Consider the following 57,671-nt stretch of genomic DNA (forward strand, 5'->3'; position numbering starts at 1 on the left):
CCCGCCTCAAGCTTGGACAGCTCCAGCACCTCATGAATGAGACGTGTGAGCCGAAGCACTTCATCCAGCAGCGACGCGATACGGGCTTGATCCACGGGCCGGTCCAATTCCTGGGCCAATTCCAGCTCCCCCTGTATGATCATCAGCGGGGTTTTCAATTCATGCGCCACGTCCGACATAAGCTGCTTCCGCGAGCGCTCCAAGCTTTCAATGCTCTCGTGCATATCCCGGAGCGCTCTCGATATGGCGCCGAATTCGTCCTTTCTGCGGACGGGAAACACAGCGGCTTCGGAGTCTCCCCTTTTGATCGCATCGATTCCTTTAATCATTTTGCGGATCGGCGAAGTCAGCCTCCATGACAAGAGGAAGATGATAATCATGGCGACCAATCCGGTCAGCAATAGCGATACCCGGGCGATACTCGGTATAATGCCGTACCACATCGTCTTGAATTCGTACGTTTTGAGCTGTCTGTCGCTCATGACATACAGATGGCCTATCGGCTTCCCGTCCGCTTTAAGAAACAGGGGAAAAGCCTCATCCCGCATTTCCCTCAGTTCAAGCCGCCCTTTCTTGTAAAAGAGCTGTTCGTTATGCACCAAGGCGATTTCCGGAAAAAACCGCTCATTTCCGAAGGTTCCCGCCGCTGCAGCGGCACCGGCATCCCTATCCGTGCTTACCCCCATCCCCCTGTCCAAGCCTTCCCATGAATCGCCGTGCGCTGCATAGTATTCCTCGAATTGTTGGCTCAGTCCGGTAAAAACTTCCTTCTCATCCCAATAAGCAAGATCCCGCACAATATAAAATTGAACGTGAGTTACGAAGAACAAACACATCACGATAAATACGATGAGGATACTCATCGAAAGCATCAGCTTCGTTCTAATTTTCATGATCTGCCCCGAACCGGTACCCGAACCCGTATACCGTTTGAATATAGGCCGCGGCGTCGGTATCGTCCTCGATTTTTTTGCGCAGCTTACTGATATGGGAATCCACCGTCCGCTCGTCGATCACGAACTCCTCTTCGAACGCGTGCTGAAGCAGCTGCATCCGGCTGTATACACGGCCAGGCTTCGACGCCAGCAAATGAAGCAGCTTGAATTCGGTCGGCGTTAACCGCAGCTCCCTATCTCCTTTGAACACTTGCAGGCTTTCCTCATGGATGGTCAGATTCCCTCGCCGGAGCACACTGTCCTGCCCGCGGCTGTCCGTACGGTTCATCCGCCGCAGGAGCGACCGGATGCGTGCCGAAAGCTCCCTTAAACTGAAGGGCTTCGTCAAATAATCGTCTGCGCCCATTTCCAAGCCGATAATTTTGTCCGTTTCCTCGGTTTTGGCCGTAACCATAATAATGCCCGGCGCACCGATACTGCGAAGGTGACGGCATACATCCAAGCCGTTCGTTCCCGGCAGCATCCAGTCGAGAACGACGAGCTCCGGTTTCTTTTCGGCAAACAGCCGGATGGCGGCAGCTCCGTCCCTGGCAACCGCCGTCTCATATCCTTCCGACTGAAGGTACGTTTCCATCAACGAAGCGATCTTGTCTTCATCTTCTACGATCAATATTTTGACGGCCATGCCGTATCGCCCTGCCTTCCTGTCCTTTTCGTGTGTCCTCATTATACACCACTTGATGGAATATTCGGGAAACGCCACAGCCTCTCGATACTTTCTCCACAAGATCGCAACATTCGGCTGATAGGATCATGTACATACCAAGATAAAATTCATTTTGGAGGGAAAATCATGGCCTACAAACTAACTCAACCGCAAAAACAATCGCTGGTGACGATTCACGTATTGGCGGCGCTGTTCTGGCTGGGAGGAGCCGTAGTCATGCTGATGCTCGGCTTGTCCATGCTTCGTGCGGATAACGGGGAGCAGCTGTATTACACATTGGACAATATGAATCTGGTCGATCACATCATGATCCGTTATACGGCGCTCGTCGCTTTGCTTACTGGGCTGGCGTTGTCCGTTTGGTCGCAGTGGGGGTTGTTCAAATACTACTGGATCGTGATTAAGCTGGCATTGACGGTGGCATTCATAGCTTTTGGTATCGTCTATATGGGGGATTGGCTTTCGCAGATCTTTCACGAAGCGGATCGGACGAGGTTCGAAGCGTTGAGCAATCCGGTCTTTTTACAGACGAGCTACAATCTGATCGGAGGCTCCATTGCCAACATCGCTGCACTCGTCTTCATGACGGCGATCTCCTACTTGAAGCCATTCGGCAAGCTGCGCAAAAAGAAGGACCGGGCTTCAGGCAGCCTTACGACCCGATGAACAAAGAAAGCGGCCGCTAGGGCCGCTTTGCTTTTCGAGAAACGTATTTTTATGACGAACGCGGGTGGGTTGCCGCTGACTGTTGCTGCTCCACGCTTTTCGTATGATGAATCCTTCTCGTCTGCAGGCCGAGCATAAGAAAGTGTATGAAGAACACTCCGACAATAATATAAAAAACGACCGGTATGCCCATATTGCTGGCTACGACTCCGCCGAATAAGGAGCCTGACACGTTGCCGAGCGAATTGGCGCTTGCGTTGTAAGAGAAGACGCTGCCTTGAATGGACGTAGGCGTCAAGCTGCGCAAGAGCGAGCTGATGGACGGAATCAATCCGCCGACACACAAGCCGGACAAGAACCGCGCTCCCATCAAGACCCACGGATCCGTAATTAGCGCCTGCGGGATATACAATATCGAAATCAATAAGAGCGAAATGAGCAGCACCTTCATATGCCCGTGCTTGTCGCCCAGCTTGCCGAGAATCGGAGCCGAGATAACGGTTCCGAGGGCGCTCGATGCAAAGATGAGTCCGGCCATCAGCTCTATATGGTTCTCGACATGCATGCTTTTGACATAGAGCGTGATGATGGGGCTAATGCTTTGAAAGCTGGCTGCAATCAAAAATGTGGACACAAACAGCGTCAACAGAGCAGGCTTCTCCTGCACAATCTCCTTCAGACGAAGCTTCTCCGGCTTCGGAACGTCCGCTTCCTTCCGCTTCAAATGCTCGAACCGGAACTTCGGATATTTGCGCGTTTCCTTCACGCCGACGATGACCAGCACTGTGGCAATCATAATAAATAAGCCTGTAAAAAAGAACGAATTCCGCATTCCCAGCCATTCGGCCATTATGCCTCCAAGCAGCGGACCAAGCAGCTGCCCTGCGACCTGCCCCGTCTGGAGCGTCCCGAGCGCTTTGCCCACCTGGTCCTTGGGCGCTTCGATCGCCATCAAGGCGACCGCACAGACGGCGAATCCGCCCATCGTCCCGAACAAAGCCCTTAGCAGCAGCAGCTGGAGCGGCGTATGCACCAGCCCCATCGCCGCGATGATGATCGAGAGACCGATGCCGGAGCGGATCATCGTTAGCTTTTGCCCGTACATATCCGAGAATCTGCCCCAGAAGGGCGACACCAGCGCAATCATCAAATGATTGATACCGAAAATCATCGACGCCCAGAGTGCAGCCTGCTTCACGTCGTGAATGCCGAGCTCCTGGACGTATAAGGGCAAGAAGGGAATGATCATGCCGATTCCGGCCGAGCTGAAAAACGAACCGAACCATAAAATGAACAAATTGCGCTTCCATGCTTCCATCTGGAGTAACCTTCTTTACTAGTAGTATGTGCGATGATCGCATAGAAAACAGCAGCCGTCGCAACGACTATAGTTAAGATTACTCCGTAGTAATGGAAGAAACCATGGATTTCCATGCTGCGAAACATGTACTATCTTGCTCTCATGGGCAGTCCCGACTGCTTCCTCAGCAGCCCGTGTACTATCGTTCCATCGTCCTCCCGGGCTTCGGAACAGACCTCGCGATTTGCGGGTCCGGTCTGGAGTTGACGATGCACTGCTTCATAACCGGCGCAAGTCTTTCTCCATGATCGACGAGAGAATTGGCCCGCACGTTAGTGAGCTCCCGCTCCGGTACCCTAGCCCAATCGAGCCGGTAGCCGGCGTTCAGAGCAAGCGTGCGGATGAACTCGCGCTGCGACCGTCCGTTCCCTTCGCGGAAAGGATGCACCTGATTGATCGCCGCCATGTAACGTGACGCTCTCTGCGCAAACGCCTCGCTGTTCGGCAGCTCCTTCAGGAAGCCCTCCTCCCTTAAGCTGCCGGTCACTTTGCCGAGCGCATCTCCGATATCCCGATGGTGCCAATAGCCCATACGCATCCCCAAGTTATCGTAGTACTTCGTCATGTCCACGACGCGATATTCCCCGGCCCAGTCGTATACATCCTGGAATATATGCTTATGGATGGCCTGAAGATGCTTGGCATCCATATCGCCGGGGATCGGCTTCTGCTCCAGCTGAACGAGACGGAACATCACATGATCCACTTCCGCTTTGTGCAGGCTCGCTTGATCCCGGATTCCAAACTTGTTGCGCATCACATCGATATCCGGATACAAGTACGGATCTCTGAATTCCTCCGCCATCAGTCCGTTTTCCCCGGCTTCGGTTTGATCAGCTCCAGTACCTGCTGCTCCGTCAGCTCACCCTTCGCATATTTCAGCATGATGGCCTCCGTCTCCTCACTCACCTTCATGCCGTCTATTTCAAGGCTTGCCTTCGCATTGTTTACCGCCCTTACCGCATCCGTTTCCTTATCCTGCTGCTTCTTCCGGTTTTGCTCCAGCCTTTTTTTCTCCATTTCTTCAAAATGATTACCCATCATTCATCCTCCTCATGGATTCTCTTATTTAGGGAGCTTCGCTTCGAGCGCTTCGATTTCGACTCTCAGCTTCTCAATCTGCGCGTCGCGCTGCTGGTAGCTCAAAGCCGTATTCACGTAAAGCTCGCCTACAATCGCTTTCTTCACATAAATCATCGCTTTCACATCGCCGCTTTTCTCTGCATGCGTCCAGCCGTTAGCCGTATCGCCCAGATCGGCGTAGGCTATGGCAACCTGCGCTTCATCCGCGGGCTTGAGAGTAAATAAGTCCTTTTGCTCAATGATCTTCTTGGGGTCTTTGGCAGCGACGGCTTTCTCGAATCGGACCTTCGCCACCAGCTTGTCGTCGCCGCTTTTTAATGCATACGTTCCGGCCTCATCCAGATTGTTTTCTTTCATGTACGCTTCCGCTACAATCCTGCTCCGCCGTTTATCCAGCTCTAACCCTTTATGCAGCTCCACTATGGCTTTCGTATTTCCGTCGATAACAGCCTTTTCGAATTTGACGACCGGAGCGTCCACTTTGATCTGCTTGATCGCCAGGTTGTTTTTCTTGTCTACGAAATCCTGCACGACCAAATCGATGATTTCCTTTTCCGGGAACACGTCGAGCGCCATCAGTCCCGCTCCCCGCTTCAGCAAAGCAATAGCATAGGCGTATTTGTCCTCATCCGTCAGCTGCTTCGGGTCGATCTTCTGAAAGAGGAGGATGGCATCCTTGTATTTGGCTCCCGCACCGAGCCGAAGCGCCTTCAGGACGTCCTCCTGTACGATGGGGGCCGGCTCGGGAGACGCTCCGGCCAATACGGCGGCATGGGCCGCGTCTTTTCCGCTGTTGTATCCCGACGTGTAAACAACCAGCATGAGTCCCGCCAAAACGACCAGGAGAAGCGAAGCGCCCATCCAAATCCATTTCCGGTATTCGCGAAGCCCGGTATGAATTTGCTCCTTCTTCATCGCCGCGATCTCTTTCTCCACGAGGTCCATCCGGTCTCTCTGCTGAGCCGCTGCAAGGCGCAAATCATCGAACGATTTGCAGCGCAGTATCGTCATCAGAAATTCTTGCGCTCCCGGCGCCGGCTTCTCTCTCGCTGCCCCGATGCCTTTGCTTTTCATAGCGGCATACGGCACCGAGCTGAACAGCATCAGAATAAGCCGCTTCACCTGCTCCAGAAGATCGTCGTCGTGAAATCCCGATGAGGGCAGTATCGTATCGATCCCGGCAAACAACGCTTTCGTCCTGTTCAAGGAGTCGATATAGATGTTGACAGGCTCCAGCAGAATCGTAATTCCCTTCGTCCGATACAGCTCCTCCGTATACTCGCCGAGACGTATCAACGAATCCACGATGTGCAGCTTCGAATCCAGTTTATTCGTCCTCGTCTTTTCGAACGGATTGAAGCCGTCCTCTATGCTGTAATAGAAAATAAAATCCTGGCGGGAATCATCCTCGAACTCCACCGTTTTAAGCGGGAACAGAAAATCACCCGGCAGCTCTTTCAAATCGGCCAGCTGCTCAGGCGATTCTGCGAGCGTCACCTTTTTGGGCAGCCGGTATTTCACTACATCCTTCGTAATGATCAAGGTTCCGCCGTTAAAATCGAAATGTTTGGCCATTCCTTCACTTCCCTGTGTTTTCTGCTTCGTAGTCGCTTGCGATTCTTGCATACGGAGGAATGTAAGGCCGTCGGATATTGCCCGAAAACTCCGGATAGCGGAACCGGCTTTCCCTTTCGTGAAGAACGCCCTGGAAAAATTCGAACTGGAACGCTTTGCGCATCCGGATCGGGTTCATTCCGGATACGAGCAGCAGCCCTTCCTCCCGCGGCATGCGCATAATTTCATCCGGCGTCATCAAAGAGCGCTTGGCATAGCTTTGGGAAGTAGAGTCGGAGCCTCCTCCCGCTTTATGGCTTTTCGAGACGGAACGGGAATCCGTACGGATTGTGGTGTCCCCGAGCAGCTCGGAAAAGGTTTTGGCGGTCAAATGATCGCCCGCACCAAGCAGGAAGCGGATCGAATGATTGCCGATAATCGCTTCCGCCTTTTCCTTGGAATACTTATCGATCAGCTGTCCTACCGACTGGACAATCGTACTGCACGAAATTCCGTAGGACCGGCACGTTGCCAGCAGCTCCTCGTAATTGGGGATTTTGCCGATGTTCGGGAATTCGTCCAGCATGATGTTGACGGCTCGAGGAAGCCGGTTATAGTGCCGGTCGGCCAGGCGGTAGAGCTGCTGGAACAGCTGGGTGAAGAAGTTCGACGTCAGCATCTCCCAGGTTGAATCGGCTACGGGAAGGATGACGTAGACGATCATCTTCTTCTCCCCGACATGCTCCAGGCGAAAATCGGATGCTGCGGTAAACGACTGCACCGTCTTCGAGTTCCACTTCGACATCGTGACGGCAAGGGAGATGAAGATGCTCGAGCGTACCTTGTCCTCCGCCATCCGGACAATCTGATACGCCATGCTGGCGGGATGATCCGTCTCGAGTCCGCCGAAAAACAAATCCATATCCTCCGGCGTCCGGCCATAAGTGGTCAATATGTAGCGGACCATGTCCATATTGGCGTCCGCCGGATCGCATTCGTATTTGACGTACAGCAGCAGCGTCGTCAGCAGAGCGATCTCGGCTTTTCCCCAGAAGTCCATCTTCTTGTCGCCGTTCTGGGAGTTAAGGAACAATGCGGTGGCAATTTGCTCCGCATCAACCTCGCGCTCAATGTAGTCAATCGGGTTGTATCTGTCACTGACGTCCATTTCCTTGAAATTGATCAGGCGGACCTCGTAGCCCTGCTCTCTTTTAATAGAGGCCGTGCTTTCATAAATCTCGCCCTTCGGATCCGTCACGACAATGGAACGATTCCGTTCGTGAATGATATTGGTCAAGATATACGACTGCGTCTTGCCCGACCCCGGTCCCCCGACTCCAAACACGTTCCGGTTCGGAATCGCCGTATCCTCAGGCAAAATCACCGGCTTGCCCTGCAGCGTCCCGAACAGCAGTCCGGCCGGATTGCCAAGATTCGGATGCTCCAACGAATTCGCAGCCTGGTTTGGCGAACCGGATGAGCGTTTGTTCCACGTCCTTTTCACGAAGGTCCGGTCATTAAACACCTCTGCCGTACTCGCCCACTTGGCCGTACCGTACGCCCCGTATTGGGAAGCCTCCTGAAACGACCGGGTCTGGCCGAACTTGACAAAAACCGCAATGGCGGCAAGGAGCCATATACCTAGCGGAATGAGCTGGCTTTCCCAAAAAGAGGGGTGCAGCCCGGCTTCCTTCAACAGCTTAAGCGGCTGCCACATGGATCGGGTAATCCGCTCGAAATCCCGTTCCTCCGCCGGTCTGGATATCCAGGTCAGGGTAGTTATAACGAACCATTCGACGACGGCTGCCGCCACCAGGCCGAGCAGTAAGGAGCCGATCAGCCTTTTTTGAATCTGTTGCTGCATGCAACACCTCCAGTCCGCACAGGCATCTGGTTTACAAAAATACCCATGGATTTCTTTATCGTATCACCCAACATTCGTTCGTAATATCGAACGTAAGCGGTGTTTTTTTGGATACATGGTCCCACCTTCCGGAATTGGTTCCACAAAAAGGTACATTGGACACAAAAATATGGAAATATCGTACGATTGCGCGCTTCTTGGACCGTAAGCTAGAGTGGAAAAGTTAAGAGGCAACCGATAGCCACTGCACAATGTGCGTAAGGAGGATACACCGGGTATGAAATTCAGATCCATGACGCTTGCAGACGATCCTTTTAAAAAAATTACGGATTTTCTGGATAAACAAGTCGTAACCGGATTTCTCAATTTAGCGATTCCCATCGCCGTTTTGTCCATTATCGGACTAGTGCTGGCCGCCTATATGTCCCATGACGACCATTCCAAGGCCAAATTCAAATCGGGGCTGTTCTATGTGTGCGGCGTTACTATTGTCCTGCTGCTGTCGCGCGTCATTATCGGGTGGCTGAAGTTTAACATCCGCTAACCAAAGGTGATGATCTGTAATGGAACGACGTTACAAAATTCCTAACCAAGTCGACAGCACGTTTCATGTGTGGAAATTCATTACGCTGATCGACGTCGTTATTCTTGCTCCGTCCGTCGCTTTCTGCATAGCAGTCATTTGGCTCGCGGACGGCATGCTGGAAATGAAGCTTATCGTAGGGCTGCTGCCCGTCGTATTGACCTCTGTCGCGGTTTTTATACGCCCCATCAAGGAACGGCCGAATATTCGGGCATTCCGGTTTTTCCGGTGGAAGGTGGCTTACAACCGCCGCCAGCGCACATACTTGTTCATGAAAAAAGCGATCCGTAAGGAGGAGGGAAGCGAGGTGAGCAAAAAGAAACCGTCGATCCCCCGCGAACGCAGCGCTCAGGACCTCATTCCTATCCGCCGGGTGTTCAGCGAAACGATCGAAACGGCCGACCACCGGCTTGTCAAAATCATCGCGATATCCGCCGTGAACTTAAGCCTGATGTCGCTGAACGAGCAAATTCAGGTGATGGAAGGATATGAGCAATTTCTTACTAATTTGGATGACCCGGTCCAAATTCTGCGCGTTTCCGAGCCGATCAACATGAGCAGGTACGTAGAGGAGCTGCGCCTGAAACGAAACGCCACCGGCAATCTGCACAAAAAAATACTGCTCAGCTCCTATATCGATTACGCTCAGAGCATACAGCAAAACCGCGAGATGATCCGGCGCAACCGGTTCCTCGTATTCGACGAGAAGTATGAGCCAAGCAAGGAAGGCTCGCTGGAGCAGGCGATGATCCGCTTGCGCGTTCGCCGGGATCACTATATCGAGCGGCTGGAGGATATGCTGTTCCGCCATCGGCTGGATGCGGCGGAGCTTACGAACGAGGAGCTCAAGAAGGCACTGCAAATTTTCTATGATTATGAGAACGCGCAGCTCCATACGGTTACCGATGAAACGGAAATGGAATATTTGATCGGACGCCGCAACCTGGTGTCCGCCGTCAAACGGATTGAGGAACGGGAGCGGCTCGCGAACGATTTTTAGCTATGCTTTTGCAACAAGTTTTTGCTAACGCAAAAACTCAGCCTATCCTTACGCAGCAAGTTTTTGCTAACGCAAAAACTCTTAGGAGGTGATTTCCATATTCAGAAGAAAAAAGAAGCAAACGGAAGATCGCCCTCATCTGGAGCAGCTGATGGACGACAACTCCGCTTTTCTCGATATGCTCGCACCGGACAGCATCCAGGAGGAGCTCGATCATCTCCGCCTCGGGCGCAACTATGTCAGGGTGCTGGCGGTCGCCCATTATGCGAACGATGTGCTCATCAACTGGCTGTCGGGGCTGCACGAAACGAGCGGCAACATCTCGCTGTCGCATCATATCGCTCCCCGCTCCTCGGAAGGGATGATCACCTCCCTGAACCGGGCTATCATCGAGCTGAAGGCACGGATGAACGAGCCGAAAATCCAGCCGAAGGACGCGATCCGTCTGCAGAAGGAGCTGGAGGATGCGGAAGTGCTGCTGGACAATCTGACCTCGGGACGGAATCAGAAAATTTTCGACCAGCATATGTACATCCTGCTGCAAGCGCGGTCGCTGAAGGAGCTGGAGCGGTTAACGAGTACGGTCAAGGCGAAGTGCGGACGGAATCTGAAGGCGATCATACCGAACACCCGGATGCTCGACGCATTTACATCCGCGCTCCCTATCCGGTCTAACGACCTGCCGGAAATGACGTACCGCAATTTTGACGGCGAAGCGCTCTCGAGCCTGTTTCCTTTTGACGAAGCGGAGATTTTTGCGGATCGCGGGGTAGTGAAAGGCAAAAACCTGAAGACGCATTCGGTCGTCGTCGTAGACCACGATCAGCTGATCAACCGCAACGAGGTGGTCATCGCAACTTCCGGGGGAGGGAAGTCAACCTACATTTGGGGAGATATGATGCGCCGTTGGATTCAAGGCACGATCATCCGGACCATCGACCCGAAAGCGGAATTCGGACGCAAATTCGAGCGGCTCGGGGGCATATGGGTCAAGATCTCCCCAACCTCCGGCGATATCATCAATCCGTTTGAAATCATGAATTCCTCCATCATGCTTGATGAAGACGGGAATCCGGTCGCCGTCTCGCTGCTGCATCAAAAAATCGCACGGTTAAAGACCATGTTCACTCTAATGTATAAATCGCTGGTCAATCAGCAAGTCGAGCTGGCCCTGCTGGAGAAAGCCATAGTGGAAACGTACCGCCGCAAAGGGATCGAGTGGGGTACCGATTTCTCCCGGCTGAAAAGCACCGATTTCCCGATCATGAGCGATTTGTACCGGACGATCGGTCATCTGATCGAAACGGACCGGACCTATGAGACGCTGAGCGGATTTTACCAGGTGCTGTACCCTTATGTGGAAGGCTCCTATTCCAAAGCGTTCAACGGGTACACGAATGTGGACTTATCCAATGACCTAATTAATTTCGATATTTACGATTTACGGTCGGAGTCCGACCTGCGGCAAGTGGCGATGTACAACATCCTGACATTTTTGACCGACGACGCTACGATGGACAGAACGAAAGTGAAACAGATTTACGTGGACGAGGCTCATATTCTCGCCGATCCGAAAAACCCGACCGCCATGGAGTTTCTCAGCTCGATGTACAAGTTGATCCGCTCGTTCCAGGGCGGCGTCACCTCCGCTACCCAGCAGGTCGGAGACTTCCTGTCAGCCGTTGACGGTTCCCGAAATCACGGGGAAGCCGTTATTTTGAATTCCGTCACCAAGCTGTATTTGCCGATGACCGCTCAGGAGATTCAGGACATTATGAACAAAACATCGGAAAAGTTTTCGGAGGCCGAGCAGCGGCTTCTCGTCGTAGAGGATGCGGAGAAGCATAAGAATGCCGGAAAAGGCATTTATGTCGTCGGCTCCAAAAAGGTGCACATTCAAGTCGAGCTGACCCAGGAGGAGCTGCGGCTGTGGGACAGCCGCTGGTACCGGCAAAAATACGGGGAAGATCCGGAGGAGCAGCCGCTGTACGGCTTGAAGCGTGAGGAAGTGTTCGGCTGATGGATCCGGGTACGTTGTATCTCATTTTATCCAAGCTATGGCATTTCCGTAAGCCGATTGCCTATATGGTGCTCGGCATTTGTGTCTTTGTCATGATGGTAATCATTCTCATCTTCGGCGGGGGCTCGTCGGACGGCGGAGGAGGAGACGGCGCGTATCCTCCCGGCATGGCCAATGTGAGCCGGGAGGTGCTCCGGTACGAACCGGTCGTCACCCAATATGCACAGCAGTTCGGAGTGGCTGACTACGTGCAGGTCATTCTGGCCATCATGCAGCAGGAAAGCGGCGGCGCCGGTCTGGATCCGATGCAGGCTTCCGAGAGTCCGGCCAACCGCAAATACTGCAAGAGGCCGAATTGCATTACGGATCCCGAGTACTCCATACGCGCCGGAGTGGAGAACTTCGCACTCGTGCTCAAGCAAGCTGGAGGCGATCTCCCGCTCGCCCTGCAATCATACAACTACGGTTCCGGGTTCATCGACTATGTGAAGCGCAACGGAGGCAGCTATACAAAGGAGCTGGCTCTGAAGTTTTCCCAGGAGCAGACCCGTCTCTTGTCGTGGAGCTGTCCCGACCCGGACGATTTTCGCGGCAAGGTGAATGCCTGCTACGGCGATTACACGTACGTCGAGAAAGTGATGCGCAATCTTGGCGGTATGGACTCTTACGCCGTCACAGCGGCCGGAGGGCAAATTTTCGATTTTAACTCGGTCTATCAGAGCATGCGGGGCTATCTGGGACTCCCGTATAACTTCGGGGGCAATTCGCCGAAGGAGGGCTTCGACTGCTCCTCCTTAATGCAATGGAATTTCAAGCATGCCGCCGGCATTAATCTCCCCCGTGTCGCCCAGGATCAATACCGTGCCACCGTACGGGTGAAGGCAAGCGATTTGAAGCCCGGGGATCTTGTGTTCTTTACCGGCACCTACGATGCCGGTGTCCCGGTCACCCACGTCGGCATGTATATAGGCGGCGGCAAAATGATCAATTCCAACAGCTCGGGAGTGAGCATCGATTCCTTCACATCCGGCTACTGGAGAAGCCATCTTTACGGCTATGGCCGGATTGTCCGCCGATGACAATGCTCGACCCTTTCATCAGAGAAATCGTGGTGCGCAAGAAATTCCGTAAAGCAAGCCGATAAGGAGGCGATTCCAGCCGTGGAGTTCGATGAGAAAATAAAATGGATCGCCATCGGCGTGCTGTTCTTTTTGCTCACAAGCGTCTCGTTATGGGGTTTGTCTGCCAAAAGAGCATGGTCTGACGAGCAGGCCCGCAATGCGTCTCTTACATCGCAGCTTTCCGAGCTCAAGAAGGAGCGCGATCAGGCCAAGGCTGCCCTGGCCGGTGACGGTATTCCGACAATTGCCGGATTTGCTCAAGCCTTTTTCGTTTTTGACCAAATTACCGATCGTTACACTAAAGCGAAGCCGCTGCTGACGGAGAATGGCTACAAAAGCCTGTTCCCATCCGGCCCTGCGGACGAAATCCCGAAAAGCACGCTGACGATCTCGGGGACGGTGAGTGATGTGGAGCCTTATTTTCACCGGGTGGATGAAACGCACGGAACCGGGATGCTGGTGCTCAAGCATCATTTGACAATCAACAACGTCGTCTCCACTACGATAACCTACGTCAGACTGGCGTTAGTCCGGTCCGCCGACAAGCAAGCCTACTTGATCGATCGTGTGGAAATCGTTCATCAGCAAAAACTGTAACGTCCTGCCGAAAAGGAGGAGTTCTCATGAGCCTGCTGCAGCTTTTTGTACAAAAGTTCCAATCGATGCGGGCAGCCTTACGCCAAAAAAAACTGCCGGACCAAGAAACCGTTCGCTTCTATTACGGAAAGCTATCGAGACCGGTGATTCTGCTGCTCGTCGTTCTCCTGCTGTTTGCCAATGCGCCTACTAGCCACGTCGTTGCCGATCCAACTCCCGCTCCAGGTCCGACTACAACAGCTCCTGCGCCAAGCACGACAACGGAAGCTCCCGAGCCGACAGCCACGCCGAGTCCTTCACCTCAAGCTCCTCCTGCCGAGCCTTCCGGAAAAAGCAATGCTAAGAAAATCGATAAAAAGGAGTGCGGCTGGACCGAGATCGACTGCAAATTCCAGAACATCCTGATCGATCTGGCAAATCAGGCATTCGACGTGATGAAGGACATGCTTGAAATTTTTATTCTGAAGCCGGGAGATCTGCTGCAGAACGCTACGATCAATACGTTTTTCAATCTGATCAAAGGCGTCAGCTGGTCGCTTGCAACCGTGTTTCTGATCTACCAGTGCCTGCGGATTTATGTGCTGTCCTTGGCGGACGGGGACCGGAGCGAGCTGAGAAAGCTGCTGCCAAAAATCTTCCTCATCCCGGTTTTCATGATGAGTCTTCCTTGGGGTGTAGAAGCCATCCTGACGCTATCCGGTGAATTCAGCCGGGGGTTTCTCGCTGTCCCCAGCGTAGATCAGGACGGAGCCGCCGTCGTCGGATTCGCCGCCATCTATTTGCTGTTCATGGGCGCTACGAGCAGCTTGTTTATCGTCATTCTGGCGCTGGTGTTTCTGGCGCTTCTCGCCGTGTTCGCCTTTCAGCAGTGCTTGCGGTTTGCCGAGCTGGCCTTTCTGGTCGTATCGGGGCCTATAGCGATCATGTCGATTTTGAACCAGGAGTTCAATCTGTTTCCAAGCTGGTGGCGTCATCTGCTGTCCGTCGCTTTCACACAAAGCGTTCAGTATCTGCTTATTATGATGGCGATCAAGCTGGCGACCGGCACCAATCCGTTCAAGGGCGAGTACATGGGCATTTTCGGTTCGATAGGGTGTATGGTGCTCGTTATCAAATCTCCCGCCTTTATCCGCGAATTTATGTACTCCACCGGCGCAGGGAGCAAGGCGGCCGGAATGGCTGCCAATACGGTCAGCAGCGCCGGCCGAAGCCTTATCAAATTGATCAAATAGGAGGCCGTTCATGAAACGAACGCTCATCATCCTCATGTCCGTCTTGTTATTCCTCGGCGCGTGTTCCTCCAAGCCAAAGGAGCCTCCCTTTGTCGGAGACTGGGAAGTGGCTGCATCGGATAAAGGCCGCTGCCATGACTTTTTCTCCTTCTACAAGGACGGCACCGTCTCGTACTCCCGAACCGGTGGTCAAACTACGACAGGAACATACAAGCAGGTGAATGGAGCTACGTACCGCATTGACTACGGCAGCGCAGGCTCGGATACGATCGAGCTGAAAGCCGAAGGAAATACGCTTACAACGAAATTCGGCAATGCAGACTCCAAAGCCTGCACTTATATGAAAAAGCAGCAGTAGCTCAAAATCAGGCTGCGAAATTCTGATTCGTATGCTTCTGAGCTTGCCTGCGCAGGAACTGAAAAAGCCGACACAATGAGCCCGGCACCTGTTAGTTCGGTGCCGGGCTCTTACCGCCGGACGGATGCGGTTGCCTATTTCAACAGCCGTCCTTGTTCTTCATACAACGCAGCTGCCAGCCCGCACCCCTAGTACTGCGTGTTGCCGGATTGGCTCGTATTGCCCGACGCGAAGCCCTTGAATAAGGTCGGCACGCCGGAATATCTCGTGTTCGTAATTTTGCCTGTGCTGGTGCTGCTATCCGTGCGAAGGATCGAATCCTTCACATTCGAAATGTCCGAGCTGTCTACGGTCATCACGACCTTGAACGTCGTTCCGCCGTTTTGCCGAACGAGCTTTCCGATATCGTTGGCTTTGAAGTTTTTAATATTGATCGTTCCGGCTGCGTTCATCTGGAACACTTTATCGTAAGCCTTATACGCACCGCCGCCCGTAATGTTCACCGTGCCGGACGATTTAAGCGTCAGCGCATCCTCGCCGACATCCTGCCAGGTGACATTCGTGATGTTGCAGCTTCCATAGCAGTGTACTCCGTCAGCGGCGGGCGCTCCAAGAATGACATTCTTCAATGTCGCTCCGGCTTCCAGACGGAATACCGGCTTTTGATTTTCCGCCTGACTGCCGTCTCCTAATGTGCTCGCGTTAGCTACATAGGTTTGGCCTCCGCCGTCGAACGTAGTACCTGCCGGGACGATGATGGTCTCATTGACTGTAGTAGCCGCTTGTGCGGGAATGGCTGCGAATAAAGATACCGTGAGTCCCAGGGATAAAAGTAGACCGAGAGCTTTTCTCATATCATGGATCATCCTTTCGCTTATAGGCTGTAGATACTCGATCGGATGTGCACCTCCGCCTGTATCTGATGATTACAGTACCAAAGGAGATTCATTACCGAAATGATCATTTGTCAATATTAGGGTTATATGTGAGATATTGATTATTCCTCTCCCCCGATCATACCTCCCTGTTCATGCAGCAACGACAAAGAACACCCTTTCGGGTGTCCCGTGAATGCCGCCTCTGCGCGCTAGCTTCTATACTGTGCGGGCGCTGCCCGTCGTTTGTTCCGCTGCTAAACGTGAAGTTGAAGCACCTTTTCTACAGCCGTTCCTTAAGCGTACGTTCCACCGTCTGATAAATATGCGGATGCTTGCGGGTCAGATCGAGGAACACATCGCGCCTTACGGAAAGCAAGACCGATGGCCCCATAGCCCGTACCGTCGCCGTCCGGGGAATTCCTCTCAAGAGAGCGATCTCACCGAAATGATCCCCGTCCTGTAGTACCGCTACCCGCTGTTCCTTCGCGTCTGCCGTAGTTTTCAATATTTCAAACCTGCCGCGCACGATGATGTACAGCTTGTCGCCCTGCTCACCCTCACGCACAGCATCCTCCCCGTCCTTGAATGTTTCGGTTGTGAACAACGAGGTCATATCGCGCAAATGTGACGGATCGATGCCGCTGAAAAACGGCAGCTTCCCGAGCCGCTGCTCGTCCACTGTGGCGTGCAGGCCATCGGGTGACAGGACGAAGCCGTGCTGCTTCTCCCACATCTCGTAGTACAGGCCCTCTTGCTGCAGAAGCTCTGAATGCGTACCCGATTCGACGATCCGGCCGTCCCGGAATACAAAGATGACATCGGCATGGACAATCGACGATAGCCGGTGCGTGACGGAAATGATCGTCTTCCGCCGCCTCAGCTCTTGAATCGTCCGGTTAATATCCGCCTCGGAGGCAGGATCCAGGGCGGAGGTCACTTCGTCCAGCAGGAGCAGCTCCGGATCTCTCAGCAGCGCTCTCGCAATGGCGATCCGCTGGCGTTGCCCGCCGGACAGGCTCGCTCCTTCGTTCAAGATGACCGTGTCATAGCCATCCGGCCAACTCAGGATCGTATCATGAATTTGAGCCTGCCGGGCCGCATCCGTCATGGCTTGCTCTTTCGTAACGGCATCCCCAGTCCGATCCAGCAGCAGATTGTCCCGGATCGTCGCATGGAACAAGAACGTGTCCTGGAACACGATTCCCGTCCGCCGGCGAAGCGAAGCCTCGCTTACGGCGCGCAGATCGCAGCCGTCCATCTTGACCGCGCCCTCTCTCGGATCATAGAAGCGCGAGAGCAGCTGCAATGCAGTGCTTTTGCCCGAACCGCTCGGTCCGACGAATGCGGCGTAGCTCCCGGCAGGGATGCGCAAGCTGACATTCTTCAATTGCTCGGCTGCTTCCGTGTAACCGAACGTGACGTTCTCCATAGTTATATCCCGGCTCATGGACGAAAGCTCCAACGAATCTGCAGCCTCCGGAACGTCAGGACGGTAATCGAGAATTTCCCCAATCCGCCGGAAGCTGACGCCAGACTCGATGAGATTCGGAACGATGAACGACAAGTTCGATGCGGATTGCCCGACGCTTAGGAATAAAGTAAAAAAGGCCATAAAGCTTCCTACGGTCAGCTCATCGCGGAAGATCAAAAAGCCTCCGAATCCGATCATAATCCCGTTCAATAGTAGTAACCCCGTCAGCGGAAGCCTTTCGAGAAGCGAATTAATCCAGTGCATATTGAGCCCTAGGCGGAATAACTGCTCCACCTGTTTGCGGGCACGCTCAAGAAATGCCTCCTGCTGGTGCAGCGCTTTGATCGTTCTATGCCCTTTGACCGTCTCGTCGATCTGATTGGAGAACCGCTCCTGCGCCTCCCTGTAATGAATGTTCGCCTCCTCCGCTCTTCCTTGCAGCAATCGGGGACCGACATACATCACTACGGAGCCGACTACCATCGCCAAGGTCAGCTTCCATTCCAATATACAGAGCATGACAAGCCCCAGGACCACGCTCAGCGCCTCCTTCAGAATAAGAGGAAGCGAACCGCTGATCACTCTTTCTATGGAAGCCATATCCGAGGAAAACCGGGTAATGATATCACCGATCCGGAATTGCTGGTAAAAAGGCATCGATTGCTTCTGAGTATGAAGGAACAGCTCCGTCCGCAGCCTCTGAACCACCTTGCCGCTCAGCTTGCTGAGCGTATAGTCTCCATACGTTCCGGCGGCGATACTCAGCGTCCCTCCAGCAAGCAGAACGATCAGGATTGTGACAAAAGCCTGTATATTTTTCGGCGCGAACGCCTCGTCCACCAAATATTTCAAGCTGAGAGGAGCCGCTATGGAATAGATGATTTCGAGAATGATGGTTAGAAGAAACACGCCGAAAAGCCATTTATAGGGTGCAACATATCGTATCAATGTTCGAACAGAGTGCAACGTATCGCCCGCCTTTCCATTCTTTAGCTTACAGCAGTTTCCACAGACTGTAAACGTCGGAATGGGCCGGGATCACTGCACTTGCTGCTCCCGGCCAGCAGGACTCAACCGCTGCTTCACAAATGCCGCTGTATAAGACCCTTCCGCATACTGAACCTCCTCCGGCGTCCCTTGTGCAATGATCCGCCCTCCGGCCTTGCCTCCCTCCGGACCGAAATCGAGGATCCAATCCGCCGCGCAGATCACATCCAGGTTATGCTCGATGACGATGACCGAATGGCCCGCATCGACCAGCTTGTTCAGGAAACGGATCAATCGCTCCACATCCGCCGGATGCAAGCCTGTCGTCGGCTCATCCAGCAAAAACAGCGCATGGCCGGCCCCGCTCCTGCCGAGCTCCCTGGACAGCTTCATTCTCTGGGCTTCGCCGCCGGACAGCGTGCTGGTCGGCTGGCCCAGCTTGACGTAGCCGAGCCCTACCTCGGCCAGCAGCTCAAGCTTTTTCTTGATGTCACGATGGGCTTCGAAAATAGCGATGCCCTCTTCAGCCGTGCGGTCCAGAACGTCCGATATACTGTAACCGTCATATTTCACCTCAAGAATGTCCTTACGGAACCGTTTGCCTCCGCACACGGGACAAGGCACATCCACATCGGGCAAAAAATGCATGTCCATATGCAAAACGCCCAGCCCTTTGCATTTCTCGCATCTTCCGCCGGCCGTATTGAAGGAGAAGTGCTTCGGCGTAAGCCCTCGCTTCCTTGCTTCCGGCAGCCCGGCGTACAAGCTGCGGATGGCCGTGAACAAATCAGTGTAGGTAGCGATGTTAGATCGCGAAATTTTGCCGACCGGCTCCTGATGCACTGTGATCAGCTTGTCGATTTGCTCCGTTCCCTGGATACGATCGGCCTTATATCCGTCCTGAATCGCCTTTTCTATTACCTCGAACAGGAAGGTCGATTTGCCCGAGCCCGATACGCCGGTTATCGCGATAAGCCGGTTAAGCGGAACGGACACGGATACCTGCTTCAGGTTATGCTCGGAGGCATCCCGAACCACAAGCTGCCGGCCGCTTCCCGTCCGTCTCTCCGGACGATCAGCCAGCGGGCGCGCTCCTAAATAGGGAGCCGTGACGGAGTCAGCCCTATGCCGCAGCTCTTGCGGCGTTCCTTCCGCTACGATATATCCGCCGTCCCTGCCTGCTCCCGGCCCCATATCGATAAGATGATCCGCCATCTCCATCACGTCCGTATCATGCTCGATCAGCAGCACCGTGTTACCCAAATTCCGCAGCCGCTGCAGCGCTTGAATGAGCTTGAGCGAGTCCTGCGGATGAAGGCCGGTCGTTGGCTCATCCAAAATGTAGAGCACGCCGGTCAATCCCGAACCGAGCAGTGCCGCGATTCGAAGCCGCTGCGCTTCGCCGCCCGACAGCGTCACAGCCGGACGGGACAGCGTCAAGTACGAGAGGCCGATATCGAGCAAGCGCCGGATACGCTCCGTCAGATCGCTCAGGATGGGCTGCAGGATTGCCTTCGCCTCGGGGCCGAGACCGTATTGCAGCCGCTGCAGCCAATGCCACAGCTCATCCAGATCGTACTCTGCAATGTCGACGATCGATGCGTTACGGAGCGTTACCTGCCGGCTTTCTTTGCGCAGCCGTGTACCGCCGCAATCCGTACACCGTTTCGTCGCGAAATATTTGCTCCACTTTTTTTGAGCTTCCTCATCGCTCAGGCTCTCGTTATATTTCTTGGTAAAGGTGGTCACGACGCCTTCGAACTTCCCTTTACCTACGGATTTCGGCGGCTTCCGTCCTGGAAACAACGCTTGGAAGGCGTCGCTTGACACGCCGTCGAACAGCAGTGTGCGTTGGGCTTCGTTGTACGACTTAATCGGCAGCTCCGCATCGAATTCGAAGCCGTAATGGTTCGCGGCGGCCTGCAGCGATTCCGTGTAATACGGCAGCAGAAAGCTGTCCCCGTCCCACATTTTGACTCCGCCTTGGCTAACGCTAAGCTCCATGTCGAATATGGCCTCCATCCGCAGCTGGCTGGTGAACCCGAGCCCGGAGCAGGTCGGACAAGCTCCCTGCCATTTGTTGAAGGAGAAATGCGCCATCGTCAGCTGCTCGAGCCTGTGTCCGCACGCCGGGCACTCTACGGTCTGCCCCTCCGAACGCTCCCCCTCCTCCAGCTGCTCGCTTTCCTTATCTAAGGCAGCCGCCGGACTTTCTTGTTCAAAAGCCGGCTTCACTCTATGCCCGCAGGAAGGACAGGACCGTTCCCCCAATCTCGCAAACAAGACTCTCAAGTAAGTGTAAATCTCGGTTACGGTCCCTACGGTTGAGCGGGGATTCCGGTTGTTGTTGTGCTGACCGATGCTGATGGAGGGAGACAAGCCTGTAATCGAATCTACATCAGGCTTGCTCAAGTAATCCGTTACCATCCCCATCGATTCCATGTATTGCCTTTGACACTCCTGCTGCAGTGTACGCATCGCAAGTGAGGATTTGCCCGAACCGGACATTCCGGTCAACACGACCAGCTTGTATTTCGGTATGCGTAGAGAGATGTTCTTCAGGTTATGCTCCCGCGCACCCTTGATTTCGATATAATCGTTCATGGCCCCTCCTTTTATTCGGATGCCGGTCTGACGTAATGGCACTGTGCAATTTGTCCATATCTCCGCACTTCCTTGAGGACGAACGGGATTTCAGGCAAATTTCCTTTGAACAGCGGAATCCCTTGTCCAAGCACAATCGGAACCGTGGAAATGATGTACTCGTCGATCAAGTCCGCCTTCATGAAATGCTCGGCCAAGCCCGCTCCGCCGACAAGCCAAATATCGCTTCCTTCCTGCTGCTGCAGCTTCCGGACAAAAGCCGGGATATCCTCACGAACGAATTCAACATTCGGATCCTCCTTCATTGCGGAGCTTGTAAAGACGTAGCATGTTTGCTCGGGATACGGAAACTCATCGGATAATGTCCCCAGCTGCTCATATGTCGAACGGCCCATTATGACCGTGTCGATGCTTTGGATAAAGTCACCATAACCGTTGTCGCCTTCTCCTTCTATAGCGGTCAACCACTCGATATCTCCGTTTTCCCGGGCAATGAACCCGTCCATCGATATGGCAATATAAAGAATCACTTTTCGCTGCTTGACTATGGTTTCCATTCCTTCATCTCCTCCTGATCGATAACTTCTACGATTAGAATATCATTCGATATATGACAACTACTGTCATATTATTATGGTAAAATGAAAACATATTCGAGAATGCCGAAGAGTTAAAAAGGAGGAAACCGATTTGAAAGCGGATCGGCTGCTGTCTATTTTGCTGCTGCTGCAAAACCATGGAAGAATGTCTTCGCGGGAGCTTGCCGACAAATTGGAGGTATCGGAGCGAACCATCTTCCGCGATATGGAAGCGTTAAGCATGTCCGGGATTCCCGTATATGCAGAGCGCGGGGCCAAAGGGGGCTGGGTGTTGTCCGAAGGGTACCGGACCCAGCTAACGGGAATGAAAACCGAGGAGATCCTATCGCTGCTGCTGTCGAATCCGTCGCATCTGCTGGATGACTTAGGATTGCGGACCGACTTTGAAGCCGCTTATCAAAAGCTGCTCGCGGCCTCCCCCTCGACCATCCGCAGCAATGCCGAAATGGTACGCCAGCGTATTCATATCGATGGAGCCGGCTGGCATCAGCTGGACGAGTCGTACCCGCTCTTGTCAGCCGTTCAGGAGGCGGTTTGGGGCGAACGGAAGCTGGTCGTGCAATACCGGCGTGACGACGGGACCGTCGAACGGCTGGTGCATCCGCTCGGTGTCGTAGCCAAACGAAGCGTCTGGTACCTCGTCGCTCAAGTCGATGGCGATTTGCGCACATACCGCATCTCGCGGCTTCAGAGTGCGCAAATGCTCGAGGAAACGTTCGAACGCCCCGCGGGCTTCGATCTGGAGTCTTACTGGGAGCAGTCGAAGAGTGAATTTAAGACCAGCTTGCCCCTGTTTCCCGCCCTGCTGAAGATCCGTGAGCCGCTGCGCTCCCGATTCACCCAGGAGAGATACGCACGGATCCTGTGCAGTGCGCCCCGGAGCGACGGCTGGCTGGAAGCTGCCGTTCAGTTTCAAACATTGGATTCCGCCGTGGAGATTGTTCTCTTCTACGGGTCGAACATCGAGGTGCTTGCTCCTTCCGAGCTGCTGTTGAAGGTGACGCATGAGGTTAAAGCCATGGCCGCCTTGTACGGCATTCGGGAGAAGAAGTTCTTTTTCACATACGATCGTTAGAGAATAGTATCCTCAAAAAGATGTGCCGCTCGCCGATTATCCGGCTTGAGCAGCACGTCTTTTTGTGATTTGCACCGAAACGGTCAACGGTCCATCATTGACATTTTCATGAATTTTCATTATAGTTGTTTTATAAATAGTTGCTATAACAACAAATAAATTTCAGGTATAAGTGACATGCCTGAAAGCACAAATTAATGGATAGAGAGTAGGTTCAAGAGAAGCATGAACAATATCGAGCAATCCAACCGGCTATGGACGAAATCGTTCATCTGCTTAACGTTAGGTTCTTTTCTGTTATTTTTGAATTTGCAAATGCTGCTGTCTTCCTTCCCCGCTTATGTAAAGGGACATTTTCAAACCAACGACCTCATCGTAAGTCTTGTAACGAGCGTATTCGCGTTAGCTGCGATTGCGACTCGTTTTTTAACGGCAGGACTGATCCGCAAAGTACACCGCAACGTGCTCTTATTCATCGGGCTGGCATTGGCGGCTTTCATTACGGCTAGTTATATCGGAGCCGGCTCCATCGGGTCGCTGCTTGCCATGAGGGTTGGGTACGGGATCGGCTTCGGCATGGCAAGCACGATTATTCCGACACTGGTCTCGCAAATTATTCCGGTCCATAGAATGGGGGAGGGCATCGGTTATTTCGGGCTGTCCACCAGCCTTGCCATGTCTATTGGGCCTATGATTGGCCTTAATGTCATGAACCAATATGGATTCAACACCCTTGCTGTTGTCGGCGCGGCTACGGCTCTTTTTATATTTCCCATCCTTCTGTTTTCCCGATCCATCCCGCCGGAGGCTCACAAACGAACCGCCGCGAGTGACGTTAGCGGCGCCGGCCCATCCCATAAGGCCAAGCAGCCTTTTAACAAGCAACTGCTGTTTCCCGCGCTGCTAAACGTCCTCTTGTCCGTCACCTACAGCGGTCTGCTGAGCTTTATCGCGCTATTCGGCCAATCGGTGCATTTGGAGCAGGTCGGCCTCTTTTTCCTGTTTAATGCGATCACCATTATTATCATCCGGCCTATCTCAGGGAGATTGTTCGACAGCAGGGGGCATGCCGCCGTTCTTCTGCCCGCAGCCGCTTGCGTTGTAGCCAGCATGGTGGTGCTATCTTTCACGACGAACCTTCCGATGCTCATTGCGTCCGCACTCCTATACGGACTCGGATTCGGCGCCATTCAGCCGACGATTCAAGCGTGGATGCTGCGTTCGACGGCCCAAGAGCAGCATAGTATGGCCAACAGTATGTTTTATAACTCGACGGACCTCGGCGTAGCGATAGGCGCTCTGCTGCTCGGGGCGATCTCCTCAGTCACTGGCTATGCCGTTATGTACCGCTACTCGGCGGGATGCATGATGCTGTTTCTAGTAGTGTACAGCCTGGTTCAGTGGATGACCGCACGACGCGCTAAACAGATGGCCGGTGGGCAGTCAACAGATGCTGCGTGAATATAAGAAAAAAGCGGCTATCCTGGACTGAAGTCCCTGACTACCGCTAACTTCACCCCTTCCATTGTTGCTGAAGGGGTGTTTTTGATTTCGATTTATTGCTCCTTAATCACCAATAAATAATGGAGAGTAATACATTTGGAATCATCTCTGGTCGCGTTCTAACTACATAGTAACATTGGATTCGTAGTAATGATAATCACCCAACACATGTGCACCCGCCGACTCGTATATTAGTACTGCATAAAACAAACGCTATCGCGGAAAAGAGGGCTGCTAATTTATGGTTTACAGTCGGCATTATATTCGCAGCAAGCTGAAAAGCTCCAGAATCGTGCTGCGTGATCCGAGGCTAGCCAGGTACGTTCCGATCACACGGAAGTTAAGGAAAAGTCTGCTGAATGACATGCTAAATCAGTATGAAATGGTTTATGTAAAGCCTACCAGAGGACAACAAGGCGTCGGGGTTATCCGCGTGGAGAAGCGAGGCGGGGGGTATTCTTTCCGCAGCGGGGTAAAAACATACTCATTCCATACGTTTCAAGCTATGTACCGCGCCTTGAAGAAGCGTAGAGGGCAGCGGAGCTACGTCGTTCAAAAAGGAATCCGTATGCTCAAGTACCGCAGGCGCCCGTTCGATTTTCGCGTTATGATCCAAAAAAAGCGCCGCGGACCATGGATTGTAACGGGAACGCTCGCCAGGCTGGCGCATCCTCGAAAAGCCGTGACGAACGGAAGTCAAGGCGGCACCATTTACCCGGCATATGGGCTCATGCGCCGAATTGCAGGAAAGCGTGGAGCCAAGAGGCTTTTATACAAAATGAAGCGTATGGCGAAACGAACCGCCGTTCAATTCGGCCGCGTGTATCCTTCGAGAGGACTCGGAATCGATATCGCCGTCGATCACAAGTTGAAGCCTTGGATTCTTGAGGTGAATACCCGCCCGGATCCTTGTCCGTTCACCAAGCTTCCGAGCAAAAAAATGATTAGACGGATTCTCTCGGTTGCGAGAGGTTACGGCAAAAGATACAGCCTGCATTGCACGAAAGCGAAGCGAGGACGCTTATAATCAAAAACAAACGCCTCTATCTCCACTTATTCAGTGGTTTTGGAGGCGTTGTTTTTGTACAATGCGGCTGGATTGAAATGTTACGCATTCAGCACGGGAATATCCTCGAGCCTCTCAAAGATTAGCTTTCCTTTTTCCTTTGCGGCTTTTACCATCTCATCGGCTCCTGTCGACGGCCCTCCTATCCTCAATACAGCATCACAATGGTTAAGGAGCCGGACCGATGACGGGTGAAACATCCGGTTGAATGTCTCATCGCCCATTTCAGCAGACCCTGCGGTCGTGATCAACGGAAGCGCATACCATTCTCCGAGAACCGGCATATGGCCGGCTTCGTAGATGTGTAAGGCGATCTCGTTCATGAAACGAAGGTTCTGCTCGATCTTCTCCGGGTCATCGCCGGTTCCCGACCGATAGGGTCCAGCGACAAGAATATGCAGCGGTTTGGGTTCCGGACCTCGGGCAAGCAGCCCGTGCAGCTCAGCGTATTGAAGCAGCAGGATCGTCTTCCCATCCCGGATTTCGCCGGTCCGTATCATCTCTAATGCTTGGTTGAACGGCAATTCCAGCACTTCGATGTGTTCCTGCTCCTCATCCAGACCGCCTCCGCCTCCCGTTGCCATGGCTGCGTCATACTCCGCTACATAAAAATGCACAAGCTCCGTCACAGACCCCGGTGACATGTAAGCTTCTCCGACTTTTTGCACCATCGTGAGCTTGTAGCCTGTCTCTTCCTCCGTCTCGCGCAGGATGGATGCTTCCGGCGTCTCTTGATCCAACAATCCGGCGCAGGTTTCAATCAGCATGCCCGTCGGATTCTGATTCTTATAGGTTGGCATCCGAAATTGGCGGGTCAGCACCACGGTTTGATGCTTCCGATTGTAGAGGAGGATGGTGGCACCGTTGCCGCGATCGTACACTTCACGCGATTGCTTCTCCCATACCCCGTGATCGTTTTGGTACTCAAAGGTGACCTTCTTCAGCACATACCAGTTATCCGACAAAGTTTCCTCTGTAACATTTCTAATCCTAAGTTGAGCCGTCTCCATCCTATTTACTTCCTCCCTATGTACATTCCGTTTTCTTTCGTAACCAGCAGCGCTCCCTCACGTTCCAAAATAGCTTCGACATAACCCCGGAAGCGGTCAAAAGCATCTCCTTGCAGTCGTAACCTCGCATTCATGGGAGTAGAAGTCATATAGTCAATCAGAGGTTTGACCTCGGTGATCCTGAGGCTGTCCTCGTATAAATACGGGGCAATCTCGCGGAAGAAGGGCGAGAGCAGCTCGGGCGCGTTCCCGAGATGAAATCTTTCAATGACACGGTCCAGCACCTGCATTTCCGGGTCAAAGGACGCCCCCAGATGCTCCACCTCCTGCAAATGCTCCAGGCTCATCGTCGTGGTGTAGAGGTGGCCGCCTTCTTTTAAGACACGGTGCATTTCCCCGATAGCCTGCGGGATGTTCTCTACGTGGTAGAGCATGTTGTTGGCGATCACCTTGTCGAATTGTCCGTCATGGAAGGGGATTTCTTGCGCGTCCACGACCAGGAACTTAAACTGGGGCAGGCCTTTGAGACGGCTTCGTGCTTCATCCAGCATCCCGTCAGATAGATCCGTTAACGTGATACGCCAGCTTTTCGGAATACGACCGGCATTTCGTAACCACAAAGCTCCATCCCCGCAGCCCAGCTCCAGCACAGAAACATCAGGTTCCTGCCCAAGCCGTTCCAATACCCATCTGTGCCATCCGTACGGATTGGTACAGAACCGGTCATAGAGGTGTATTCGGGATTGCAGCCGAGACGCATTCCGATACTGTTCCCCCCACCTCTGCTCCGTCTGCACCGCCTGAATAATATCGGCCAGACGGTTCCATCCTCCATCGTTCAGCCCGTCGGCATCCTCCAACGCCCTTCGGATCGCCCGCACGACGTTTCCCGTATGGGTCATCTTCTGCCGCAGCACATCCAGCTGAGCAAGAAGCGATTCCCGAATCTTCCAGCCTGCCCCCGCTTCCGCAGCCATAAGATGGCCGATCTCCTCCAGCGACAACCCCACGTACTTCAACGTCTGAATTTGCTGCAGCCGCCTTAGGTCATCCACGCCGTACCTTCGCACCGATCCCGTCTGCTCCTTGTCCGGTATCAGCAGTCCTATCTGGTCGTAATATCTCAAGGTTCGAATGGTTAATCCCGTCCGCTTGGCCAATTGTCCCGTCGTGAAGTATCTGGTGTCTTTCAAGTCCTCTCTCCTCCTTCCGTTTGAGCCTTAATCAACGTTAAACCCAGTATAACTGGTTACGTTACGTCACCTGCAAGAGATTTTTGTGCAAACAAAAAAGCCCTTTCTCCTAAATGGAGCGGGCTCTAGCCGTATGCCAATTTTTAATATTGTCCTTTAATTACAAAAAACGAACCCCGGATGGTTCCGGCTAATTTAGACTTCTGCCTGGCGAACTTAAACTTCCCTTCTAACTCCGCGGGTACCTCCATCCCCTCGGAAAGCTTAAAGCCAACGGCCCGCTTCTTAGGGTCATCAACCGTATACATGACATTAAGCCCAAGGCCATCCTCATAAAAGACGTAGGTAAACTGGATATTTTCCACTTGAAAACGCGACGTTTCCAAAGGCTTGGCCGCAAACTCAATACTACGTTCTTCTTTCAAAATGCGGTTCACATAATCAAGGCTCTCCTGGCTTTCGCTAGCGGGTACAACCGTAAATTCATGCTTGTATTTGTTCATAAAGTAACGGGCCTCATTCGCACGTAAACCAGCGAGCGCTTCCGCTACAGGTGAAGACTCCAAACCAACCGTAGACACGTGATTAAAATCAACGGTATAAGACATTCTATCCCTCCTACTCTCTCTATCATCCCTGACACAGAAATGAAACTGAATTCTCATAAACTGGTATTAACCAACGCCTCTTTAAATATACAACAAATATACGACGTAGTTACGTCAAAATCCTTCAACTTAAATTATTATCCGGATTCCCATCAGGATTCGTTCTGTCATATCCGTCATCTCCGCCGCGGTGATACGGACCGACCTCCGTTCCGTCAGCTCTCGTATAGCCTCCTACCTCATGCGGGTTCACGTGATGCATCCCTACCTCACTGGAATCGTCGCCTCCGAACTCGATATCCAAGCCGCCCAAATCCAGCGCCAATCCCGCCGGAATCGCCATAACGGCCGCTGCCGTAAGCAATCCTTCTACACCGCGGCCCATGCGGGATGAATCGCCGCTGACAACATCTCTCACGCTGCGGGCTGTATATTCGATCGTATTAGCAGCTCCTCTAATAACGCGTGATCCTGCATCTTTCAGGTTGTGCGCGCCTTGCTTCATCTTCTCATTATCGTCGGCGACGATGCCGTGAACGACGTCAACCGCGCCTTGGACCGCCTTGGCCGTCGTTATACCGGAACGCTCTACAGATCCGCCTACCGCCATACCGATCCTGCCGATCATTTCGCTTCCAGTCAACGCTTCTACGATTTCGAACGGCACACGAATCAAGCTTCCCAATATTTCACTCAAAAAGGTGCCAAACCGTTCAATAATCCCCGGTTCATACTGCGCTATGTCCGCATCATTGAGCGTCCCTCCCGCTCTTCCTTGCAAAAAGGCGGATCGATCGCGAACATCAAGCTGAGTCAATCGCTCCAGTTGCCGGACTCGGGCGGCCATCTCACCGGCAATACGATCCGCTTCCGCCTTGGCCTGCTGCCGTTTCTGTTCGAGCCGGTCCATCGCCTCATCGATCCAGGCCGTCTCCTTGCCGCCCGATGACTTTTTCGCTTCGATATAACGCGCTGCCGCTTGTTCGGCTTCACGCTCGATTCGCTCCAACGTTAGCCGCTTGGCCAGCTGAACGGTATCCAGCGTAAGCGACGCCCTCTGCTCAATCTCTTCCTTGAGCCGCAGCTCCGCCTCGCGAACGCGGGCGATTAACTGCTCCATGCGCTGCTCGCGGGCCATTGCCTCCGCTTCCCGCTGTTCAAATATGCGGTCCGCCTGCCGTTCCATATGCTCATAAGCGCCGCGGCGAGCCTCAACGACTCGTTGAACGACATCATCAGCCCTTTGGAGAGCCTCTTCTTTTTTTTCGATATGCCGTTCAAACGCCTTGTTAGCTGCTTGCTCAGCGCGTCGTTTTTTCTCCAAATAACGGCTTACTGCATCGTCTGCGGCTCGTTCTACCGATTCCGCCCGGCGGTCTTGTCTCCGCTGATCATCGTCCATTGCGCCCACCTCTGTCCCCTCTTCATCCCACATTCTCTCCCTAGTATATAGCAAAAAGCCACCTTGAACAGCGCTCCCCTGAAAAACATGAAATTTTGAATTTCTACATCTCTCTTTTAGTTCTTGTTTTTCGAATTACAATGAACGTAGTGTCATACATCTATTTTACCGGCGTAATTCTTGGAGGAGGATCTGGAATGAATTTGAAATGGGGTAAACAACTGCTGCTGTTTGGCTACGAGGAAGCGATGTCCTGCGTGTTTCCCGTGTGCATCTTTCTTTCGCTGGCGCTGTTGAAAATCGCACCTCTTCCCGGCATTCCGGTTTACGACTGGATGCTCGTCATCTGTATTATCGTGCAAATCGTGATGCTGCGGGCAGGACTGGAAACCATCGATGAGCTAAAGGTCATTTGCATGTTTCATATCATTGGTCTCGCGCTTGAACTGTTCAAAGTACATATGGGCTCCTGGGATTATCCGCAGGCGGGATGGACCAAAATCGGAGGGGTACCGCTGTACAGCGGATTCATGTATGCAAGTGTAGCCAGCTACTTATGCCAGGCGTGGCGCAGGCTCCACATCCGGCTGGATCGATGGCCATCTTCCGTCTGGACGACGACGCTCGGTGCGGCGATTTACTTGAATTTTATGACTCACCACTTTATTCCCGATTTGCGCTGGGTATTGACTGCACTGCTGTTTATATTGTTTTTCCGTACGATGCTGTATTTCCGAGTAGGCGATAGCGTGTATAAGATGCCGCTCACTCTTGGCTTCGCGCTTGTCGGCTTTTTTATCTGGATCGCCGAAAATATCGGCACATGGCTCGGGGCATGGCGATACCCTCATCAACAAGCAGGCTGGAGTATGGTGTCATGGAGCAAATTCAGCTCTTGGTTTCTGCTCGTGATCGTCAGTTTTATTATTGTCGCCCAATTAAAGCATGTAAAGGAAGGTCTTCGAAAGTGATCAGGAGTATGGCAAAATAATAAAAGCCGCAGCCGGTTCAAAGCCGGTTGCGGCTGTTTAGTATAATCGTTTTGTTCGAGTAGACTAGCGAAACATGCTTTGAATTTATACATTCAACCTATCCCAGTTACGGATAACATACCAAAGTTGAATTGAAACAAGAACAAGATAGCTTACATTCACAAGGAAACACATGATAAGACTATTTATTCTTCCGCGATATTCCTCTCGGCTAATTTGTCCATTCTTAGATGAGAACTTCACTTGGCCCGTTTTATTGATTAGTAAAATAAATTCAATAATTCCCGCTGGACTCCATAGTAAGGTGAAGACCAATAAGATTGCGCTAAAAGTGGATAAAACCATTTTTAAACCCGGATCCTCTGCAGAGCTAAATGCGATATTAATCAATATCGTGAAAATAACTAAACAAAATCCTATGAGACTCAAGTATGGTCTACTTTTAAATGGTGTCATAATATTGCCCCTCTTTTTAGAAACTTGCCAGACAACGATTCTAGTGACGGTTTCCGAAAGTCGCAATTGCTACAAGGCTCGTTCCCTAGCCCCTCCCTGACCAGGTAGCCCGGGAAACGAGCTTTTTTTGTTAGAACATAGTACACTAAGGATGATAAACACGCCAGAAAAAAGACTCCGACCAAGGAGACACCCTGCCAAATGAAGAAATGGTACACCATCGGCATGTATCTCGTGCTCATATTCGTTGTTTATATATACAAGGATGAAATTTTACATTGGATGCAGTATGGGGATGCGCCTGTTTTGCTTATTTTCGCAGCTGCGCTCGGTTTTATTATCGTACCGGTCATCCCTTACAAAATAGTAATCGGCTTGCTCGGGTTTATGTACGGTCCTTTGCTGGGCGCTTTGATCAGTTGGACCGCTGCTTCCGTCGCGTCTGTCATTGTTTTTTGGCTGGCACGCTACTTGTTTCAAAAGCAGGGCCAAGCTTACTTGTCCAAGTACGAGAAGCTGGAAAAGCTCCAAGCCGCGATTGAAAAAAGTCCGTTCCTGACTATTTTATTGGCTCGACTGATCCCAGTTATCCCTCAGGCTGTCGTCAATGTCCTTCCTGCCATTACTTCCATTTCGGTCGTTACATTCGCCGTCGCGTCCGCATTGGGCAAAATTCCTGCTATGCTCCTGTTTGCGTTCATCGGGAGCAATCTGTTTGCCGGCACCAGCAAGCTCGTTTTGTCCTTCGGCGTATATGTGCTTTTTTTGGGAGCCGTCTACGTCGTCTACCGCGTCTGGCTCAAGAAGCGATGGCTTTAAGCAGCCATGCTTCGAGCGGTAAAAGTATCCTGCCTGTTTGTGTTTTCACAATGTCAAAAAGGAGCTACTGCCGCGGCAGCTGCTCCTGTTGTTCAACCTTCGACTTAAGCCCGCGCGAGCAGCGGAAACAGACCGCCGCGGATCGGCTCACCTACGGTGAGACCGAGACCGTTCGTAATCGTATGCGACTTGCCGCTGTACGTCGTGCCGTCGGTCATGTAGATGATGGCGAGTACCCGGCGCGGCTTGTCGGTGACGTTCGCATGCGCGTAGTGGAACGTCAGGCCGTCGTGGAACGTGCAGCTTCCCGCCTTCATGCGGACGATGACCGGCTTTGAATGCTCATGCTCGGTCCCTTTCGTATATTCGAAGATGTCCTGAGGATCGACGAGACTGATCGGATTCAGCTTGCCGATGCTGCGCGAGTCCGGCACGAACATCATGCAGCCGTTATGCTCATCCACGTCATCGAGCGTAATCCAGACCGATAACGCGCCGGTTTCGTTCATCGGCCAATACGTCAAATCCTGGTGCCATGGGGTTGGCTTCGAATCTCCGGGCATTTTTAGCAGAGCGTGATCATGAAACAGCCTGATCCCGCTTGCACCGACCAATTGCCTGGCCATTTCCGCAAACCGCGGATGTGCCGTATATTTGGCCATGCCGGCATGATCTCGCCAAATATTAACCCGCTGATTCAGCACACGGTAGTAGGCTCCCCCTTGTTGATCCGTCTGCGTGGACATACCTTGGGCGGAATTCATCGCTTCGTCCATGTAATCGCGCAATTCCTCCAGCTCGTCAGCCGTGAGCACGTTGTCGATTTGAACGAAGCCGTTTTTGCGGTAAAACTCGATTTTGTCCTGCGGAAGCAAGCCCTTCGGTTCAAGTGTGTTGTACATCGGAATCACTCCTTTCGATTGATACCAATGTACAATACAGAAGTGCAGCGCATCTTGGCTAATTTGCCAAAAAAACAGGACGATCCGCCATCCCAAGCGGCCAGCTCTCTCGAAGAGGCAGCACTGGGCGCGAGGACAAATTGACTTCGCCAGCCGATTAGCCGCCGTCTTCTCCCTCTACTTTAGCCGCCCTGCGAAATTGCCCAGGCGTAACGCCTACCAGCTGCTTGAACACTTTGTTGAAAAAGCTTAGATCGTCGAAGCCGATCTGTCCGGCGATCTGTAGGGTGCCTGCGTCTGAGGCAAGCAGCAGCTTTTTCGCCATGGCGATGCGCGCTTCGTTGCGGTATTCGATGAACGTTTTGCCGATATGCTGCTTGAATTTGGCGGTGAACGACGACTGGCTCATGCCGCATAATCTGCTGACCTGTTCGAGCGATAGCGGGCGGGCATGATGCGTTTCGATGAATTCAGCCATCCGCTTCATCACTTCCCGCTCGGGAGCGAGCGCCGTCATCGGACGGTGCAGCGACCTATCGTAGCAGCGGCTCAGGAAAACGAACAACTCGATCAACCGCGTTTTGACGAGAAGCCGATAGCCCGGTTTTTTTAATGTGTACTCGGAAAGGATACGATCCAGCAAATGCTTCATTTCCAGCTGATCGTGCGGCTCCACATTCAGGCGCGACTGAAAACGGACCGACTGCCGCAGAAACGGCTCCACATAAAAGAAATCAACGAACGAATCCACCGTAGATAACATCTGCAGCTCATTCGATATAATCGACGGCCCGAACAGCACATTGTATACCGTCAGATTTGGATCCTTCCCGCCTTTGTAGGAATGCTCGGCGTCCGGCTCAATGACGAACACGTCACCCTCGCAGATCCGGTACGAATCACCGCGGTAGTCGTGCCTGCCCGACCCTTCCGCTACATAGACGAGCTCGACGAATTCATGGGAGTGCGGCTCCACCATCTCCTCTGCTCGGAATGCATACTGAGCGATATGGAACGGAAAGTCGGCGCTTTCGAAATACCGGGAATTGCTGATCCTTGTCAATGCGGAGCCCCCCCAATGCCACGTATTCATTTCATCGATAATTTTTTTTTCGCGGAAGCGAGAGCGAGTTAAAAAAACAAACAGCCATATGTCCGGCAATACGTTATTCGGATCAAGGCTGCTTTATTTATATCGAGCGTTGCGGAAATCCCGCTGCTGAGATGGCCCTCCCAGGCTATTTACAAAAAACCGACCCAGTCATGACCTTCCGGAAACTGCCGGTTTAAAGATGATTTCAGCCATGCTTTTTCTTGATGCAGAAGCGACGGCAGCATTGTTTGGAAATCAATATAATCTTTCTCCCTTACTTTCGAACTTCCTGCTTTATGGAGAAGCTGAATTTCGGGTCTCAAATAAGGAATGCCATCTACCGTTTTCAATATCATTTCAGCCATTGGCTTTCTAATTGATTTATCCCTCTTATAGATCCAATAATCATCTTCGGTATCTATGATCATAAGTTGATAAGCCCAAGGCGACTCATCGTTCTTAGTAACCCACACATCATGGGTCGAGTTCAAATACTCTCCATCTTCCCAAAGACTAAGCTTGCCATCCTCAGCTCTGTACAGCATCCAATCGCGATTTAAATATTGATAAGCTATCAATTGCTCTTCACGAGTAATAATAATATCAATATCACTATGCTCCCTGGTTTGTTTGCGCAGATGCATGTCTAAAGCCCAGCCCCCGGCAATACACCATCGGATTGGAATGTCAGAAAATAGTTTATGTATTTCCGAAACCGTTAGCGGCATCCAATTACTTATATCCGTCCTCAAACCTTTCCCTCCCATTTCCGGTTCATAACCGAATCCATTGAATACAATTAGACTTTTTACCGGCCGGTATGAAATAACATATAAGAATTATCCTCGAAAGTATAGACTGATAATGGAGAGTAAATTATAATATCATTATTAAGAAGCCACGATGATGCAGCTTCTATTTAGTTAAACCCAATAAAAGAAACAGACACCACTCGATGTCTGTTTCTTTTTTTTGCGTATTCCAATAATTCGCCTCACTCGTGATCCAATGACTCTGTTTATAGGCTGTTTTGCAGCTTAAGCCTGCCCAACCTGAGCCTGTTCAAAGGTTTGGACGACCTTATACATACCCGGTTCAAAGGTAGCTATCTTCAGTGCCTCTTGAAAATACGGCAGCGGCTTCGGATCATCTCGCATCGCCTGATAATCCTCCATGCTTCTCCATTGCGCATACATGGTCACTTTCGTTCCATCTATACTCTTATGAAGACTGCAGGATATAAATCCCGGCGCATATTTAACCGAAACGTCCGTTGCACTGGTCAACAGTTCAACCAGACGCTGCTGATTTTCCGGAGCCACGGTGAAGACGTTAATGAAAGTAAGAACATCACTATTCATAGCAATTTGAGTCATAACATGATCTCCTTATCGTAGGTTACTATAACATCCTAAGTAATGCTTCACCCTAATTTATCATGAACTTCGTATCAAGATTCTATCCTATCCTTCAAACGTACCTCTCTCTTATTGATCGTTAAATTCGTCATACCTACGTGTTACATTCGGGTCCATCTCTTTCGCCTCAAAGTCGGTCGAGACGCTGAGCTTCTCCCATCGCTTCGTTTCCGCCAGTTTGCCTGCATCCACAGCATTGGCAATTGCAACGGCATCACTGCCGAGCAGCAAGCGCAGCGGCGGGTTCTCCTTTCCCGAAGAGGTATGACACCAGCTCTCTATCCGTCAAGAGTTTGAAATAACACGTTTTCCAGCAGGCTGGCGTGTTGGAAGTAGGCATAGAAGCGTCGCAACAAGGGCAGATATAATAAATACGACGGATCCCAATATGGAGTTCGATACCGCATGGGCGAATTGCATTGTTGAAGATGGATCCGAACGCATAGTTACATTAAACACAGTTATAAGAACAGCCAAACCTAACGAGGAACCGCTTTGATGCGCGACATTAATTAGACCCGAAGCTGCTCCTGTATCTCGAGGATCTACATCTGAGAGCCCTAACGCTGTGAGCGGTTGGAACACCATTCCACCGCCAATACCCATGATGGCCAGCAGAATGAACATATGCGGGAAGAACGGAGCTTGCACGGAGGCAAGGCGGCTCAACCAGAGTGTACCAATGATTGCGAGTAACATCCCGGTCACCAGGACTTTCATATTTCCATAACGGTGCACCAATCTATGCATCAGGAACATCATCCCAAACTGGGCGCCTGTAAATGGCAGGAAAGCTAAACCTGCTTCAAATGAGCTGAAGCCGAGGACATTTTGCAGATATTGAGGGACAAAGAAAAAGAGTGAAAAATTTCCGCACACCATGAGGAACCTTCCAAGATAAGCTCCGGACCTCTGGCGGCTTGCAAACAATCGGAGTGGGATGATCGGCTCGGCCGCTCGAGCTTCAATCAGTACGAATGCTGTTAACGAAACCATCCCAAGTGCAAGCGGAATCCATGTTTCCGGTTTCCCCCATCCATAATCCGCGGCTTGAACAAAGCCGAATACTAACGCAGTCATGCCGACTACGGAGGTCAACGCACCCCAAAGATCAAAACGTCCGTTCCTCGTTCCTGATTGCTGTATAAACCTTTGAACTAAATACAGCAATACAATCCCGATAGGCACATTAATAAACATACCGAGGCGCCAAGAAATAAAATCGGTGAAGAATCCGCCAAGAATGAGACCGATGCTGCCGCCTGCAGCTGAAACCGCGCTGTACATAGCGATCGCTCTAGAACGTTCCTTGGCCTCCACAAAGCTCGCTGACAGCAATGCAAGCGCAGCAGGTGTCGCCAATGCAGCTGCAAAGCCTTGGAATGCACGGGAAACAAGCAAAAACTCGGCTGTTGGCGCCAAACCGGCTAGCAGAGAGGTAAACGAAAATAGTCCAATACCGGCAGCAAGCATTTTTCTGCGCCCCAAGAGATCCCCTGCCCGTGCACCAAGCAGCAAGAAACCTCCAAAAGCCAAAATATAGCTGTTTTGGACCCAAGTCAAGCTGGTTGTCGACATTTGAAGTGAACGGCCAATTTCAGGTATAGCCGTTACCATAATGGAGGCGTCAAGCACAACGATAAGTTGACAAGCGATGATAATGGTTAATATGATCCATTTTGACTGATGCATACACATGTTCCTTTCCTTATTTAAAGATAATATCCCTGAAAAATATTATGGATGGAATCAGCAGAAGGAAGTAGAGCGTTCCTGCTTAAAAATTGCCTAATACTGCAATCCGTTAGTTATTACATGTGTTCTGTATTGCAATCTATTTCATTGCTTATATAATTTTAGAGAAGGATGGGAGGTGGCGAATCCATGCCAGAGCAACACCTTGATAACCGAATTAACAATGGACTGAGTGTTTCTATTCATAAGAAAGCGCTGGATCAGCTAATTGCCATGACGGATCGAATTCCTCTGGCAGATGGGCGGACGCCAACCATAATTCCGTTTCTATCCATTATTAAACACAGTCGCGATATACCGCGAAGTATCGGTGTCTTGACTCCATCCTTTTGTCTGATTCTGCAAGGGACAAAGAAGCTTTACCTTGGCCAAGATATCTTTCAATACTCAGAGGGGGATTATTTGGCATCGCTGATCGATATGCCCGCTTCCGCCCAAGTGACCGGAGCTACGAAAGAATTGCCATATTTGGGGTTGCGCATTGATTTTACGACGCAAGAAATCGCTTCTGTGGCCATGGAGGCGGAAATTAACACAGAACCTAGAGAGAACGATCTGAGTGCAGGAGCCTTCATCGGTAAATCGGATGCCGGGCTGCTGGATCTATTTTTCCGGTTACTGAAGCTAGTCGATAAGCCGAAAGAAGCTCGATTTCTGTCCGAGTTGATCAAGAAGGAAATGATTTTTAACTTACTTTCAGGTGGTTATGGACACTTGTTTTTCCAAAGGGTTCTTTTTGATCAAAGATCGGATGGAGTCGGTATGGCGATCCAGTGGATTAAAGAAAATTACACACGTTCTTTTACTGTGGAGGAACTCGCCAAATCCTGCAACATGAGTACTTCCGGGCTGCATCATAAATTCAAAGCGATCACAACAATGGGGCCTTTGCAGTACCAGAAGCAGCTTCGCCTTCAAGAAGCCAGGCGTTTGATGATGAGTGGTCCTATAGGGGCAACGACGGCCGCGCTGACAGTAGGCTATGAAAGCCCGTCACAATTCAACCGGGAATATCGAAGGCTTTTTGGTCTGCCTCCTCTGCAGGATATTAAAGCCATGCGAAAATCTTCTTATACTTGGGGATTCGAAGAAAGTTAACGAAGGCGGTCAGAGGGTCATTTTCATATTAAGCAAAAATAACGGAGCCGCGCTTATTAGCGGGCTCCGTTTTAGGCATATTTGTAGGACATCTTTCCATAGGAACCATAATACAGTCCGGAACGGCTGAAGATCCGGATGTCATTGCTGATGTTTGGTATAACATGTATGAACAAAAGGACCGCTTTGAAGAAATCTTCCCTCCAGGCCTTGATCCATCGATAATTTCCATTTAATAAAAACAAAGGGACAACTATTGAAATGATGGTTGTCTTCTTCGCTATAATTCCATCTAGTTCAGAGCGAAGTCAACAGCACTTACCGCATGGAGTCTTGTAGTATCATATACGGGTATGACGCAATCGTCTTGCGAGATGAGTAGAGTTATTTCCGTACATCCCAGAATAACGGCTTCCGCTCCTTGCTGTATAAGATCATTAATGATCTTTAAGTACATTTGCTTAGACTCCTCATTTATAATGCCCAGACAAAGTTCTTGATAGATGATGTCATGCACAACCGAGCGATCTACTTCATTTGGCACAATAACCTCAAGTCCAAACTTTTCACTGAGTCTGCCCTTGTAAAAATCTTGTTCCATCGTAAAGGCAGTTCCCAGTAAGGCAACCTTCTGGATGCCGTCTTTAACAATTTCATTTGCCGTAGAGTCAGCAATATGAATTAATGGAATGGACACCGCTTCTTCTACTTCATGTGCCATTTTGTGCATGGTATTAGTGCAGATGACGATTAAGTCTGCTCCGCTCTTTTCAAGCTTTTGTGCCGACTCAATCATAATATTTGTAGCCTCAGCCCAGTTTCCCTGATGCTGTAGAGTCTTAATTTCATGAAAATCTACCGAATACATCAGACTTTTAGCAGAATGATGTCCACCTAGTCGTTTTTTTACATGCTGATTAATTATTTGATAATAGAGAAGAGATGACTCCCAGCTCATTCCACCAATAAGACCTATAGTTTTCATTATTAAGCACCTCATGAATTGGTAACTTCATTTTCTCACATGTAGATTATGGATTCAATAAATAGAGAATATTGTATCCAACGATATTACCGCATCTGCGGTACGACCAGCGTTTACCTCAAGCATTACTCTAGCTTCTACTCCTCTTGCTTATTTCGAGAAGACCCTTAACCAAAAAGGATATGCTTATTGCCCAGACTATCCCTAGCGACGCAAATGCCAAAGAATTATATGCAGAGCTAGTGAACGCTCTCGTTTCCAGTATTCTAGTTAAAAAGAACGCGCACATCGTGAAAAGCAACAAATGGCTAAGAATCCACCCGTATCCATGCTTTTTGTATTTAACACAGAAGCTAATTAACATTCCAAATACAGGGAGCATTACAACAAGTAAACCCACCCGCAACAATTGGGGAACTTCCTCTTCTAAGAGCATAATTGATCAATCTCCTTCCACTAGAGTTCAACAGCTTACTTATACCCATTCTCTCCCTTGAATCCCTCCGGAACCAACACTTATAGTTATTGTAATGATGCATCAGGTGGATGTTCCAGATAAAAACGGATGGACAAATACAGAGGAAGCGGTGAGAACATGATTGAAATTACCACCGAATTAGTACGTCGATTAATCAATAGCCAATTTCCACAGTGGAAGGATTTATCGGTAAGGCCAGTAGAAAAAAGCGGACATGATAATCGCACTTTTCGGCTAGGTAACGAGCTGACTGTTCGCCTGCCAAGTCATGAACGCTACGCTTCAGCTGTTGAAAAAGAGTTGACCTGGCTGCCTGTATTCAAGCCCTTCCTATCCTTGCCGATTCCAGCTCCTATTGCCAAAGGTGAGCCTACGGATGAATATCCCCTTCCATGGTCGGTCAACAGATGGATTGACGGCGATACCGTCAAGCGTTCCAATATTCGTAATCAAAACGAATTTGCCGAAGATCTCGCCGGATTTTTGCAAGAGCTGGAAGCAATCGATGCAAGCCGGGGCGTTCCCGCGGGTACGCAAAATTTTCATCGCGGAGGAAACCTTGCCGTTTACGACAATGATACAAGATCCGTTATCGAGACGCTTCAATACGATCAGCAGCTTTTAACGGAAATATGGGAGCTCTCCCTTGCGACAACATACCAATCAGCCCCGCTATGGCTGCACGGCGACGTTGCGGTAGGCAATCTTCTCGTGAAAGAAGGAAAACTGTGCGGCGTCATCGATTTTGGAACTATGGGTGTGGGAGACCCTTCGAGCGACCTTGTGATGGCTTGGAACTTTTTTGACGACGTCAGCCGCAGCATATTCCTCACCCGCATGAATTTTGATGAGGCCACCGTCCATCGTGCACGCGGATGGGCAATTTGGAAAGCACTCATCACCTTCGCTTGGAATGAGCAAGGCTCGGAGGCCTCGAATTGGGGCAAGGAAGTGATTGACGTAATTATCCGAGACTATAAAAAGCATTAACTAGAATAGCGGACGCCCGCTATCTTACCGTCAGCTCAACGTATTATATCTTCATAAGCATTTCTGGCGTCCGTCTGCCCTTTTTCCGAATGGGTTATTCCAACTATATTCCACTCTGTTAAATTATCCCATAACCTTAGCATTTCCTTCAAGCGAGCAAGTAAAATCATGGTTTTACTGATGCGTGCAATTAGCCCTTCTAGAGTAACAAAAAAGCAGCCAATCTTAAGGATCGGCTGCCGTTCTGTCTTTAGCAGGTTTGCTGCACATTCACGTTTATTCCCCTGCTTGCTAGTGGATATCGTGTTTCTTAAAGTTTCCGCCCTTCACTTCGGCAACGTCATATACCATAACAAAAGCACTCGAGTCAATTTCATAAATGATCTCTTTCATTTTGCTTTCTTCCAGCCGGTTAATGACGCAAGTAATTTCTTTGAACTGCTCGTGTGAATATGCGCCTTGCACGAGATTATATGTAGCACTGCGGCCTAAGCGGTCGCGTATCGTCTCCACCAGTTCTTCAGGATGCTTGCTAATAATTTTGAACGTTTTGGCGCCGCTTAAACCTTCTTCTACGATATGTATCACTTTGGAGGCAATATAATAAGCGATAGCTGACATAATAGCCCCTTGAAGACCGAATACGGTCGAAACGACAATAAATACGAACGTATTTAAAAATAAGATCAGATCGCTAGTACCGAAGGGCAATTTTCGGGAAAGCAATACGGCTAACATATCGATACCATCCAGCGCCCCGCCATTTCGAAGTGCCAAACCCATACCAAAACCGATAATAATACCGCCGACAACAGTCACCAGCAGCGTATCGCCTTTGATGATGGGCGAAATGTGATGTAACACTGAAGTACCAGCTGCTAGCGAAACTATACCTATCACGGAATAAATTGCAAAGCTTTTTCCAATCTGCTTATATCCTAAAAATATAAACGGAATATTAAGAATCGCAATTAACAATCCGAGAGGCACTCCGGTAAGCTCGAATCCAACGATGCTTAACCCCGTTACCCCGCCGTCGGATACGCTGTTCGGAATTAAAACCGCCTCAAGTCCATAGGCTGTGATGAATCCCCCAATGATTACGGCTAGTGCCCGTAAACTTTTCTTTAACATGGGGGATTGTTTGTGCTCTGTCTTCATTCTTTGACCTCGTTTCGTTATTTAGTCCAGCCTGATTATTTTACCCAATAAACAAACCTGGATTAATTTTACCTGAAATCGAAAAAAATATCACTTCCTGTCGAATGCCTGTTTAACATAAAAACGGCACCCGACCGTTTATGAACAGCACCCCGTCAAGTAGACAGTACAAATAATAAAACAGTTAAGCGGCCTTGTTCCTGAATTCCATCGGACTAAGGCCGTTTAATTTTGCTTGTAATCGTTCATTATTGTAGAAACAGATATAAGCCTCAATATCTCTCTTGAGGTCATCAAAAGTTTCGTACCTGTGTAAGTAATACTTCTCGCACTTTAAAGTTCCCCAGAACGATTCCATTGGGCCGTTATCGATGCATCGCCCAACCCGAGACATGCTCTGAGACATCTTGTTCTCATCCAAAATCTTCTTGAAGTCCAGCGATGTGTATTGAAAACCACGATCGCTGTGCAGCATAGGCCTGCTTCCAGGGGCCGCTTGTAAGGCTCGCTCCAAAGTCTGAAATACCAATGGGTTGTTATTGGAATGTCCCATAACATAGGAGACGACAGATTTATCATGAAGATCGAGAATGGCACTTAAATAAGCCTTCTGACCATGGCCATATTTAAATTCGGTAACATCTGTTACCCATTTCTCATTAGGCGCTGTTGCTTGAAACTCACGGTTTAACAGGTTCTCTGCCACTTGTTGTGGAGTAGAACGCATATATTTTGGTTTCTTCCTACGGATTACGGACTGGATTGCCTTTAGCTTCATCAACCGATATACACGTTTATGGTTGATCGCTTTTCCGGTTTGTTTGCACATATGCAGGGTTAATTGACGATACCCAAAAGTACGCTCTACTTTCTCGTAGATGTCCATCATCACTTGCATCAGCTGCTCATTCTCTAACTCATGAGAGCTGGGTTCGCAATTTAACCACTTGTAATAGCTTGAGCGTGCAATTCTAGCAATTTCACAGAGATGCTGAATACTCATTGATTCATCCTTGTGAAGCGCTCGAATGGCAAGGTAAACCGTTTCTTGTCGTATATGACCTAGCGTCGCCTTCTTTCGAGTTCCTCTAACTTTTTTAAAAATGCATTTTCGGCCCGTAGGCGCTCAATTTCATACTCCATCTGCTTCATCTTGAGTTTCTGCTGCTCAGCCTCCGTTAACTCTTCCGGGGCTTTCTTTCTGCCCCGGCCATCTTTTAACGCATCTTGACCACCATCTTCAAACTTCTTCACCCATTGATACACTTGTTGGTAGGAGACCTGGAATTGTCCCACTGTTTTTTGATAGTCATGCTGATTGGTCAAGCAATACTGAACAATCTCTATCCGTTCCTGCCACGTAGTAGTACGACCCTTTGTCATAGCTTTTGGTTCCCCTTTATAGGCATTTAAGCTGCTATGACCATTATACTTCTTAATCCAGTCGGAAAGTTGTCTCGTACTAGCTATCTTGTATTTCTCAATGATCTGGTATTGGGATAATCCCCCTTCAAGATAATCCTTCACCGCTTGGAGTTTAAATTCAGCGGTATAACTTTGATTATGTGTACGGCTCACCAGACCCTCAGCCCCATAAAGCTTGTAGCGCCGCTGCCATTTCATCAAAGTTGTTTTGTTGATCTCATATTTCTTAGCAGCAGCTAGAAAACCAATCTCTCCCCTTAACACTTCTTCGAGAATATTGAGTTTCTCTAGCGCATTATATTTTCCTCTAGCCATGAAAAAAGCTCCTCTTTACAATAAACAGGTTTTATTTTTTCACCTGTCTACCGCAAGGGGAGCATATCATTAGCGGCTGCCGTCCTGGCTTTATTAGAGTATCCATTTCATTCCTTCTAGAGCAGTAATCTGGTTACCGGCTCGCTGCTGCCGTTGGCAATTAGGCGCCCTTGACACCCAATCCCGCTTTCGGCTCGCGCGGCAGCCGCCGCTTCATGTTCGTGATCGCAACGCCGGCCAAAATCAGTACCCCGCCGCCGATCTGCGCAGGCAGGATCGGGTCGCCCAGCACAAAATGGCTGACAACGATGGCAATGAACGGCGGAATGTTCATGAACATCGCGCTCATGGATGCCCCGGCGACCGCGATGCCCTGGTTCCACCAAAAGCCCGCCAGCCCTTGGCCGATGACGGCGACGCAAACGAGCAGCACCCATGTGAACACCCTATGGCTGGCGTACAGGTCGCCGTTCAGCGCTTCTACCGCGACGGCCGGTGACATGAGGATCGTGCCAATCACCGTAGAGTAGATTGTCACCTCGTACGAAGTCATTACCGTCGTCAGCTTGCGGATGAACAGCAGGCTGACCGACATGCCGAGCATCGCGACAAGCAAATACACGTCGCCGTGGGAGATACCCAGCTGTTTGCCCCCGAGCAAGACGATGCAAACGACACCGATTAGAGCCACGATGGCCCCGGTCAGCTTTTGCCCGGTGATGACCTCCTTCAAGAACATACGCGACAGCAGCGTTGTCGCTATCGGGGCCAGCGCGATAATCAGCGCCGCATTCCCTGCCGTAGACTCCTGCAAGCCGGTAAAATAAAACAGCTGATTAATCAGCGTACCCGTGATGCCGGCCATAAGCAGCAAGCCCCATTCGTGTTTTTTCGGCCATCGCATCGATTTATTGATGATCGCCAATGAAAGGAGGAACAGCGACATGACAACCAAGCGGGCAAAGGAAAGAAATATCGGCGAGAAATCGCGCAGCATGTATGCGCTCGCCACGTAGTTGCCTCCCCAGAGCAGGGAGACGCCCCATAATTTAAGCAGTACCGTACGATTTGGCATGAAATTGTAATCTCCTTGACAGATAATTGCGACGGCCGCCACGCCCGCCGCTTCAGCGCGTCCGCACGCAGTAACCTACCATCGTGTGAGATTATAACATAATAGTGGACATCTGTTACCGTATTTTTCTCAGTTTATTAAAACTTAAAATCAGGGAAAATCAGAAACGAGAGACTCCACACTGTAGTCATGTATAATATGTTGAATCCCTTTTGTTTCGTTCTCCATCTGCTATGGCGATTACGAGGTCAGCCGATGAATCCCTTTTTTTATGTCAAACGAAGATTTAATTGCCCAGTTCCTGTATCAACCATTGGTACACGGAAAAGGCCGGCTTTGGTGTATAATCGTCCCTCATCATGCCGAACTGATGAAACAAATCCGGCTTCGAGCTATCTGGATCTCGCAAACCGAAAAACACATAGTGGGTAATGTGGAGATCTTCGCGTAACTGATAAACCGTACGGATCACCTTGTCGAGAACAGCCGATTGATGATCATATGTTCTTTCCTCATTAGTAAAAGGATTCTGTCCAGTAGGCCATCCGTTCTCGGTCACCCGGATCGGAACTGAGGCGGGTATCCCAGCCTCAACCAGATGGTTTTGCCTCAAATCTCGAAGTATTCGTTCCACAGAAGCAGGGATGTCGCTTAAGGCAAGCGGCTCCTCGAATACGTCCACATAGAAGTTATGGCCGACGAAATCGAGAGAGTTTACAAACCTGCTGCCTCCAATCTCAGCAAGTCCTGCCCAGAAACGGGGAACCGACACGGGACTTTCAGGCACGGACCCGAACCCGATTTTCATCTGAAGACCGCATTTCAGGACTTCCTCTTTGGCTGCGATCACCCCTTCTACCAAGGCTTGACGCGTGTAAGGCTTCGAACCTTCCATAAATGACAAATTCGGTTCGTTTGTAATTTGAAGAGAAGTCATGTGGGGGCCGTATTCCCTCACGATTTTGCGGATAAACGCCAGCCATTCATCCATTTCGATATCTGCCGTCTGAAGCCATCCGATAGCAAGATCACCTAATAATCCGGAATGAAGAAGCCGTTCAACAAATGAGATTAGGCCAGGCTCTGAATCAGGCTTCGTATAAACAAGGTAGTTTCGCGGGACTAACCTATTCGAGTTCCCTCGAAGTAGTTGAAGCGCCTTCCCGATCTTGTCGTAGTCATCTTTCGGACCAACTGCCAAACCGGTCGGGGTACCGGCAACACTTAGAGGGTAAATCCCGAAAGTTAACCCTGATGTAGTCATTTTGTTCACCGCTCCTTTTCCATAGCTTACCTGTATGTATACACACTTATTTATTATTATACCCGTGTATTCCTGGTTAATCTTAAGGAGGGAAGCATAAGTTTGGAACCGCTGCGGTGTTGAGGAAAAGAAAAAGGACTGCCTAAGCAGCCCTAGCAAGGAAAATTCTTCATATCAGATCGTCAATCTTCTACTTCAACAGCTGAATGTGCATTCATATAGTTTGTTTTTAACCAGTCAGCAGTACTAAATTTAACTTTTTTTGATATTCCGGCGTATTTTGCTACTGTTGGTACAACGCTGTTTAGCGGGACGGTTTTATACGCATAAGGCAATTGCTCATCGTAATCATAGGTGAAAGTAAACGGTGTGCTTGGCGGGTTCGATTTACTCATATTTTCTACCCCGACGATATGTGAAGACCAAGCCCATTTTCCGATCGTTGATTTGTCATACCAAGTGATTCCTTTGGTAAACAGGTTATCACCATTATTATCCCAGCTGCTTCCTATATAAGATCCGCTTTTATTTGTTACTTTTGAATTTACAATTAAACTATGGTTAAGCGCATCTTTAAATAGCTCATTAAATGGCGCGCTCATATTTCCTGTATCGTCACCCTGACGTTCTGCACCTATCAATGGCTCATTAAAAGCATTATACACGTTGGTATCTGCTGCTATCGAAGCGCCGTTTCTTGAATTCACTCCACGTGCTAATGTATCTCCGCCATATTTTGAGATAGCATATACACTATCCAATACACTCTGATGCGACGAATTATCAAAATAGTTATTAAATATATGGCCGGTTCCTTGACGAATCATCGGCAAACGCTGTCCAACATTCGTATAACGATTGTACGCCATGGTCAATCGGAGTCTTTGATTCCCGTCTTTGACCTCGACACCGGCAGGACTAACATAATTCGTATAATCCTTATCGCCGGAGCCTACCAAATGAACTTTAGAGTGATAGGCTGCATATGCCATAATCTGTTTTTTGGTAGCGCCCTCGTTACGCATTTTATAGTAAACGCTTGTTGACGGGTCCAATGCACCTGCAGCATATTGCTGCTCCATATATTCGATGGACTGGTAGATGGAACTGCTCTCATCTGGATTCTCCGTTGCTTCTAATCCGAATTCATTCCAAGAAAGCGTTACATTGGATGCACCGTTTTCCATATCAATCATTCCATCTGCCGCTATGGAAAACTTGCAATGGTCAATCCATACATTGTTAGCTCCATTCACCTTGATAAATGACCAACCGACCTCTTTATGCTTTCCAGAGTCGTCCCATTGCCACATTTCATCAAATCTGAGATTTCTAATAACAATATCGTTAGCTGAACCCTGCAGTTTTATTTCCGCATGCTTAATGGTCTTGCCTGACTTGGAGAAGATGGTTAACCCATCTACATTCGAAATGTTTAATTTAGATACGCCGGAAGCGATTAACAGTGGATTCGTGAATCCGTTCGATGGTTTCGGATAATTGGTAACGAAGCTGTACTTTGATCTTTCTGTCGAGTCTAGAGCTAACTCAGTCCATCCTAAGTTAATATTGTCCGTAACTTCAATTACTTTAACAGTACCATTACTCGCGTCCAGGACTGCTTGTAAAAACTCTCTTCCATTACTAACAGTACGATAATACGATGTTCCCACATAGCTACTTCTATCGTTTACTCCCAAAGAAGCATAGCCGGTTACGGATAAAAAGCTGGAATCATAGCGTTTTTCAACTTTTGTCGTATTTGGTATGGAAGTAATCACTGCGGCCTCTGCTTTACTGCTTGTGATAATATAAGATGAAGTCACCAATAGACTTCCTATCACCAAACTACTTAAGACTTTTTTCATCATAATAAACCCCCTCCTTCAAATAGTTACTACACCCACGCAAATCGGCCATTGTCATTTCCGCTTCTTCCTCCTCCTCATATAAAGCGCTTCCATATTTCTGAAAATTTTCCGTCAAGATAAATCGGTTCATCGGTGTTATGTACATCAATAAGAAAAAGGTAATGATTACTGGGATTATAGCATGGGGTATGGTGTGAATCTATGGGGGGAAACGCTCATCCTGTTTCTCCTGAATTAACTCTCTGAAAATCTGTCTTAGTGTCTACATCAACTTCAATTCTTGCACAACTGTCAGCAGAAATATCGTTTACATTACACGGACCGATTGTATCATCAAAAAAAATGGGATGTATAATAAACACAATGAGACCTAATCAAATCAGACAAGCGGTATATGTTAAATCTATTTGATCACCCGTTTGGTTTATATCTCACTCACATTCCAAATTAGTGTAAAAGTGATAATCATTCCATGCTGCTATTTGTGCCAGGCAAATACATGTTTAAAAACTAAATATGGTTGTACGCATATCAAAAAGGAGCTGAGCTCATGTCAGCTCCACCAGTACCCATTAGCGTAACGGATGGTCTTTACCTGTGCTTGTTTGGAGTAATCGGGTAATGAAATATCTCGATCTCCTTGTCAATTAATCCTTTTCGTTGCTCGGAACGCCTCTAACATTTACAAATCATCAACATGTTCCCATCGGGATCTTTAAAATTGAACCAATGACCATGCTCAATATCAGTAACAAGTTCAACTTTAAGGTCCTTCAAGAATTGGTATGCTTTATGTATATCGTTGGTATTAAAATGGAAAGCAGGATGTCTAAAGTATGAATCCTCATCGTATATTTTGCTGTCTAACACTAGATTTAGTCCATTATTATCCAAAGGTATACAACAAAGATGGCCTGCAATAATTTCAAACGTAGGTTCTAGTCCTAGAATGGAGCAATACCATTCCCTTGCTTCTTTAATATCACGGACTGGGATAAAAACGGCTCCTACTTTACTTAATACAATACTCATGCTTCTCACACTCCCTAATTAATCTAAGTACAAGGATTTGAGATTATTTTATCACGGAATGGAAAAATAAGGTTTATATTTATTAAGCTATAGTGTACTGTTATTGAGGAAACCTGTAAGCCTCGGATCATTTTACTCTGCAAAGGAAGAACTTATTGAAATGACTGACTCAAGATTTAGAGATCAAGGTGAAAGAATTTATGATTTTATATTCAACCATAATATTCTCATTGAGTGCCCTCATTGCATGAAATGTGCCAAAGGATTAAGGAGAATAGATGGGAAATTTGGTTATATCATGCAATGCAAACATTGTGGAGTTCTGACTAGTCCTACAGTTGGTACATGGGGAAACGGAACATTTATGGGCTTGAATCTGTGGTTGAGGACTAATTGCTGCGGGAAATTGCTTTGGGCATATAATAAAGAGCATTTAGACTTTATGGATAGATATATCACTGCTTCTTTACGTGAAGTACTTCCGAATATGAATCAAAGTTTGGCAAGCAGGCTTCCTATTTGGATCAAGAGCGGAAAGAATCGTGAAGAACTTAAAAAAGGAATCGCAAAAATTAGGAGCAAGCTTGAGATATGTAATTAAAAGCACGATAAAACACTCCATTGTCGCTAATTGGTAATAATCACAAATAGGGCAAAGAAGTATCATTATCTGAATCAAATTCCATTTTAAAAGACTATACTTTTACAAATAATATCGCCGTATTTTTTTGTGTTCCCCTTAATGGAACAGGTCCCGTCTTCGCATATCATGGAACCGGAATTTCTTTTTCCATAATATAATCATCCATTACGAATCCATTCCCGATATCCGCAATTTGCTCCCGTACGGTCCGGAAGCCTTTTTTCTCATACACCGCAATACTGGGTTCGTTATGTCTATTAACCGTAAGCCAAATATGGCTTAAGTTTCGTTCCTTGCAAAGATGCTCAAGAAATGCAAACGCTTGACTGGCGTAGCCTTGCCCCCGGTACTCCTTGTCTATATAAAACTTGCTTAGAAATAGCTTCTGCTCTTCTTGTCTGACCGATATATATCCAATCGGGGAGACACCTTCGTGATGGATTAAGTAATATTCATACCCTTGATGATGAATCTGATCCGCAATCGCTGAAACCGATTGATATTTACCAATCATGTAATCGATCTGCTCTATTGTAATAAGGGATACATAGTATTCTCGCCATATTTCCGCCGCTAGACGAGCAACCTCTGCAATTTGTTCGGCTGTATTCACGAGTGTAAGCATAAGTTTCATGACATGTGCCTGCCTTTCCCAGATCTCTTGTCTTACCTTCCACTACAATATCATAAAATTCAGCAGCGAGTGAGTGATTTCAATTATCGAATCCTAATGTTTATCGCACCTCACGAGCAGCGTGAATCGGCCATTCCGCAGACGTATTAAAGCACCAGAGCTTCCTATAAACCTTTAATTGAAATGTCTTAAAACACATCAAACTCTACAGGCCGATTCATTAAAGTATACCTCCTACTTTTAAACCTCCCGTGCGGGTAACGCCCGGAAATATTCTACAACGACCTCACGAAATTCCAGCGCAGCCCGCGAAATGTACCGGCTCTTGTGCCATTGCAAAGCAATCTCCCGAACCAATTCGTCATTCTCTACTTGCAGACATCGGATATGTTCCCGTGAATGCCTTGCCGTGCTCGGGATGAAGGCGATGCCAATTTCGGCTTCCACTAGAGTCGTTATCCTTGCAGGTTCATCCCCCTCATACACATATTTAGGGGCAAAACCAACCGAATGGCATACGGAATCGACTAAATCGCGAGTGCCGTAGCCTTTCTTCACGCCGACAAACCATTCATCCCTTAGCTCGTCCAAGGAAACGCTGCTTCGGTTTGCCAGCCGGTGCGTCTTGGGAACTGCTACAAGGATAGGATCGACGAAGACGATTTGACATTCAATGTCATCCCCTTCTATAGGAGGTGAGGACAAGCAGTAATCGACCTCTCCTCTATGAAGATGCGCGATCATTTCCTTCGTAGTCAGCATTTGTACATGAAAATGGAGATAAGGCTGCTTTTTCCGAAATTCCCGAAGGATATGGGGCAGCGTGCTTGCCGTATTGACCGCCAGCTCCAATGTGCCGTGATCCGGGCTGGATAAATCGCTAAGCTCCTGCTTCCCCTGCTCTAACTCAAACAAAGCCCTTTCTGCACGGCGCAGGAATCGGCTTCCGAATTCATTCAATCGCAGCCTTCTCCCTACTCTATCGAATAGAGGGACCCCTAGATCCTCCTCCAAGCGTTGAATTGTTTTACTTAATGACGACTGAGTAACGTGCAAGCTTCGTGCAGCTTCGGTCACATGCTCCAATCGGGCTACCGTTAAGAAATATTGCAGTTGAAGAAGTTCCATATACCTCCACCATTCATTCCTTCTAGTCAATGAAATTATAGCATGAAATGCGTTGGAATAAATAATCGATATCCAGTACGATAAAATCAAGACATAAAGAAGGGATGAACGCAAATGAATGCTCGCAGCAGATGGCTGATGGTTTCCGTAGGCCTCGGGATACTCTTGAATCCATTAAATTCTTCGATGGTTTCTGTGGCTATTGCAAGATTGCAAAATGTGTACCAGCTAGATTTTTCAGCTGTATCCTGGATTATTTTTTCTTTCTATATTGCAAGTGCTATCGCTCAACCCGTCATGGGTCGGGCCAGTGATTTATTCGGTCGCCGAAACATATTTCTTATCGGGCTGGTTGTGGCCTTCATTGCCTCCTTGCTAGCTCCGCTATCACCAAGCTTTGGATGGCTCATCGTTTTCCGCGTTGTGCAATCAATCGGAACGAGCATGATGGTTGCCGTCGGAATGGCCATAGTGCGAATTTATATTACCGAGAAACAAGCCATTGCACTGTCTGTGCTGTCCGTATTCCTATCCGGAGCGGCAGCAATTGGACCTTTCATTGGAGGGGTCTTGATTCACTGGTGGGATTGGCCTGCGATCTTTTTCGTCAATATTCCGTTTGCGGTGGCGAGCTTCTTCTTGGCTTGGAGAACCATCCCTCAGGACGAATCGCCGGTATCCGCTGCGCGGAACATGTCCTTTCGCCAATGGTTTGCTGTGATTGATGTGCCGGGGATCCTGCTCTTTACGGCAGGACTGATTGCCCTGCTCGTTGGATTAATGTCAGCAAAATCATCTGGACATGTCTCATTACCTCATGTCGTCATTGGTCTGGCGGGCCTCGTTACACTTGGTGTTTTCGTACGATATGAGCTACAAGCGAAGTCACCCTTCATACCATTGCGTACCTTTGCCAAATATCCCGCCATGACTTGGGTCAATGTCCAATTCATTCTCGTAAACGTGCTTTTTTACTCGCTCTTTTTCGGATTCCCATCCTACTTGCAAATGGTGCGGCATGTCAGCGAGTTCCATACAGGGATTCTAATGCTGAGCTTGGGCTTGTGCTCGCTGCTTGCATCTCCCCTGGCAGGGCGATGGATCGATAAGTCCGGACCTCGACCAGCTATGCTCTTGTCCGCGATTTTGATGACCTTCGGGTCCGTGTGGATCGTGACTTTGAGTCCAACTTCACCGGTTATCAGCGTATGCTTGGCGTTAGCGGCATTCGGCATCAGCAACGGGCTGAACAGTGTCGGAATGCAAGCGGCTTTGTTCAACAGCTCTCCAAAGGAAATCATCGGCGTAGCATCCGGATTATTCAATACATCCAGATACTTGGGGACCATTCTCTCTTCATTGCTGATAGGTGTCGTCATGGGAGGGGAGTTCAGCTTCGGGGGATTTCGATGGCTTGGGGTTATCCTTACGGTAATTGCATTGTCATTGGTCATCATGAACTGGCGTCGGGAGTCAGGGCAGCTGCAAGAATCTTAGGCTCATCAAGCTCAAACCGGTTTCCCCATTGCAACGAATGGAGCAACCATAGCTACAGGAAGCAGGGGCAGCATGTCTCTTCTGGCGAGGCGTTGCCCCCGTGCGTTCCCTTTTTTAATAATGATCAACCGTACAGCATTATTTCTCGGTGATAGCTAAGATCGTTTTAACAAAATCCGTTTTAGAATCAGCATAATTATGCTTATCGCCTTTATGTGCGGCTGATAGTTGTTTTTTCAGTTGCTCGTATTGCATTCTCGCCGCCTCGTTACCTCTCAAATAATCTCTGAAAGCCAGCTGCTCCAGCAAATAGTTGCTTCCTCGTCGGTACATATGAATTTGATGCGTTCGCGGCTCCCCCTTGTTAAAGTAATGTCGATCCGGTAACACATCCGTCCCTTTATATGCATAACCCAGCTTTTCCAACGGCGCAGCACATTTTGTACCATCCTGAAACTCATTAATCTCAATAGCGATATCAATAATCGGCTTCGCACTCAAGTGTTTCACCGCCGTACTTCCGATGTGATGCACGTCTAGAATGTATTGACCGGCAGCCGCAAGAATGCTTTCTCTTTCCGATATAAATTCTCTCTCCCATTCCTCGCACCAAGGTACCAAAAATACTTCACCTTTCGGCAGTCCCAGCACTCGAATCCCTCCTGGCATTGGCAGTCATATCAAAATCCACTTCCTCAATAAATTCTATCACTTCTCCATTGGGACTGTGAACGACAGCGTTTTTGACGGTGAGCTGCGGTTCGCCGAGAGAAAGGCAGCCCGGTTCGATATAAGCTTCTGCCCCATTAGCAATTGCATGTTGGTACATTTCCTCCACATTGTCTACATAAAAGGCTAAGTGCAATAATGCCCCGTGAGCTATCTCTTGTTCCGATGACGCTTTCCTGCCTTGAGCTGGAATGACCGCTTCAGAATCAAAGATTTCAATACAAGTTCTCCGGTCGGGTGAAATCAGCATGGCAGCTTCTGTAATCCGGAAGGAAGGCAGACTCCAATGGTGCCCAACCTTAAATCCTAAAACTTCCGTATAAAACGCTATGGTAGCTTGATAATCTTTGGCTTGTATTGCTACATGAGAAAGGCCTTTTACAACCACGAAACATCGCTCCCTTATAAAAAAGATGAGCTTATTATATAAATAAAATCAAGTTAAATATATACAAACAATGAGGTTATTATAGTACAATCATTATTAAAAGTAAGGAATTTTGGACGTACATATTAGGTTTTTTAAGGTTCTGTTAGGGAGGGCTTATGTGGAACAAGTAATCGACGACATTGATAACAAGATTATGAGATTGCTGCAGCAGAATGCACGAATGACGATTTCTCAAATCAGCAAAGAAGTGTCCATGTCTCAACCGTCCGTTAAAGAGCGGATTATCAAATTAGAGGAGAAAGGGATCATTTCCGGTTATACTGCGGTCTTTCATTTGCCGGATTTGAACCGTGGCACAACTGCTTTTATTCTAGTAAAAACAGAGCATTGCCAAGAGATGGTGGATTTTTGCCGGAGCTCCAAGGAAGTCACCGACTTGTTCCGCATCAGCGGGGAATACAATTATTTGATCAAAATACAAACGGCAACCGTTGAGGAGCTTGCTGAGTTTCAAGATTCCCTACTCAAGCTAGGGCCATCGAAGTCTCTTGTCAGTATGAAAAACATATTGGAAAACCGAATTTTGCTATAAAATGATGCTATAACCATGCAAAAGGAGACCTACCTATGATAGTAGCCGCCGACGGCAGCGGTGATTACCGCACCATTCAGGAAGCGCTCGACCAGATAGCAGACGATACCAATGTAAGAACCGTCATTTATATACGTAACGGGGTATACAAGGAGAAGCTTCACGTCGTGAAGCCGCTCGTAAGCCTCGTCGGAGAGAACGCGGAGCTTACGATCATTACGTATGACGATTACGCCAGGAAGACATTCCCTAACGGCGAAGCCTATGAGACGTTCCACTCTTATTCCGTGTTTATTGGCGCGGATGATTTCAGCGCGGAACGGATCACCTTCCGCAATACGGCGGGCCGAGGGGAAGCCGTCGGCCAAGCGTTGGCCGCTTACGTGGACGGAGACCGGGTATCGTTCAAGCACTGCCGGTTTCTTGGACATCAAGACACCCTGTTTACAGGTCCGCTGCCGCCAGCCCCCATGCAAAGAACCACCTTCGGCGGACCGCGGGAGGGAATGCCGCGCAGGAACGTACGGCAATATTACGAGCACTGCTACATAGAGGGAGATGTCGACTTTATATTCGGATCGGCAACCGCGGTATTCAACCAGTGCGAGATCTTTTCCAAACGGCGTCTCGGGGAAGAAGATCCCGGGGAATTTCCGTCCGAGCGCATCCATGGCTGGCTGACCGCCCCGTCGACGCCGGAAGAGATCCGCTTCGGCTATGTCTTCCATCAATGCCGCCTTACAAGCGATGCTCCCCCGCAGTCCGTCTACCTGGGCAGGCCTTGGAGATACTACGCCAAGTCCGCCTTTCTCCTTTGCTGGATGGGCGAGCATATCGCCGCAGCGGGATGGGACAATTGGAACAAGCCGGAGAGCGAGCGCACCACGGTCTTTTGCGAGTACCGCAATACGGGTCCGGGCGCAGCTGTAGAAGGCCGCGTGCCTTGGTCGGCTCAACTAAGCGACGACGAGGCCGAAGCGTATTCCCCGATTAGCGTGCTTGCGGGAATCGACGGGTGGAACCCGGTTACCGCGTAAAAGATGGAAGGACCGGCTCTCGGGCCGGTCTTTTGACGTTCTCCCCGACAGCCGATCGATACGGCAGCCCGTCCCCTTTTACGCACAATTTCACAAGGGAATCCAGCCCGTGAACGAGGCGCCGCCGGACGGGCTCTTGTTCTGAACGAAGAGCTCGCCGTTGTGCGCTCGAACAATCCGGCGCGCTATCGTAAGCCCGAGCCCGGCGCCGCCATACGCAGGATTTCTGGAATGGTCTCCGCGATAAAACGGTTCGAATACAACCATCCGATCTTGTTCAGCAATTCCTGGCCCGGTGTCCTCCACCGTGAAGACGAGGCGTTCGCTTTCCTTGCGCCAACCAAGCTCAATCCTTCCGCCAACCGGAGTATGCCTTACGGCATTATCTATCAGATTGCCCAGGGCTCGCCGTAACAAATGGGAATCGCCGGTAAAGGCAACCTGTTCCAGCGGCTCTTCCTCGATATAGCTAAGCTCAATGCTCTTCTCGTTGGCTATGGGACGAAATTCTTCAGCGATCCCCGCAAAAAAGGGAGAAGCCTCCAATGGCTCCGGCCGAAGCGTTTGTTCCAGCGATTCGAGCTTCGTGTAGGCAAACAAATCAGAGATAAGCCGTTCGAGCTGTTCGGCTTTCTGGCTGCATATCGAGAGATAACGGGCCGCTTTATCCCGGTTATCGTACATTCCCCGCTCCAGCCTCAGCAGAAATCCGCGCAGCGTAAACAACGGCGATCTTAAATCGTGCGCGATCGCCTGAATAAAGAATCGCCGCTCCTCCTCCAGCTCGGACTGGCGGGTTAACGATTCCCGCAAGCTGCTGCCCATCGCTTGAAAGGCCGATCGCACATCCGCTACTTCAAGCACGGTGGATTCGGGCAAATAAAAATCCAGATCCCCGCTGGCAATCCGCCTCGCTGCCGCCCCCATGGCTTCAAGCGGTTTAATGACCACACGCCCCATTTTCATGCCGATGAAAAAGATGGCAATGAGCGTTGCAAGAATGGCGCTAACAGTAGCCAGCCCGCTGCTTCGTTCCGGAACAAAGAACAGCGCCTGGCCGCGCATCTCGCCCTGCTCAATGATGCTTAGCTGCCTCGTCGCATTATCCCATGCACCGGTCGGGCCGGCATGCATGATCTCACGCCCGGCGGCATCCAGCAGGATGATACCGAAGCCTGACAGCTTGGCGATATTTTGCAGCGAGTCCTGCCACTGCGGTTCCTCCCATCGCCGCGCATCCGTTTCGCTCACGGCATGAATTGCCGATGTTAGGCCGGACTGCTGCCGTGCATGCAGATGGCTTGCAAAAATGGATCGGTCAAGCAAATCCGATACTTCAAACAATAGTCTCGGCAGCAGCAGAACGATCAGCATGCCGATGATCATCCACTGGCGGATGCGAAGCCGGCCCTTCATTCCCGTACCCCTTCGAACCGATAGCCGACGCCCCATACATTGGTAATGATTTTCGGGCGTCGCGGGTCCTCTTCGATTTTTTCCCGAATTCTCCCGATGTGTACGGTTACCGCGTGCTTGTCGCCAACACCGTCCCAGAACCGCTGCAGCAGCTGGTCATAGGTGAATACTTGGCGAGGGTACTCCGCAAACAGGCACAGCGTGTCGAATTCCTTCGGCGTCAAGGACAGAGGCCGTCCGTCCAATACGGCTTCATGCGCTTTCACATCCAGAATGAGCCTGCCGAACCTCCACTCCCATTTCGGCTCTTTTTCGCTTTTGTCGTACCGCCTTAAAACAGCTTTGACCCGTGCAACCACCTCTTCCGGAGTGACTGATTTGACAATATAATCGTCACCGCCCAAGCTGAGACCGCGAATTTTATCCATATCCTCACCGCGCGCGCTCAGGAATAAAATCGGGAGATCACGCGTTTTCCGAATGTGCCGGCACAGGTCCAGGCCGTTTTGCCCCTGCATCATAACGTCCAGCAGCATGCAGTCGACCGGTCTGCGATCCAATATTTCCAGCGCCTCGGCAGCGCTGAACGCTTCTACCGCTTCAAACTGTTCGTCTTCGAGATAATCCCGCATTAACTCTACGATTTCTACATCATCATCGACTATGAGGACGGTTCGTTTGCCGTTCAAGCTCAATTAAGCTCGCCTCGCTTATTCTAATAATTTGCAATTATTGTAACATACCGCTTAGTGCATTCGGCGCATTTTGAATGATTTGAGATAGTTTGTGATTGTTTTGTGACTTTTTCGCACAGCCTTTCGTGAGATTAATCCGCTATGATGAGTCGTGACGTCAAATAGCTGCTAAGAAAGGAGGGTATCCGCATGTACATTGGCCGACTCGCTTACAGGATATTGGCATGGATTTTTTTCGGCTGTATTGTGGTTCAAGTGTTTCTTGCGGGAATGGCGACGTTCGGTGATCCGTCCAAATGGCAGGCCCACGCATTGTTCGTGCA

The 57,671-nt window shown here is 49.9% G+C and carries 55 protein-coding genes (2 of these 55 only partly in view); 20 read left to right on the forward strand and 35 right to left on the reverse strand.

Annotation, left to right across the window (positions count from 1 at the left end; translation table 11 throughout):
* Positions 1-893 carry the 5' portion of a sensor histidine kinase gene (locus DVH26_RS29920; RefSeq protein ID WP_239628646.1) on the reverse strand. It extends 505 nt beyond the left edge of the window, so 893 of the gene's 1,398 nt are visible here — the first part of the coding sequence; it begins with the start codon at positions 891-893; its stop codon lies beyond the left edge, outside the window.
* Entirely contained in the window at positions 883-1,581 is a 699-nt protein-coding gene (locus tag DVH26_RS29925) for a response regulator (protein WP_239635539.1), read from the reverse strand. Before DVH26_RS29925 ends, DVH26_RS29920 begins: the two co-directional genes overlap by 11 nt.
* Before the next feature lie 168 nt (positions 1,582-1,749).
* On the opposite strand from DVH26_RS29925, the gene DVH26_RS29930 reads away from it, so the two are divergent.
* Positions 1,750-2,289, forward strand: coding sequence for a DUF2269 family protein (locus tag DVH26_RS29930; RefSeq protein ID WP_239628648.1), 540 nt, complete (start codon positions 1,750-1,752; stop codon positions 2,287-2,289).
* Positions 2,290-2,338: 49 nt separating this feature from the next.
* Here DVH26_RS29930 and DVH26_RS29935 read toward each other — a convergent pair whose 3' ends face one another.
* From DVH26_RS29935 to DVH26_RS29955, 5 genes are all read right to left on the reverse strand, one after another.
* Positions 2,339-3,607, reverse strand: a complete 1,269-nt coding sequence (locus DVH26_RS29935; RefSeq protein ID WP_239628650.1) for an MFS transporter — start codon at positions 3,605-3,607, stop codon at positions 2,339-2,341.
* A gap of 181 nt (positions 3,608-3,788) precedes the next feature.
* Entirely contained in the window at positions 3,789-4,454 is a 666-nt protein-coding gene (locus DVH26_RS29940; RefSeq protein WP_239628654.1) for a Fic/DOC family protein, read from the reverse strand.
* Complete coding sequence (locus DVH26_RS29945) at positions 4,454-4,693, reverse strand: antitoxin VbhA family protein (protein WP_239628655.1); 240 nt, start codon at positions 4,691-4,693, stop codon at positions 4,454-4,456. Before DVH26_RS29945 ends, DVH26_RS29940 begins: the two co-directional genes overlap by 1 nt.
* A 21-nt stretch (positions 4,694-4,714) precedes the next feature.
* Complete coding sequence (locus DVH26_RS29950; RefSeq protein ID WP_239628657.1) at positions 4,715-6,307, reverse strand: type VII secretion protein EssB/YukC; 1,593 nt, start codon at positions 6,305-6,307, stop codon at positions 4,715-4,717.
* A 4-nt stretch (positions 6,308-6,311) separates the two neighbouring features.
* Positions 6,312-8,150: a VirD4-like conjugal transfer protein, CD1115 family gene (locus tag DVH26_RS29955; RefSeq protein WP_239628659.1), complete on the reverse strand. Its 1,839-nt coding sequence runs from the start codon at positions 8,148-8,150 to the stop codon at positions 6,312-6,314.
* A gap of 277 nt (positions 8,151-8,427) precedes the next feature.
* On the opposite strand from DVH26_RS29955, the gene DVH26_RS29960 reads away from it, so the two are divergent.
* The 7 genes from DVH26_RS29960 (at position 8,428) to DVH26_RS29990 (ending at position 15,061) form a co-directional block, all read left to right on the forward strand.
* Positions 8,428-8,694 (forward strand): hypothetical protein, encoded by a 267-nt coding sequence (locus tag DVH26_RS29960; protein ID WP_239628661.1) that lies wholly within the window; start codon positions 8,428-8,430, stop codon positions 8,692-8,694.
* 19 nt (positions 8,695-8,713) lie between these two features.
* Positions 8,714-9,733 (forward strand): hypothetical protein, encoded by a 1,020-nt coding sequence (locus DVH26_RS29965; protein WP_239628662.1) that lies wholly within the window; start codon positions 8,714-8,716, stop codon positions 9,731-9,733.
* A gap of 151 nt (positions 9,734-9,884) precedes the next feature.
* Positions 9,885-11,753: a VirB4 family type IV secretion system protein gene (locus DVH26_RS29970; RefSeq protein ID WP_239628663.1), complete on the forward strand. Its 1,869-nt coding sequence runs from the start codon at positions 9,885-9,887 to the stop codon at positions 11,751-11,753.
* On the forward strand, positions 11,753-12,832 hold the full coding sequence (locus DVH26_RS29975) for a bifunctional lytic transglycosylase/C40 family peptidase (RefSeq protein ID WP_239628664.1): 1,080 nt from the start codon (positions 11,753-11,755) through the stop codon (positions 12,830-12,832). Before DVH26_RS29970 ends, DVH26_RS29975 begins: the two co-directional genes overlap by 1 nt.
* Positions 12,833-12,913: 81 nt before the next feature.
* Positions 12,914-13,471, forward strand: a complete 558-nt coding sequence (locus DVH26_RS29980; RefSeq protein WP_239628665.1) for a hypothetical protein — start codon at positions 12,914-12,916, stop codon at positions 13,469-13,471.
* Positions 13,472-13,497: 26 nt separating this feature from the next.
* Positions 13,498-14,703 carry a conjugal transfer protein TrbL family protein gene (locus tag DVH26_RS29985; protein WP_239628667.1) on the forward strand — a complete coding sequence of 402 codons (1,206 nt, stop codon included), beginning with the start codon at positions 13,498-13,500 and terminating at the stop codon, positions 14,701-14,703.
* 10 nt (positions 14,704-14,713) lie between these two features.
* Positions 14,714-15,061 (forward strand): hypothetical protein, encoded by a 348-nt coding sequence (locus DVH26_RS29990; protein ID WP_239628669.1) that lies wholly within the window; start codon positions 14,714-14,716, stop codon positions 15,059-15,061.
* 188 nt (positions 15,062-15,249) lie between these two features.
* Here the strand turns inward: DVH26_RS29990 and DVH26_RS29995 are convergent, their stop codons facing one another.
* The 4 genes from DVH26_RS29995 to DVH26_RS30010 all read right to left on the reverse strand — a co-directional run bounded on the left by DVH26_RS29995 (position 15,250) and on the right by DVH26_RS30010 (position 21,558).
* A complete protein-coding gene (locus DVH26_RS29995) occupies positions 15,250-15,915 on the reverse strand; it encodes a pectate lyase (protein WP_239628671.1) in 666 nt (221 codons plus the stop codon).
* A 304-nt stretch (positions 15,916-16,219) separates the two neighbouring features.
* The gene (locus DVH26_RS30000; protein WP_239628673.1) at positions 16,220-18,376 is read right to left on the reverse strand and encodes an ABC transporter transmembrane domain-containing protein; all 2,157 of its coding nucleotides are present in this window, start codon (positions 18,374-18,376) and stop codon (positions 16,220-16,222) included.
* A gap of 72 nt (positions 18,377-18,448) precedes the next feature.
* A complete protein-coding gene (gene uvrA, locus DVH26_RS30005; RefSeq protein ID WP_239628675.1) occupies positions 18,449-21,001 on the reverse strand; it encodes an excinuclease ABC subunit UvrA in 2,553 nt (850 codons plus the stop codon).
* Between the two features lie 11 nt (positions 21,002-21,012).
* A complete protein-coding gene (locus tag DVH26_RS30010) occupies positions 21,013-21,558 on the reverse strand; it encodes a dihydrofolate reductase family protein (protein WP_239628677.1) in 546 nt (181 codons plus the stop codon).
* Between the two features lie 133 nt (positions 21,559-21,691).
* Here DVH26_RS30010 and DVH26_RS30015 point away from each other — a divergent pair, with 133 nt between their 5' ends.
* The 3 genes from DVH26_RS30015 (at position 21,692) to DVH26_RS30025 (ending at position 25,205) form a co-directional block, all read left to right on the forward strand.
* Positions 21,692-22,675, forward strand: coding sequence for a helix-turn-helix transcriptional regulator (locus DVH26_RS30015; protein WP_239628679.1), 984 nt, complete (start codon positions 21,692-21,694; stop codon positions 22,673-22,675).
* A gap of 225 nt (positions 22,676-22,900) precedes the next feature.
* Positions 22,901-24,136 (forward strand): MFS transporter, encoded by a 1,236-nt coding sequence (locus DVH26_RS30020; protein WP_239628681.1) that lies wholly within the window; start codon positions 22,901-22,903, stop codon positions 24,134-24,136.
* A 283-nt stretch (positions 24,137-24,419) separates the two neighbouring features.
* Positions 24,420-25,205 (forward strand): YheC/YheD family protein, encoded by a 786-nt coding sequence (locus tag DVH26_RS30025; protein WP_239628683.1) that lies wholly within the window; start codon positions 24,420-24,422, stop codon positions 25,203-25,205.
* Between the two features lie 80 nt (positions 25,206-25,285).
* Here the strand turns inward: DVH26_RS30025 and nudK are convergent, their stop codons facing one another.
* The 4 genes from nudK to DVH26_RS30045 all read right to left on the reverse strand — a co-directional run bounded on the left by nudK (position 25,286) and on the right by DVH26_RS30045 (position 29,457).
* Entirely contained in the window at positions 25,286-26,254 is a 969-nt protein-coding gene (gene nudK, locus DVH26_RS30030; protein WP_239628684.1) for a GDP-mannose pyrophosphatase NudK, read from the reverse strand.
* A gap of 5 nt (positions 26,255-26,259) precedes the next feature.
* Positions 26,260-27,447, reverse strand: coding sequence for a MerR family transcriptional regulator (locus tag DVH26_RS30035; RefSeq protein WP_239628685.1), 1,188 nt, complete (start codon positions 27,445-27,447; stop codon positions 26,260-26,262).
* A 143-nt stretch (positions 27,448-27,590) separates the two neighbouring features.
* The gene (locus tag DVH26_RS30040) at positions 27,591-28,055 is read right to left on the reverse strand and encodes a phage tail protein (RefSeq protein WP_239628686.1); all 465 of its coding nucleotides are present in this window, start codon (positions 28,053-28,055) and stop codon (positions 27,591-27,593) included.
* Positions 28,056-28,179: 124 nt separating this feature from the next.
* The gene (locus DVH26_RS30045; RefSeq protein WP_239628687.1) at positions 28,180-29,457 is read right to left on the reverse strand and encodes a hypothetical protein; all 1,278 of its coding nucleotides are present in this window, start codon (positions 29,455-29,457) and stop codon (positions 28,180-28,182) included.
* A gap of 197 nt (positions 29,458-29,654) precedes the next feature.
* On the opposite strand from DVH26_RS30045, the gene DVH26_RS30050 reads away from it, so the two are divergent.
* Together DVH26_RS30050 and DVH26_RS30055 are read left to right on the forward strand one after the other, a co-directional pair.
* A complete protein-coding gene (locus DVH26_RS30050; RefSeq protein WP_239628688.1) occupies positions 29,655-30,428 on the forward strand; it encodes a DUF817 domain-containing protein in 774 nt (257 codons plus the stop codon).
* Positions 30,429-31,106: 678 nt separating this feature from the next.
* The gene (locus DVH26_RS30055; protein ID WP_239628689.1) at positions 31,107-31,724 is read left to right on the forward strand and encodes a TVP38/TMEM64 family protein; all 618 of its coding nucleotides are present in this window, start codon (positions 31,107-31,109) and stop codon (positions 31,722-31,724) included.
* A 104-nt stretch (positions 31,725-31,828) separates the two neighbouring features.
* Here the strand turns inward: DVH26_RS30055 and DVH26_RS30060 are convergent, their stop codons facing one another.
* The 6 genes from DVH26_RS30060 to DVH26_RS30085 form a co-directional block, all read right to left on the reverse strand.
* Positions 31,829-32,626 carry a phytanoyl-CoA dioxygenase family protein gene (locus DVH26_RS30060; RefSeq protein ID WP_239628690.1) on the reverse strand — a complete coding sequence of 266 codons (798 nt, stop codon included), beginning with the start codon at positions 32,624-32,626 and terminating at the stop codon, positions 31,829-31,831.
* A 157-nt stretch (positions 32,627-32,783) separates the two neighbouring features.
* A complete protein-coding gene (locus DVH26_RS30065; RefSeq protein ID WP_239628691.1) occupies positions 32,784-33,689 on the reverse strand; it encodes an AraC family transcriptional regulator in 906 nt (301 codons plus the stop codon).
* Between the two features lie 179 nt (positions 33,690-33,868).
* Complete coding sequence (locus DVH26_RS30070; protein WP_239628692.1) at positions 33,869-34,471, reverse strand: nucleotidyltransferase domain-containing protein; 603 nt, start codon at positions 34,469-34,471, stop codon at positions 33,869-33,871.
* A 285-nt stretch (positions 34,472-34,756) separates the two neighbouring features.
* Positions 34,757-35,095 carry an antibiotic biosynthesis monooxygenase family protein gene (locus DVH26_RS30075; protein ID WP_239628693.1) on the reverse strand — a complete coding sequence of 113 codons (339 nt, stop codon included), beginning with the start codon at positions 35,093-35,095 and terminating at the stop codon, positions 34,757-34,759.
* A 111-nt stretch (positions 35,096-35,206) separates the two neighbouring features.
* Positions 35,207-35,368, reverse strand: a complete 162-nt coding sequence (locus DVH26_RS30080; protein ID WP_239628694.1) for a hypothetical protein — start codon at positions 35,366-35,368, stop codon at positions 35,207-35,209.
* Positions 35,369-35,422: 54 nt separating this feature from the next.
* Positions 35,423-36,829, reverse strand: a complete 1,407-nt coding sequence (locus tag DVH26_RS30085; RefSeq protein ID WP_239628696.1) for an MFS transporter — start codon at positions 36,827-36,829, stop codon at positions 35,423-35,425.
* 192 nt (positions 36,830-37,021) lie between these two features.
* Here DVH26_RS30085 and DVH26_RS30090 point away from each other — a divergent pair, with 192 nt between their 5' ends.
* Positions 37,022-37,990 (forward strand): AraC family transcriptional regulator, encoded by a 969-nt coding sequence (locus DVH26_RS30090; protein ID WP_239628698.1) that lies wholly within the window; start codon positions 37,022-37,024, stop codon positions 37,988-37,990.
* A gap of 292 nt (positions 37,991-38,282) precedes the next feature.
* Here DVH26_RS30090 and DVH26_RS30095 read toward each other — a convergent pair whose 3' ends face one another.
* Positions 38,283-38,975: an aspartate/glutamate racemase family protein gene (locus tag DVH26_RS30095; protein WP_239628701.1), complete on the reverse strand. Its 693-nt coding sequence runs from the start codon at positions 38,973-38,975 to the stop codon at positions 38,283-38,285.
* 595 nt (positions 38,976-39,570) lie between these two features.
* On the opposite strand from DVH26_RS30095, the gene DVH26_RS30100 reads away from it, so the two are divergent.
* Positions 39,571-40,443, forward strand: a complete 873-nt coding sequence (locus DVH26_RS30100) for an aminoglycoside phosphotransferase family protein (protein ID WP_239628703.1) — start codon at positions 39,571-39,573, stop codon at positions 40,441-40,443.
* 291 nt (positions 40,444-40,734) lie between these two features.
* Here DVH26_RS30100 and DVH26_RS30105 read toward each other — a convergent pair whose 3' ends face one another.
* The 7 genes from DVH26_RS30105 to DVH26_RS30135 all read right to left on the reverse strand — a co-directional run bounded on the left by DVH26_RS30105 (position 40,735) and on the right by DVH26_RS30135 (position 48,586).
* On the reverse strand, positions 40,735-41,604 hold the full coding sequence (locus DVH26_RS30105; protein WP_239628705.1) for a YitT family protein: 870 nt from the start codon (positions 41,602-41,604) through the stop codon (positions 40,735-40,737).
* Positions 41,605-41,788: 184 nt separating this feature from the next.
* Entirely contained in the window at positions 41,789-42,709 is a 921-nt protein-coding gene (locus tag DVH26_RS30110; protein WP_345774081.1) for an IS3 family transposase, read from the reverse strand.
* Complete coding sequence (locus DVH26_RS30115; RefSeq protein WP_239628707.1) at positions 42,667-43,344, reverse strand: helix-turn-helix domain-containing protein; 678 nt, start codon at positions 43,342-43,344, stop codon at positions 42,667-42,669. The genes DVH26_RS30110 and DVH26_RS30115 overlap by 43 nt, the downstream gene beginning before the upstream one ends.
* Before the next feature lie 160 nt (positions 43,345-43,504).
* Positions 43,505-44,419 (reverse strand): DMT family transporter, encoded by a 915-nt coding sequence (locus DVH26_RS30120; protein WP_239628709.1) that lies wholly within the window; start codon positions 44,417-44,419, stop codon positions 43,505-43,507.
* A 286-nt stretch (positions 44,420-44,705) separates the two neighbouring features.
* Complete coding sequence (locus DVH26_RS30125) at positions 44,706-45,683, reverse strand: hypothetical protein (RefSeq protein ID WP_239628711.1); 978 nt, start codon at positions 45,681-45,683, stop codon at positions 44,706-44,708.
* A 182-nt stretch (positions 45,684-45,865) separates the two neighbouring features.
* A complete protein-coding gene (locus tag DVH26_RS30130; protein WP_239628713.1) occupies positions 45,866-47,554 on the reverse strand; it encodes a pectate lyase family protein in 1,689 nt (562 codons plus the stop codon).
* Between the two features lie 675 nt (positions 47,555-48,229).
* Positions 48,230-48,586 carry a VOC family protein gene (locus tag DVH26_RS30135; protein WP_239628716.1) on the reverse strand — a complete coding sequence of 119 codons (357 nt, stop codon included), beginning with the start codon at positions 48,584-48,586 and terminating at the stop codon, positions 48,230-48,232.
* A 160-nt stretch (positions 48,587-48,746) separates the two neighbouring features.
* Here DVH26_RS30135 and DVH26_RS30140 point away from each other — a divergent pair, with 160 nt between their 5' ends.
* The gene (locus DVH26_RS30140) at positions 48,747-49,187 is read left to right on the forward strand and encodes a hypothetical protein (RefSeq protein ID WP_239628718.1); all 441 of its coding nucleotides are present in this window, start codon (positions 48,747-48,749) and stop codon (positions 49,185-49,187) included.
* Positions 49,188-49,353: 166 nt separating this feature from the next.
* Here the strand turns inward: DVH26_RS30140 and DVH26_RS30145 are convergent, their stop codons facing one another.
* Both DVH26_RS30145 and DVH26_RS30150 read right to left on the reverse strand, forming a co-directional pair.
* The gene (locus DVH26_RS30145; RefSeq protein WP_239628720.1) at positions 49,354-49,863 is read right to left on the reverse strand and encodes a GNAT family N-acetyltransferase; all 510 of its coding nucleotides are present in this window, start codon (positions 49,861-49,863) and stop codon (positions 49,354-49,356) included.
* Between the two features lie 240 nt (positions 49,864-50,103).
* The gene (locus DVH26_RS30150) at positions 50,104-50,991 is read right to left on the reverse strand and encodes a LysR family transcriptional regulator (RefSeq protein ID WP_239628723.1); all 888 of its coding nucleotides are present in this window, start codon (positions 50,989-50,991) and stop codon (positions 50,104-50,106) included.
* Positions 50,992-51,105: 114 nt separating this feature from the next.
* Between DVH26_RS30150 and DVH26_RS30155 the strand changes: the two genes are divergently transcribed.
* Positions 51,106-52,488 carry an MFS transporter gene (locus tag DVH26_RS30155; RefSeq protein ID WP_239628725.1) on the forward strand — a complete coding sequence of 461 codons (1,383 nt, stop codon included), beginning with the start codon at positions 51,106-51,108 and terminating at the stop codon, positions 52,486-52,488.
* 138 nt (positions 52,489-52,626) lie between these two features.
* Here the strand turns inward: DVH26_RS30155 and DVH26_RS30160 are convergent, their stop codons facing one another.
* Together DVH26_RS30160 and DVH26_RS30165 are read right to left on the reverse strand one after the other, a co-directional pair.
* Positions 52,627-53,139 (reverse strand): GrpB family protein, encoded by a 513-nt coding sequence (locus tag DVH26_RS30160; protein WP_239628727.1) that lies wholly within the window; start codon positions 53,137-53,139, stop codon positions 52,627-52,629.
* Positions 53,117-53,605 (reverse strand): VOC family protein, encoded by a 489-nt coding sequence (locus tag DVH26_RS30165; RefSeq protein WP_239628729.1) that lies wholly within the window; start codon positions 53,603-53,605, stop codon positions 53,117-53,119. The genes DVH26_RS30160 and DVH26_RS30165 overlap by 23 nt, the downstream gene beginning before the upstream one ends.
* A gap of 196 nt (positions 53,606-53,801) precedes the next feature.
* On the opposite strand from DVH26_RS30165, the gene DVH26_RS30170 reads away from it, so the two are divergent.
* Entirely contained in the window at positions 53,802-54,200 is a 399-nt protein-coding gene (locus DVH26_RS30170) for an Lrp/AsnC family transcriptional regulator (protein WP_481857625.1), read from the forward strand.
* A gap of 35 nt (positions 54,201-54,235) precedes the next feature.
* The gene (locus DVH26_RS30175; protein WP_239628734.1) at positions 54,236-55,237 is read left to right on the forward strand and encodes a pectinesterase family protein; all 1,002 of its coding nucleotides are present in this window, start codon (positions 54,236-54,238) and stop codon (positions 55,235-55,237) included.
* 90 nt (positions 55,238-55,327) lie between these two features.
* Here DVH26_RS30175 and DVH26_RS30180 read toward each other — a convergent pair whose 3' ends face one another.
* Both DVH26_RS30180 and DVH26_RS30185 read right to left on the reverse strand, forming a co-directional pair.
* Entirely contained in the window at positions 55,328-56,653 is a 1,326-nt protein-coding gene (locus tag DVH26_RS30180) for a sensor histidine kinase (RefSeq protein WP_239628736.1), read from the reverse strand.
* Positions 56,650-57,342 (reverse strand): response regulator transcription factor, encoded by a 693-nt coding sequence (locus DVH26_RS30185; RefSeq protein ID WP_239635541.1) that lies wholly within the window; start codon positions 57,340-57,342, stop codon positions 56,650-56,652. The genes DVH26_RS30180 and DVH26_RS30185 overlap by 4 nt, the downstream gene beginning before the upstream one ends.
* A gap of 195 nt (positions 57,343-57,537) precedes the next feature.
* Between DVH26_RS30185 and DVH26_RS30190 the strand changes: the two genes are divergently transcribed.
* Positions 57,538-57,671 carry the beginning of a DUF6220 domain-containing protein gene (locus tag DVH26_RS30190; RefSeq protein WP_239628738.1) on the forward strand. It continues 217 nt past the right edge of the window, so only the first 134 of its 351 coding nucleotides appear in the window; it begins with the start codon at positions 57,538-57,540; its stop codon lies off the right edge, out of view.

Origin of the sequence: Paenibacillus sp. H1-7 (assembly GCF_022354825.1) — a bacterium.
Taxonomy (GTDB): Bacteria; Bacillota; Bacilli; order Paenibacillales; family NBRC-103111; genus Paenibacillus_S.

Bases quoted from the DNA above. Each gene is read 5' to 3' on its own strand.
- DVH26_RS29925 (WP_239635539.1), bottom strand. From the start codon at position 1,581: ATGGCCGTCAAAATATTGATCGTAGAAGATGAAGACAAGATCGCTTCG.
- DVH26_RS29930 (WP_239628648.1), top strand. From the start codon at position 1,750: ATGGCCTACAAACTAACTCAACCGCAAAAACAATCGCTGGTGACGATT.
- DVH26_RS29935 (WP_239628650.1), bottom strand. From the start codon at position 3,607: ATGGAAGCATGGAAGCGCAATTTGTTCATTTTATGGTTCGGTTCGTTT.
- DVH26_RS29940 (WP_239628654.1), bottom strand. From the start codon at position 4,454: ATGGCGGAGGAATTCAGAGATCCGTACTTGTATCCGGATATCGATGTG.
- DVH26_RS29945 (WP_239628655.1), bottom strand. From the start codon at position 4,693: ATGATGGGTAATCATTTTGAAGAAATGGAGAAAAAAAGGCTGGAGCAA.
- DVH26_RS29950 (WP_239628657.1), bottom strand. From the start codon at position 6,307: ATGGCCAAACATTTCGATTTTAACGGCGGAACCTTGATCATTACGAAG.
- DVH26_RS29955 (WP_239628659.1), bottom strand. From the start codon at position 8,150: ATGCAGCAACAGATTCAAAAAAGGCTGATCGGCTCCTTACTGCTCGGC.
- DVH26_RS29960 (WP_239628661.1), top strand. From the start codon at position 8,428: ATGAAATTCAGATCCATGACGCTTGCAGACGATCCTTTTAAAAAAATT.
- DVH26_RS29965 (WP_239628662.1), top strand. From the start codon at position 8,714: ATGGAACGACGTTACAAAATTCCTAACCAAGTCGACAGCACGTTTCAT.
- DVH26_RS29970 (WP_239628663.1), top strand. From the start codon at position 9,885: ATGGACGACAACTCCGCTTTTCTCGATATGCTCGCACCGGACAGCATC.
- DVH26_RS29975 (WP_239628664.1), top strand. From the start codon at position 11,753: ATGGATCCGGGTACGTTGTATCTCATTTTATCCAAGCTATGGCATTTC.
- DVH26_RS29985 (WP_239628667.1), top strand. From the start codon at position 13,498: ATGAGCCTGCTGCAGCTTTTTGTACAAAAGTTCCAATCGATGCGGGCA.
- DVH26_RS29990 (WP_239628669.1), top strand. From the start codon at position 14,714: ATGAAACGAACGCTCATCATCCTCATGTCCGTCTTGTTATTCCTCGGC.
- DVH26_RS29995 (WP_239628671.1), bottom strand. From the start codon at position 15,915: ATGAGAAAAGCTCTCGGTCTACTTTTATCCCTGGGACTCACGGTATCT.
- uvrA (WP_239628675.1), bottom strand. From the start codon at position 21,001: ATGAACGATTATATCGAAATCAAGGGTGCGCGGGAGCATAACCTGAAG.
- DVH26_RS30010 (WP_239628677.1), bottom strand. From the start codon at position 21,558: ATGGAAACCATAGTCAAGCAGCGAAAAGTGATTCTTTATATTGCCATA.
- DVH26_RS30020 (WP_239628681.1), top strand. From the start codon at position 22,901: ATGAACAATATCGAGCAATCCAACCGGCTATGGACGAAATCGTTCATC.
- DVH26_RS30025 (WP_239628683.1), top strand. From the start codon at position 24,420: ATGGTTTACAGTCGGCATTATATTCGCAGCAAGCTGAAAAGCTCCAGA.
- nudK (WP_239628684.1), bottom strand. From the start codon at position 26,254: ATGGAGACGGCTCAACTTAGGATTAGAAATGTTACAGAGGAAACTTTG.
- DVH26_RS30040 (WP_239628686.1), bottom strand. From the start codon at position 28,055: ATGTCTTATACCGTTGATTTTAATCACGTGTCTACGGTTGGTTTGGAG.
- DVH26_RS30045 (WP_239628687.1), bottom strand. From the start codon at position 29,457: ATGGACGATGATCAGCGGAGACAAGACCGCCGGGCGGAATCGGTAGAA.
- DVH26_RS30050 (WP_239628688.1), top strand. From the start codon at position 29,655: ATGAATTTGAAATGGGGTAAACAACTGCTGCTGTTTGGCTACGAGGAA.
- DVH26_RS30055 (WP_239628689.1), top strand. From the start codon at position 31,107: ATGAAGAAATGGTACACCATCGGCATGTATCTCGTGCTCATATTCGTT.
- DVH26_RS30060 (WP_239628690.1), bottom strand. From the start codon at position 32,626: ATGTACAACACACTTGAACCGAAGGGCTTGCTTCCGCAGGACAAAATC.
- DVH26_RS30075 (WP_239628693.1), bottom strand. From the start codon at position 35,095: ATGACTCAAATTGCTATGAATAGTGATGTTCTTACTTTCATTAACGTC.
- DVH26_RS30085 (WP_239628696.1), bottom strand. From the start codon at position 36,829: ATGCATCAGTCAAAATGGATCATATTAACCATTATCATCGCTTGTCAA.
- DVH26_RS30090 (WP_239628698.1), top strand. From the start codon at position 37,022: ATGCCAGAGCAACACCTTGATAACCGAATTAACAATGGACTGAGTGTT.
- DVH26_RS30095 (WP_239628701.1), bottom strand. From the start codon at position 38,975: ATGAAAACTATAGGTCTTATTGGTGGAATGAGCTGGGAGTCATCTCTT.
- DVH26_RS30100 (WP_239628703.1), top strand. From the start codon at position 39,571: ATGATTGAAATTACCACCGAATTAGTACGTCGATTAATCAATAGCCAA.
- DVH26_RS30105 (WP_239628705.1), bottom strand. From the start codon at position 41,604: ATGAAGACAGAGCACAAACAATCCCCCATGTTAAAGAAAAGTTTACGG.
- DVH26_RS30115 (WP_239628707.1), bottom strand. From the start codon at position 43,344: ATGGCTAGAGGAAAATATAATGCGCTAGAGAAACTCAATATTCTCGAA.
- DVH26_RS30120 (WP_239628709.1), bottom strand. From the start codon at position 44,419: ATGCCAAATCGTACGGTACTGCTTAAATTATGGGGCGTCTCCCTGCTC.
- DVH26_RS30125 (WP_239628711.1), bottom strand. From the start codon at position 45,683: ATGACTACATCAGGGTTAACTTTCGGGATTTACCCTCTAAGTGTTGCC.
- DVH26_RS30130 (WP_239628713.1), bottom strand. From the start codon at position 47,554: ATGATGAAAAAAGTCTTAAGTAGTTTGGTGATAGGAAGTCTATTGGTG.
- DVH26_RS30135 (WP_239628716.1), bottom strand. From the start codon at position 48,586: ATGAGTATTGTATTAAGTAAAGTAGGAGCCGTTTTTATCCCAGTCCGT.
- DVH26_RS30140 (WP_239628718.1), top strand. From the start codon at position 48,747: ATGACTGACTCAAGATTTAGAGATCAAGGTGAAAGAATTTATGATTTT.
- DVH26_RS30145 (WP_239628720.1), bottom strand. From the start codon at position 49,863: ATGAAACTTATGCTTACACTCGTGAATACAGCCGAACAAATTGCAGAG.
- DVH26_RS30150 (WP_239628723.1), bottom strand. From the start codon at position 50,991: ATGGAACTTCTTCAACTGCAATATTTCTTAACGGTAGCCCGATTGGAG.
- DVH26_RS30155 (WP_239628725.1), top strand. From the start codon at position 51,106: ATGAATGCTCGCAGCAGATGGCTGATGGTTTCCGTAGGCCTCGGGATA.
- DVH26_RS30170 (WP_481857625.1), top strand. From the start codon at position 53,802: ATGAGATTGCTGCAGCAGAATGCACGAATGACGATTTCTCAAATCAGC.
- DVH26_RS30175 (WP_239628734.1), top strand. From the start codon at position 54,236: ATGATAGTAGCCGCCGACGGCAGCGGTGATTACCGCACCATTCAGGAA.
- DVH26_RS30180 (WP_239628736.1), bottom strand. From the start codon at position 56,653: ATGAAGGGCCGGCTTCGCATCCGCCAGTGGATGATCATCGGCATGCTG.